This window comes from Streptomyces sp. GbtcB7 (assembly GCF_019091445.1).
Taxonomy (GTDB): domain Bacteria; phylum Actinomycetota; class Actinomycetes; order Streptomycetales; family Streptomycetaceae; genus Streptomyces; species Streptomyces mirabilis.
In genome coordinates this window covers 1-56,015 of record NZ_JAGXJM010000037.1, presented here as the reverse complement: position 1 = coordinate 56,015, position 56,015 = coordinate 1, and the positions used below count along the sequence as shown (strand labels likewise).

Sequence of the window (56,015 nt, the reverse complement as noted above, 5' to 3'; positions counted from 1 at the left end):
CCGCCGCGTCCGCGGGCAGTTCCTCCTTGCCGGGCACGTAGGGCACATAGTCCCCGGCCGTCTCGACCTGCCGTACGGGCACCTCCTTCAGACGGTCGCCGATCAGCCGGGCCGTCTGCGCCGCGCGCGGCAGCGGCCCGTGGTGGACCGCAGTCAAGGGAACGTCCCTGAGTCGGTCGCCCAGGAGTTGGGCCTGGCGACGGCCGTTCTCGGTCAGCTCGCTCTCGTCGGCCGTCGCCTCACCGTGGCGGGCGAGGTACAGATAGCGGGTGGCCTGCGCGGTCATGTGCGGTTTCCCCCTGTGGCGGGTCCTGGAGCCGGAGCCAGTCGAGGACTTCGGCGGCGTGCTGGTCGGGTGGGAAGACGGGGTAGAAGACGTGCTCGATCTCGCCCCGGTTCACGATCATGGTCAGTCGGCGGTACAACGTGCGCCCGCCGGCGGTGAAGGTGGGCAGGTCCAGGGCCGCGCGCAGCGCGAGTCCGGTGTCCGAGAGGATCGCGAAGGGCAGGCGCAGCCGTTCCGCCAGTTCCCTTTGGTACTCCCGCGGTTGCGACGACAGGCCGTACACCCGTGCCGCCCCGACCGCCCGGAGGTCGTCGTAGTGATTGCGGAAGGCGCACGCCTCGGCGGTGCATCCGCGGGCGCCCGGGATGGTGTCCCAGCCGTCCGGGAGGTCGGTCCCCGGCCGGCCCGACAGCGGATAGACGTACAGCACGGTCCGGCCGGGCCCCAGTGCTCCGAGACCGACCGCCCGACCGTCCGTGGCGGGCAGGACGAGGTCAGGCAGCCGCCCACCCGGCAGATGCGCGGCGCCGTCGTCGTCGGGCGGCCGGGGCAGGCCGAGGGGCAGCCAGGCCGGGTCGGCGGGCACCGGCACGGGGGACACTCCGCGGGCGCTCACTTCCGGGGAAACCGAAATCCCTGTACGGGCGTTTCCCTCCGGGGCATCCGGAATCAATCTGCGGGCGCTCGCCTCCAGGTGTGCCGCCAGCGTGTCCCGGCGTTCCGTCAGGAGCCTGATCCTCTCGGACAGGTCCCTGATCGAGCGGCGGTAGGCCGCCAGCGACGCCGGGCACTCGTCTCCCAGGTCGTGCCCGCTCGCCAGGCACTCCACGAACGGCCGGGTGTCCTCCACCGACAGGCCGAGCCCGGTCAGCGTCCGGATCTCCTCGACCTGCCGCAACGCCGTTGGCGCATAGTCCCGGTATCCGTTGGTCAGCCGCCGGGGCACGACAAGCCCCGCCGCCTCGTAATAACGCAACGCCCGGACCGTCACTCCGGTCCTGCGCGCCAACTCGCCAACTCGCATGCCCCGACGCTAAACCCGCACCCCGGGGTCCAGGTCAAGCGGACCTCGGGGTGCGAGGGGGGCGTCAGCGCACGCGGCGGCGCGGCAGGAAGACGAAGACCGCTCCGCCGAGCAGGATCGCCGTGCCGGCCACGAAGCCGAGTGCCCGAAGCCCGCCGTGGTCGTTCGCGCCGGTCTCGGCCAGGCCTCCGCCGGAAGAGGACGAGGACGAGGACGACCCGGAGGACGACCCGGAGCCCGACGTCGTCGCGCCGGAGACGCCGCCCGCCTGCTTCTGGACGTCAAGTTCCAGTGAGACAGCGGTCTTTGTCGCCTTGCAGGGAATCGTGATCGGGTCGGATCCGGCACTCAGCGTCACGACGATCGTCAGATCACCTGGGCTGAGCGTGGCCTTGCCGTCCGCTCCGGGCTTGTACGTGCCCGTCATATCGCCGAGCGAGACCGGGTCGCCCGTGTTGAGGGCGTCCTTGTTGGCAGGGCCCTCGACCTTGAGCGAGCCGCTGTCATCGCCGCCGACCGTGATCACCATGGAGGGCTTCAGCGCGCCCGCGGGCAGCGGGGCGGGGCTGTTCATCACGCCCTTGGCGGTCTTCACCGTGAGGTCGTAACTCCCGCCGCTCTTCTTGGCGTTGATCGTCGCCGAAGAGTCGATCTTGGCGGGGCCGGGCGAGGTGCAGGCGAAGGACGTGGTCACGGTCTTGCCGGCGAAGTCGGTCTGACCGTCATCGCCGCCGGAGGTCGAACCACCGGACGTCGTGCCACCGGACGTCGTGCCACCGCCGGTCGTGGATCCGCCCGAAGTCGTACCGCCGGTGTCACCACCCGTCGCCGTGCCTCCGGAGGTGGTCGTCCCGCCGGAGGTCGAGCCGCCCGAGGTCGTCGAACCGCCCCCGGCGGCCGTCACCTTGATGGTGGCAGCGGCCGGCACCGCCTCCTTTGGCGTGCACTTCGTGTCCGTCGAGTAGGCGGTGATGGTGTACGCGTCCGGGGTCAACGTGACATCACCCGCCGTCGTCAGCTTGACCTTGCCCGTCATGTCGGACAGCACCATGTCGCCGCCCTTGGGAATCTCCGGGTTCTCCTGCGGCCCCTCCATCGCGATGTCCGCGGTCTGCGCACCGGACGCCTTGAGAGTTCCCGTGGGCTTGACCGAGTCCTTCGGCAGGACGATGAGGTCCGGATTCTTGGACGCCGCCTGGACGAACTTCCACACGACCTGGATCTCGTCGCCCACCTTCGCCGTCGCCGGTGCGGTGATCTCCACCTTGGTGGTGCCCTCGACAGGGTCCAGGCCGGAGGCCGCGGGCGGTATGCACTCCGTCTTGTACGACACTTCGGCGGCCTGCGCCGGGACCGCGGCCACTCCCAACAGGATGCCCGCGCCGCCGAGCATCAGCGCGACCCCGGCCGCGCTCGTTCTGCGGCCTCCGGGCACAACTCTCCGTCGCCTGTTCACGTGTTCCCCTTCGTCGTCGGACTGGTGTCGTGCGGTGCGGAGAGCTGACCGTTCGCCGCGGTCCCCGGAACGTTGTCCGGCGTGAACCACGGCAGGGTCGGGTTCGTAGCCGTGCCGGGTGGCACGGGTGTGGCCGCGGACGCGCTCGCTCCGGGCACACGGGACGGGCTCGCCTTGGCCATGCGGAACGGGGCCGGCCTCGGCACCCGGGAGGCGAGTTCGGGCAGGCGCAGGCTCCGGTGCCGGCCCGCGCGCCCCGCCGACCTGCGCGGACGCACCCGGTCCACCACGGCCATCCCGATCCGGAACACCGCGGCCGGCACCACCACGCCTAGCAGGATCCAGAAGAGGGTCACCCCCCAGGGACGGCCCACCCCCCAGGGCTGCTCGGCGAGGACCTTGCCGCCGTACCGCAGCGAGACCGTGTAGTCGCCGTGCGCCCCGGCCGCGAGCTCGACCGGCAGCTTGATCTGCGCCTTCTTGCCGGGTGCGATCGTGCCGCGCCAGTCCTGTTCCTCCCACTGCGGCGCGAACACGCCGTGGGAGGTGCCGATCTGGAACACGGGGTCCTTGACGGCGGCGGTGCCGATGTTGCCGACGGTGAAGACGAGTTGGCGGGAGGGCGGCGCTCCGAACCAGGTCAGCAGCCCGCTCGACCCGTCGAGGCGGGTGTCGGTGAGCACCGAGAGCCGCCCACCGCCCACCTCCTTCGGCAGTGGTTCGACCGAGTGCCCGGCGACCATGAAGATCGCGTCGGCCTGCGCCTTCTCCCCCGTGACCGTGGCGACGTGCACCACGCACGGGCACGGTTCGGGCGGCTCGGTGACCGGCAGTTCCTTGCTGAAGTGGCCCTGCGCGTCGGTGGTGACGGCCCGGCCGTCGGCATTGGCGCAGGAGTTGGTGCCGCCGATCACCCCCCGGGACGGCACGGCCTGCCCGCAGATCAGCATCATCAGCAGGGTCTTCGGCCGCCATCCGTTGCCCGTCACGGTGATCGAACCGCCCGTCCCCGCCTCGGACCTCGACAGGCTCACGCCGGGTTTTCCGGCCGCGGACGCCGGGGACACCGGTCCCGCCAGCGGGGCCAGGACGAGCGCGAGCGCCGCCACCAGCGCCGACATCCGCGCCTTGCCGCTCAGGACTCCGCTCACGACACCGCTCCCGTCCACTCGACTTCCGTACGCGGCCGTTCACTCGTCCCGCCGTCCGTCGTACGACGCCTGTGACGTCGTACGCCCCACCAGGCGCCCAGCACCGTGAGCCCCGCCCCGGCGGTGGCCGCGAGCGCGCCCCACGGCACGAACCGCACCGACGCGGACGCCGTGGCGCGCGCCCCGCCCGCCGCCGTCACCGTCAGCCGCACGTCGACCGCGTCCAGCGCCGGGGGGTCGCGCCAGGGCTCGGTGAGCGTGACGCGGCGGCCGGGCAGGAGGTCGAGGGGCAGGGTGCGCGGGGCACGGTCCAGGGCCCGGCCGAGGACGCCGTCGGCGCGTACCGCGAGTTTCGGGGTGAGCACGGTGTTGCCGCGGTTGACCAGCTCGTACGAGATGCGCCCGCCGTGCACGGCGACGTGCTCGACGGTGAGCGCCGACACCGCGGGACCGCCGACCCGCAGCTGGACCCGGACCGCCGAGGACCGGCCGCCGGCGCCCGCCACGACCGCGCCGGGGTGGTCGCCGGGCGTCGCGCCCGCCGGGACGCTCACGGTGAACGGCACGTCGGCCCGGGTGTGCGCGGGCACCCGCAGCGAGAGCGTGCGCACCGGGACCCGGCGGCCGCCCCGGTCTCCCGCGAAGGCGATCCACGCGCCCGTGTCCGTGGACTTACCGGCGGCGCGCACGGTGAGGTCGCCGTCCGCGGTGTTGTCGGCGTCCGCGCCTCGCAGCCGCACGGTCACGGGCCGCGCGCCCGGGTTGAGCACGGACACGGAGTCCTGCAGCACCGTGCCGGGCGCGCCCTCCGCGTAGACGTACGGCCGCCCGCCCGGCGCGCTCGCGGACGGCGCGAGGGACCAGCCGTCGTCGGCCGCGGCCACCGGGGCGGCGGCGGCCGACAGCAGCACGGCGACGGCACAGCGGAGGACGGGGGCGTACGGCATCGGCGGCTCCTGCTGGTCGTACGGTCGTACGGGGGCGCGGCGCCCTCAGCGGCGGTTCGTCTGGTGCCTGCGGGTCAGCCACAGCGTGCCGGCCGCGCCCGCGAGCAGCACCGTGCCGCCGAACGTGCCGAGGGCGATCGCCGAGTCGGCGGGGCCGGTCTGCGGGAGCTGGCCGCCGGAGTCGGTGCCGGTCGAGCCCGTCGAACCGCCCGAGCTGCTGGATCCACCGCCGCCCGCCGCCGTGACGTCGAGGGTCAGCGACGGCCCGGGGTTGTTCGTGGGGGTGCAGGTGGTCGTCGTACCGAGCGCCTTGATCGTGAGCACGCCCGCGGTGAAGGTGACCTTGCCGGTCTTCTTCGGCGTGTACGTACCCGACAAGTCACTGATCTTGATGGGAGTGTTGGCGGGGATCGCGGCCGCGTTGGCGGGGCCGCTGACGGCCACCGTGCCGCTGTCCGCGCCGCCCACCTTGATCACGGCGCTCGGGCTCATCGCGCCCTTGCCGAGCTCCACCGGGCTGGAGGAGACGCCCTTCTGCCAGGACATGGTGAGCTTGTAGCCGCTGCCGCTCTTGACGCTCTTGATGTCGATGGGCGAGACGGCGCTCTTGTCGCCGATCGGCGTCTTGCACTGGTAGTTGACGTTCACCACGGCGGCCTCGGCGGCGGGGGCGGCCATCAGCACCGCCGAGCCGGCCAGGGCCGCGGCGAACGCGAGCGCGGCGGTTCGTTTCTGGTACGTCCGGTACGACACCTCGGGGCCTCATTCCTGACGGAACATCAGATCGGCCGTCAAGGTACGCCCGGTCCCTTGTGGAGGGAAGACAAAGTGCGCGCCGGATCCGAGGAGATCCGGCGCGCGTTCGGCAACGTACGAAGAAGGGTTCGAACCGCGGGTAACCCAAGGTGGGAGTTGCACCCGGGATCGGGTGGGACTACGCGGGCGCCCCGAGTTCCGCCCACACCGTCTTGCCGGTGACCCCCGGAGTGCGTACGACTCCCCAGTCCAGGCACAGCCGCTGCACGATGAACATGCCGTGGCCGCCGGGGCGGCCGGCGCGGTGCGGGGTGCGCGGGGCGGGCTGGCCCGCGCCACGGTCGGAGACCTCGACGCGCAGCACCTTGTTGTCGCAGGCGATCCGGAGCTCGTCCGGACCCTCGGCATGCAGGCAGGCGTTGGTGACGAGTTCGGAGACGACCAGCAGGACGTCCTCGGCGGCGGCCCGCCGGTCGGCGCTCGCGGCGGGCAGCCAGCCCCACGCGTGCAGCGCCTGGCGGGCGAAGTCGCGGGCCAGCGGCACGACGCCGCTCTCGCCGTCGAAGCTCAGTCTGCGGGCCTGACGCCCCCCGGACGGGACGGCCAGGCCGCCGCCCCCAGGTGCCCCGGAAGCGCCGCCGTCGCCCGACTCCGGGCCGCGGTCGCCCGGCGAGTAAGGCCGGGTGGTGCTCATCAGCGCTTCACCTCACCGATTCACCAGTTTCACGATTCAAGACTCAGTACTCAGCATGTGGTACGCGCCGCGGTGCTTCCGCACTCAGGGCGTTCCGGACGAATATCTACGACGATCACCTACGACGTTCCCACCGATTGTTGCCGACATAGTCAGGATGTCTCCTGCCCGACCGATCCGTCGGAACACCCCCTTTGTGCGACGGGGATCGTGTGACGCGGGCGATGCCGCGATCGCAGGGGGGACTCCGGAGCATGCCGAGGCGGGGCCACGACCACCCCGGCTAGTCGGCCAGGGCCGCATCGAGCGTCTCGTGGACGGTGAAGACGGCCTCGGCCCCGGTGATCTCGAAGACCCGGGCCACCACCGGCAACATCCCCGCCAGGTGGACTCCGCCCCCCGCGGCCTCGGCCTTCAGCCGGGCGCCGAGCAGTACGTTCAGCCCGGTGGAGTCGCAGAACTCCAGTCGCGAGCAGTCCACGACCAGTCGCGAGTGCCCCCTGTCAAGGCAGTCCTCGAGTGGCTCACGCAACAATTCAGCCGTGTGGTGATCCAACTCACCCGCGGGGGTCACGACGGCGCTTGAGCCCTCTTCCCGCACCTCGACTAGAAGCCGGCCCGACTGTGCGCTGCCGACCGTCTGGCGGTCCATGCCGTCTCTCTCCCGAGCGTCGCGACTGCTGATGTACGCACTCGAACACTACGCCTTCCTCACGATCCCCGACACCCGAACAACCCCCTGAAAATGGACATTTCACCGCGCAACGCACTTGCGGGCGACGCGCGAAAGCGGGTAGGGCTAGTAGCGACACCTATTCGACACGGCCGGCTTCGGAGGCGCCGCACACCGCAGTGCACGCATTGGCATCGGCGGCCATATGCCGAGAACGATGGAGGACACCATGTCACCCCGGCTCGACGCATCGCAGACCCAGACGGCGACGTCGGCACCCTCTCTGGAACGCCCGGAGCGTCTCGACGAAACCGGAACCAGCGGACTCGACGGACTCGACGGACTTCCCGAGATCCCCCCGTACGACGAGGTGGGACCGGTGGACGCACGGGCCCTGTCCAAGACCCTCTTCGAGCGGCTGGAGTCCCTCGAAGAAGGCACCCACGACTACTCGTACGTGCGCAACACGCTGGTCGAGCTCAACCTCGCGCTGGTCAAGTTCGCCGCCTCCCGCTTCCGCTCCCGCAGCGAGCCGATGGAGGACATCATCCAGGTCGGCACGATCGGCCTGATCAAGGCGATCGACCGCTTCGAACTGAGCCGCGGCGTCGAGTTCCCCACCTTCGCGATGCCGACCATCATCGGCGAGATCAAGCGCTTCTTCCGCGACACCTCCTGGTCCGTGCGCGTACCGCGCCGACTGCAGGAACTCCGTCTCGACCTGGCCAAGGCGGGCGACGAACTCGCCCAGCAGCTCGACCGGTCGCCCACGGTGGGCGAGTTGGCGGAGCGCCTGGGCATCACCAACGACGAGGTGGTCGAGGGCATGGCCGCCTCGAACGCCTACACGGCCAGTTCGCTGGACGCCCAGCCCGAGGAGGACGACTCCGAAGGCGCGCTCGCGGACCGCATCGGTTACGAGGACCACGGCCTCGAGGGCATCGAGTACGTGGAGTCCCTCAAGCCCCTGATCGCCGAACTCCCCTCGCGGGACCGGCAGATCCTCTCGCTGCGCTTCGTCGCCAACATGACCCAGTCCGAGATCGGTGACGAGCTCGGGATCTCGCAGATGCATGTGTCGCGGCTGCTGTCGCGGACGCTGGTGCGACTGCGCAAGGGACTGACGGTCGAGGACTGACGGTCCCCGCCCCCTCCGGCACCTCTTCTCGGCTGAGAGCGGTCCGGCGCCGACGGCGCCGGGCCGCTTTTTTTCTTGCGTCTCCTTCCCTCCCTCTTTCCTCAAAGGGCCACCCCCGTCACTATGAGCACTCCAAACTGGCTGGTATGTCAGGACGGGAGCGAGTGACCGCACGGGGTACGAGGAGGTCGGCACATGGCTCAGGACGACGCGGGCGCGTCCGACACGCGGCTCACCGAACTGCTGAGCGCCGACACCCCCAGCGCGTATCCGGCCCTCCAGGAGCTCCGCGAGCGGCACCGCCCGTCCGCCCTCGCCTACGCCCGCCTGTGCACCCGTAGCGAGTCGGCCGCGCGGCAGCTCGCGGCGCAGGCGTTCACCCTGGCGGCCCAGGAGACGGCGCGCGGCTCGAACCCGAGCGTCCCCTGGCGCCACCGGCTCCTGCTGCTGGCGGGGCAGGTGGCCGCCTCGTGGGCGAGGGACGAACGGGCCGCGGGCCTCGACCCCGGTCTGCTCCTCGTGCTGAGCGCGGCCGGCCCCGGCGGGCCCGTGCCGCCCATGCTCGCCCCGTTCCAGTCCCTCCCGTCCCGCACCCAGGGCCTGCTCTGGTACGGGGCCGTGGAAGAGGAACCCGCCGACCGGGCGGCCGTCCTGCTCGGCCTCACCCGTGAGGACGTGACGTACGGCGCACAGCCCGCGTTGCACGCCCTGGGCCAGGCCTGCCTGAAGTCCCGGCTCGCCGCCTCCGACGACCCGCGCTGTGGGGACTTCCGACGGCTGATCGAGGAGTCGCTACGGCCGGACAACCCCCGTTCCAGCCCCGATCTGCACGCCCACATGGCGCACTGCGCGCACTGCACGACGGCGTACGAGGAGCTGTCCGCCCTGCGTGACCATCCGCGCACCGCCCTGGCCGAGGGACTGCTGCCGTGGGCGGGCACGGCGTACGTCATGAGCGAGGCGGACGAGCCCCGGCCCGGCGTCCCCGCCTCGTCGGGGCCCTGGCCGCCGTCCCGCCGTTTCGTCCTCACCTCGGCGGCGGCCCTCGGCGTCGCCCTGGTGCCGCTGCTGTTCGTCGTGCTGTCGTCGGGCGGCTCGCCGTCCCAGAACACGGCGGGCTCGGTCACCACCCCGTCGAGCGTTCCGCAGGTGACGGTGACGGCGACCGTCTCGGCGACCCCCTCGCCCCCGGCCCCGCTGCCTTCCGCGACCAGCAAGTCCCCTTCCCCGACGCGGAGCCCCTCCCCCTCGAGATCGGCCAGTCCCACGCCGTCCCCCACGCCCACCCCGGCCCACCCGCCGGGCAGCGGCTACGCCCAGGTCGTGAACCTCGCCTCGGGCCTGTGCCTGGACATCCGCGACGGCGATCTGACACAGGGCACGGACGTCGTCACGGCCCCCTGCACCTCGGCCCGCACCCAGCGGTGGCGGGTCGACTCCGGGCGCGGCGTCCTGCAGTCGTACGCCGACTCCGACCTCTGTCTGGACAGCCGCGGCTCCGTCGACAACGGCGTCGGGATCTGGGACTGCGGCTCGATCGACGGCAGCCACGGCCAGAACCTGAGGTTCACCGTGGACGACGACGGCGTGATCCGCCCGTCCATCGCCGTCGAGACCGCGGTCACGCCGAGCGGTGGCGACGGCCTGTCCCTGCTGCCGCTCGACGGGGGCACGAGTCAGCGGTGGCGGGCGGGGGCCTCGTGACCCCGGCGTCCTGACCCGGGCGCCGTGACCCCGGCCTCGCGGCCGCGGACTCGTGCCCCCGGCGTCAGACCTCGCGTGCGCCGCGCCGCCAGACGCCGGTGACCAGCGGTACACCCGGCCGGTAGGCGAGGTGGACGTGGCTGGGCGCGTCCAGGAGGACGAGGTCGGCGCGGGCGCCGACGGTGAGGCGGCCGATGTCCGTGCGGCGCAGGGCCGCCGCGCCGCCCGCCGTGGCCGACCAGAGCGCCTCGTCCGGGGTCATCCCCATGTCCCGTACCGCCAGCGCGACGCAGAACGGGACGGAGGAGGTGAAGGACGAGCCCGGGTTGCAGTCGGTGGAGAGGGCGACGGTCACGCCCGCGTCCAGGAGGCGGCGGGCGTCCGGCCACTCGGCGCGGGTGGAGAACTCGGCGCCGGGGAGCAGGGTCGCGACCGTGCGGCCGTTCGCCAGGGCCTCGACGTCCGCGTCCGTGAGGTGGGTGCAGTGGTCGGCGCTCGCCGCGTCGAGTTCGACGGCGAGCTGGACGCCGGGGCCGTACGAGAGCTGGTTGGCGTGGACGCGCGGGTGCAGGCCCTTCGCCTTGCCGGCCGTGAGGATCGCGCGGGCCTGGTCGCCGTCGAAGGCGCCCTTCTCGCAGAAGACGTCGATCCAACGGGCGTACGGGGCACAGGCGTCGAGCATCTCGCCGGTCACCAGGGCCACGTACGCGGCCGGGTCGTCGGCGTAGTCCGGGGAGACGATGTGCGCGCCGAGGTAGGTGACCTCGTCGGTGTGCGCCGCCGCGATGCGCAGCGCGCGGGCCTCGTCCTCGACGGTCAGGCCGTAGCCCGACTTGGTCTCGAAGGTGGTGGTGCCCTGGCGCAGGGCCTCGTGGAGGTAGTGCGTGAGGTTGCGCTCCAGGTCCTCGTCACTGGCGGCGCGGGTGGCGGCGACGGTGGTGCGGATGCCGCCCGCCGTGTAGCCGCGGCCCGACATGCGGGCGTTGAACTCCTGGGTGCGGTCGCCCGCGAAGACCAGGTGCGAGTGGGAGTCCACGAAGCCCGGAATCACGGCCCGGCCGCCGGCGTCGACCCGGTTGTCAGTGGCGGGTGCTTTTCTTGAGTCACCGGTCCACGCGATGCGGTCGCCTTCGATGACGACGGCCGCGTCCTGGATCAGACCAAGGGGGGATCCGTCGCCGAGGGAGGGATCGTTGGTGACCAGACTGGCGATGTTGGTGATGACGGTGGTCGTGCCGGTGGTGCTGCTCATGGCGTCCTCGTGGGGGCGGAGTTCGGCGGTCGTCTCTAGGCGCGCAGGGCTTCGACTGCCTGCGCGAGGGCCTGCGGCACCTCGGGAACCAGGGCGTGCGCCCCGTCGCGTACGACGTGCCGGCCGCCCACGACCGTGTGCCGTACGTCGGCCGCCGTCGCCGCGAATACGGCCGTCTCGGCGCCCAGGCGCGGCACCGGTCCCGCTGTTCTGACCGAGTCGAGGGCGATCGTCGTGAAGTCGGCGAGCGCGCCCGCTTCGAGGATGCCCGCGTCCTGCCAGCCGAGGGCCGCGTGGCCGTCGGCGGAGGCGGCGCGCAGCAGGGCGGCCGCCGTCCAGTGACCGCGGGTGCGGGTGCGCAGGCGCTCGTTCAGCTCCATCGCGCGGGCCTCTTCGAGGAGGTCGATGACGGCGTGGCTGTCGGAGCCGAGGGAGAGGGGCGAGCCGGCTCGCTGGAGGGCGGCGGCGGGGCCGATGCCGTCCGCCAGGTCCCGTTCCGTCGTCGGGCACATGCACGTGCCCGTCCGGGAGTCGCCCAGCAGCGCGATGTCCTCGTCCGTGAGGTGCGTGTTGTGGACGCCGGTCGTGCGGGGGCCGAGCACGCCGTGGTCGGCGAGGAGCCGCGTCGGTGTGCACCCGTGGGTGGCCTGGCAGGCGTCGTTCTCCGCCGTCTGCTCCGACAGATGCACGTGCAGCGGGGCCTGCCGCTCCTCGGCCCAGCGCGCGACCGTCGCCAGCTGTCCGGCGGGCACGGCCCGTACGGAGTGGATGGCCGCACCGATCCGTGCGTGATCACGGTCCTTGAGAAGTGAAGAGCGTTCCGCCCAGGCCTCCGCGCTGCCGTCGGAGAAGCGGAGCTGGTGGTGGTTGGGCGGCTGTCCGAAGCCGGAGGACACGTAGGCCGTGTCGAGGAGGGTGATCCGGATGCCGGCCTCGCCCGCGGCCGCGACGAGCGCCTCGCCCATCGCGTTCGGGTCGGCGTACGGGGTGCCGCCGGGGGTGTGGTGCACGTAGTGGAACTCGCCGACGGCCGTGACGCCCGCGAGCGCCATCTCCGCGTACACGGCGCGGGCGAGCGCGTGGTAGGTGTCCGGGGTCAGCCTGTCCGCGAAGGAGTACATGATCTCGCGCCAGGTCCAGAAGGTGCCGGAGCCGACCTGGACGGTGCCGCGCAGGGCGCGGTGGAAGGCGTGCGAGTGGGCGTTGGCGAGGCCGGGGAGGGTGAGTCCGCGGAGGATCTCGGCGCCGGGGGGCGGGGTGGCGGTGTTCTCGCGGACGGCGGTGATCCGCCCGTCCGTCACGTCCAGGGCCACGCCCGGCTCGACGTGGGTGTCGAGCCAGGCGTGTTCAAGCCAGTACGTCTGCGTCACCTGCAGGCCAGCCCTTCGAGTACGTCGGCGAGTGCGGTCACCCCGGCCACGCAGTCGTCCTCGGCGGCGTACTCGGCCGGGGAGTGCGAGACACCCGTGGGGTTGCGTACGAACAGCATGGCGGTCGGGACGGTCCCGGAGAGGATTCCGGCGTCGTGTCCGGCACCCGTACCCAGGACGGGAACCGTGAGTCCCGCGGCCCTTTCCCCGTCCTTGCCCAGGATGCGGGCGAGCTCGTCGCGCAGGGCGTGCTCGAACTCGACGACGGGGGTGAACGACTCGCGGACGACGTCGAGTTCGACGCCCTGGGCCTCCGCGTACTCGCGGGCGGCCTTCTCGACGCCGGTGACGACCGTGTCGAGGGTCGCCTGGTCGGCGGCGCGGGAGTCGAGCCAGCCGCGCACGAGGGAGGGGATGGCGTTCACGCCGTTCGGCTCGACGGAGATCTTGCCGAAGGTGGCGACGGCACCGGCGAGCTGGGCCTCCCGGCGGGCGGCGAGCACGGTCTCGGCGTACGACAGCATCGGGTCGCGGCGGTCGACGAGCCGGGTGGTGCCCGCGTGGTTGGCCTCGCCCCGGAAGTCGAAGCGCCAGCGGCCGTGCGGCCAGATGGCGCTGGCGATGCCGACCTGGTCACCGCTGAGGTCGAGGGCGCGGCCCTGCTCGACGTGCAGCTCGACGAAGGCGCCGATGCGGGCGAGGCGCTCGGGGTCGGGACCGATGGTGTCGGGGTCGTATCCGGCGCGCTCCATGGCCTGCGGGAGCGTGATGCCGTCGCCGTCGGTCAGCCGGTGCGCCTGCTCGACGGTGAGCTGTCCGGCGGCCAGCCGGGAGCCGACGCAGGCGAGTCCGAAGCGGGCACCCTCCTCGTCGCCGAAGTTGACGATGGCGAGGGGACGGGTGAACTCGGCATTCCTGGCGCGCAGTTCGTCCAGGGCGGCGAAGGACGACACGACGCCGAGGGGCCCGTCGAAGGCCCCGCCGTCGGGCACGGAGTCCAGGTGGGACCCGGTGACGACGGCGTCGCCCTCGGCGGGGTCGCCGAGCCAGGCCCACTGGTTGCCGTTGCGGTCCAGCTCGTAGCGCAGCCCGCGGGACTCGGCCTGGGCCCGGAACCAGTCCCGGCAGTCGGCGTCGGCCCCGGTCCAGGCGAAGCGGCGGTAGCCGCCGGAGGCGGAACTGCGGCCGATCGGCAGCAGCTCCGCCCACATGCTGTGGAAGGTCACGCGGCGCCGCCCTCGTCACCTTCGCGCATCGGGATGCGCACGCCGCGCTCCTGGGCAACGGACTCGGCGATGTCGTACCCGGCGTCGACGTGACGGATGACGCCCATGCCGGGGTCGTTGGTGAGCACGCGGCGGATCTTCTCGCCGGCCAGCTTGGTGCCGTCGGCGACGGACACCTGGCCGGCGTGGATGGAGCGGCCCATGCCGACGCCGCCGCCGTGGTGGATGGAGACCCAGGAGGCGCCGGAGGCGACGTTCACCATGGCGTTGAGCAGCGGCCAGTCGGCGATCGCGTCGGAGCCGTCGAGCATGGCCTCGGTCTCGCGGTACGGGGAGGCGACGGAGCCGCAGTCGAGGTGGTCGCGGCCGATGGCCAGGGGCGCGGCGAGTTCGCCGGACGCCACCATGTCGTTGAAGCGCTCGCCGGCCTTGTCGCGCTCGCCGTAGCCGAGCCAGCAGATACGGGCGGGCAGGCCCTGGAAGTGGACGCGCTCACCGGCCAGCTTGATCCAGCGGTGCAGGGACTCGTTCTCCGGGAAGAGGTCGAGGATCGCCTTGTCGGTCTTGGCGATGTCGGACGCCTCGCCGGAGAGGGCCGCCCAGCGGAAGGGGCCCTTGCCCTCGGAGAAGAGGGGACGGATGTAGGCGGGGACGAAGCCGGGGAAGGCGAACGCCCGCTCGTACCCGGCGAGCTGGGCCTCGCCGCGGATCGAGTTGCCGTAGTCGAAGACCTCGGCGCCGGCGTCCATGAAGCCGACCATCGCCTCGACGTGCTTGGCCATGGACTCACGGGCGCGGGTGGTGAAGCCCGCCGGGTCCTTGGCGGCCGCGTCGGCCATGTCGTCGAAGTCGATGCCGATGGGGAGGTAGGCCAGCGGGTCGTGGGCCGAGGTCTGGTCGGTCACGATGTCGATGGGGGCGCTCTCGGCGAGCATGCGGGGCAGCAGTTCGGCGGCGTTGCCGAGGAGGCCGATGGAGAGCGGCTTGCGCTGGTCGCGGGCCTCGACGGCGAGCTGGAGGGCGTGCTCCAGGGAGTCGGCCTTCACGTCGAGGTAGCGGTGCTCGATGCGGCGCTCGATGGCGCGCGGGTCGACGTCGATACAGATCGCGACGCCGTCGTTCATCGTCACGGCGAGCGGCTGGGCGCCGCCCATGCCGCCGAGGCCCGCGGTCAGGGTGATGGTGCCCGCGAGCGTGCCGTTGAACTTCTTGGCGGCGACGGCGGCGAAGGTCTCGTAGGTGCCCTGGAGGATGCCCTGGGTGCCGATGTAGATCCAGGAGCCGGCGGTCATCTGGCCGTACATGGTGAGGCCGAGGGCCTCCAGACGGCGGAACTCCTCCCAGTTGGCCCAGTCGCCGACCAGGTTGGAGTTGGCGATGAGGACACGCGGGGCCCACTCGTGGGTCTGCATCACGCCGACGGGGCGGCCGGACTGGACGAGCATCGTCTCGTCCTGCTTGAGGGTCCGCAGCGTGCGGACCATGGCGTCGAAGGAGCGCCAGTCGCGGGCGGCCTTGCCGGTGCCGCCGTAGACGACGAGCTTGTCGGGGTGCTCGGCGACCTCGGGGTCGAGGTTGTTCTGCAGCATCCGCAGGGCGGCTTCCTGCTGCCATCCCAGGGCACTCAGTTCCGTACCGCGCGGCGCTCGGACGGGGCGGGGTCCTGACATGGTCTGCCTCCTAGCGGACTGTTGCAGTAGATATTCACATCCTGGCTTCTTGAATAGAGCTAGTCAATAGATGAGGTGGGCCAGCGGGGGCGTGGCGCGGATGTTTGGCTGGGATGTATGGGCACAGACAGGGACACGACGGAGGATTCAGTGAGCGATGGGGCAGCAGGGACCAGGGTGCCTTCGACGGGGACGCCGTCGACCGGGATGTCTTCAGCGGCGGCGCCTTCGGGTGGGGCTTCGGCGAGCGGGGCACCTTCGGGTGAGGCGCCTTCGGCGGGCGGGGCGCCTTCGGGTGGGGCGCCCTCGGCGGGCGAGTCCGGCTCCGATCGCGTGGCGCGACGCGACGATGCCGTCCGGGCCGCCGTGGAGCATGGACTGCTGGGGCCCGAGGCCCCCATCATCGCCCTCCTCGACGTTCCCGGCATCAAGGCCTCGGTGGCGGAGCTGCGGGCCGCCTTCGACGCGGTGACGGCGCCGGGCACACCCGTGCTGCACGCCTTCGCGGTGAAGGCGACCCCGCTGGTGCCCGTACTGCGGCTGCTGCACGAGCACGGCATCGGCGCGGAGGTCGCGAGCCCCGGCGAGCTCGCCCTCGCGCGGGCGGCCGGAGTGCCGCCCTCCGAGACCGTGCTCGACTCACCCGCCAAGACGATCGCCGAGCTGCGCGAGGCGCTGGCGCTGGGCATCGCCGTCAACGTGGACAATCCACAGGAGCTGGACCGCATCGACGGCCTGGTCGGGGACCTGACAGGCGGAGCGAACGGCGGTCCGATGGCGTCCTCGCGCCCCCGCTCCCCCATCGGAATCCGGGTGAACCCGCAGGTCGGCGGGGGTTCCATCGAGGCGTTGTCCACGGCGACGGCGACCTCGAAGTTCGGGGTCGCGCTGCGCGACGAGGGTGCCCGGGAGTGGATCGTCCAGGCGTACGCCGACCGTCCGTGGCTGACCCGGCTGCACGCGCACACCGGATCGCAGGGCATCCCGCTCTCGCTGATGGCGCGGGGGATCGCGGAGACGTACGCACTCGCCGAGGAGATCAACCGGCGTGTCGGGCGGCAGCAGATCGACACGCTCGACATCGGCGGCGGACTGCCGGTCAACTTCGGCTCCGACGTCACGACCCCGACGTACGCGCAGTACGCACGGCTGCTCGCCGAGGCGGTGCCGGGGCTCTTCGACGGGCGGTACGGGCTGGTCACCGAGTTCGGGCGGTCGCTGCTGGCCAAGCACGGGACCGTGGTCGCGCGGGTCGAGTACGCGAAGTCCGCCGGGGGCCGGCCGGTCGCGGTCACGCACGCCGGGGTGCAGATCGCGACCCGCACGGTGTACGCGCCCGGGTCCTGGCCGCTGCGGATCGCCGCGTACGACGCGTTGGGGCGCCCCAAGGCGGGGCCGGACGTCGTCCAGGACATCGCGGGGCCCGCCTGTTTCGCGGGCGACCTGCTCGCCGAGGGGCGCGCGCTCCCGCTGCTCGAACAGGGTGACTACGCGGCGGCGTTGGACACGGGCGCGTACTACTTCGCCCACCATTACGCGTACAACTCCCTGGCCCGACCGGGCGTTTACGGCTTCGCGTCGGTCGAGGGCGGCAACGGCAACGGGGGTAGGGACGTGCGGTTCGCGGTCGTACGGGAGCCGCAGGGCGTCGAGGAGATCGTCGCGGAGTCGGGCGGCGCGCGGCCGACGGCACTCACGGCGCTGTAGCCCCCGGCACCCAACACCTGGCACCCGGCACCCGGCACCCGGCACCCCGAAATAGAACACGGCGTGCGTGGCCTCGACGCGCACCCCGGCGGACCTGCGAGCGCCCCCTGGCGCGCCTTCACAACGCCCTGACCGGCATCCGAACAGCCTCAAGAGGACTGAAAATATGGTCAGTTGACCCACCTTAGCCACCGCGCGCATGTTCCACAGGAAAATGCCAGATCCCTCACCCGTCGCGCACACGTTGCGTAACTTCGGCGTCACTCGGCCGAACCCTTTGGCGGGAGGGGATACGTGGTGCCCGGAATCGACGAGTGCCTACTGGAAGCCATGCGACTGCCCGGTGCCCGGGGCGCCGCGGTGGTCGACTGGACCAGCGGGCTGGCCCTGGGCACGGTCGGGGACGCCCCGGGCGGTGACCACGAGACGACCGCGGCGGAGGCAGCCGAGCTCGCCCGGCTGGCCGCGGAGCACAAGGCGTTCGCCCCGTCCGACGGGTCCGACTGGTCCGAGCAGGAGACCCCGGTCGAGGACCTGATCGTCAGCAACCGTGACAGCTACCACCTGCTGCGGTTCGTCAGGACCACGTTCGACAGCAGCGTGTTCCTGCATCTGTGGCTGGACCGGGCGGACGGCAATCTCGCGCTGGCCCGGATCCGGCTCGGCGAGATGGCCGGACGGCTGGTACTGGGATGACGACGGTCAGAACACCGCCCGCACTCGAACTCGCCGTGCACAAGGACAGCGGCCAGGACCACGGCCGCAACAACGACAGCAACAACGACAACGACAGGGCGGCGGTCCCTGTCGGCCTCTCGCCCATGCTCAGCCGACTCGCCGCCGAGCGGGCCACCGGCGTGCTGGTGCGCGAGCGCGGGGTGCTCTACCTCTGTGACGGAGAGGTCGTGCACGCCGAGAGCCCCGCCACCCCCTCGCTCGACGTACTGCTCACCGCGCGCGGAGTGCTGGCGGCCGAGTCCTGGCGGGAGGCGGTCGCCGAGGCCGGGGCGCGGCGGCGGGTCGGGCGGTTCCTGGTCGAGCGCGGGCGGATCGCCGAGGGCGCGCTGGAGCTGTGCCATCTCGGGGCGCTGTACGACGCGGCGTACTTCGTGCTGGGGCCGAGCAGCACTCCGGCCCGGTTCCGGTACGGGGCCGCGCACTGGCTCGGCCCCGTGCGTCCCGTGCCCGTGGCCGCGGTGGAGCGTGAGACGCTGCGCCGCCGCCAACTGCTGCACCGGGTCTGGCCCGACCCGGCGACGGACACCGCCCCGTTGGCACGCGCCCGGCGCGCCGCCGAACCGTCGGTCCCCCTGCGCCAGTGGGCCGTGCTCGGCCGAGTGGACGGTCTGCGGACGGCGTCGGACATCTCGCTCGCCCTGGGGCGGCCCGCGTTCCACACCCTCGTCGACGTCCGTCGGCTGGCCGCGGCCGGGTTCGTCACGGCGGCGAACGCGCCGGAGCGTGCGCCGTTGCCCAAGGTGCTCACCCAGCCTTCCGCCGATCCCGACGTCGCGTTGTTGCGTCGGCTCCGAGACGCGCTGGAGGCCCTGTGATCCGCGCGCTGCGACAGCGTGCCGAGAGGAGACTGCTGATGGCGGCGGAACCCGAAGTCCTCGACGAGCTGCACCGGTTGAGGGCCCGCGTGCCCCAGCTGACCGGTGCGCTGGCGGCCAGCGTCGACGGACTCGTGCTCGCCCACGACACACCCGGAGTGGAGCCCGAGGGCGTGGCCGCGCTCACCGCGGCCGCGCTGGGGGTGGCCGTGCGGATGGCGGACGCCACCGGGCAGGGCGAGTTCCGCGAGCTGCTGGTGCGCGGCGTCGACGGCTATGTGGCGACGTACGCGGCGGGCGGCTCCGCCGTGCTGACGCTGCTGGCCCAGGACCGGGTCAACGTCGGCCGGCTGCATCTGGAGGGGCGCCGTTCCGGTACCCGGATCGGCGAGCTCGTCGAGGCCGCGACGGCGCGCGGCGAACCCGTCGCCCCGGCGCGGGCTCCCACGCGGCCCGCCTCCATGCCGACGCGCACCCGTACGGCGCGCGGCACTCCCCGAACGCCCCCCACCCCCAACACCCCTACCGCATCGGAAAGCTGACCGAAGAGTCGGACCGAAGGTCGGGCCGAAGTCGGACCGAAAAGTCGGACCGACAAGCCGAAAGGAAGAACCACACCATGACCAACACCGAAACCGCGCTGAAGGAAGCACTCGCCTCGATCGAGGGCGCGACCGGAGCCGCCCTCGTCGACTACACCAGCGGAATGGCGCTGGGCACGATCGGCGGCAGCAAGGGCTTCGACCTCACCGTGGCGGCGGCGGGCAACACCGACGTCGTCCGCGCCAAGATCCGCACCATGGAGCACCTCGGACTGAAGGGCGAGATCGAGGACATCCTGATCACGCTGTCCGACCAGTACCACCTGATCCGGCTGATCAAGGGGCGCGGCGGCAACGGGCTCTTCCTGTACCTGGTGCTCGACGCCAAGCGGTCCAACCTGGCGATGGCCCGGCACCAGTTGAAGAGGATCGAGGCGGACCTCGAGGTGTAGCGACCCCCTGTCGCCGCCTCGGGTCAGCGGCGTCGCGCTCCGCCGGGCGCGGCGTCGCCGGCCGCCACTCCGGTGGCCCGGCAGGCCTTCACCGGCTTTCCGGCGGGAGCCCCGGCACGTCGGCCGAGCCAGTCGACGCGCACCCAGATCAGCGCCTCCTCGGCGCGTTCCCGGCGCCCGAGCCAGCCGGCCTTGAGCCACAGCCCGACGCCCGCGCCGGCGAGCAGCATGCCGCCCGCGGCGGGCACCGCGAAGGAGCTGCCGAGCGCGGCCACGAAGGCGAGCAGCAGCCACCAACGATGGCCCCGGCGCCAGTTGCGTACCGTCACGGCCCGGTCCTGGAGCACGTCCTGCTTGCCGGCGCGTGCGGCCGAGCGAACGAGTGCGGCGTACCGCTTCCTGCGGGTGTACGCCACCACGACGCCCGCGAGGATGAACAGCGCGGCCCCGGCCATGACCCCGATCCGGCGTCCGGTCAACCCCGGCAACAGCACCCCGATACCGGCCGCGAACACCCCGAACCACCACAGCGGTGCCGCCCCGGCTCTCACCACGACGGCCACCCGAGCCAGCCCCTGCCCTCCGCGCGCCACGTTCTCCGCCTCCCGTGCTTGCGTCTTCAGCGTCTTTGGGCGCGCACGCTAACGAGCGAAGGTGAGACGAGTCTGAGAAGCGGGGCCACTCCACCGAACCGTGACTACTCCACGAACAGGCCCCTGGCCGCCGCCCGCGCGTCGAACTCCTCCAGCCGCGTCTGGGCGTCCGGGATGTCGTCGCACATCGCCTCCAGCAGGACGCGCCCGAGGAGCATCGGGGAGCAGGCCGTGTCGAAGGCGAGCCCGGTGCCGACGGCGGCGGGCAGAAGGAGGTCCGAGACCTTGGCGACCGGCGCGAACGCGGAGTCCGCGACCGTCACCACCGTCAGCCCGGCCCCCTTGGCGTAGGCGAGCGAGTCCACGACCTCGCGCGGGTGGCGGGGCAGCGCGAAGCAGAGCAGGGCGGTGGCTCCGGCGTGGACGGCCGCGTCGATGCGGTCGTGCAGCATGGTGCCGCCCTCGTGCAGCAGCCGAACGTCCGGGTGGACCTTGGCGGCGAAGTACGCGAAGCCGTACGCCTGGGAGGCGGCGGCGCGCAGCCCGAGCACCGGGAGCGGACGGGAGGCGGCGAGCAGCCGTCCCGCGCGCTGCACCGGGCGCGGGTCGGCGAGCACCTCGGCGAGGTGCTTCAGGTTCTCGATCTCGGCCTCGACGGCCTGCTGGTACTCGTTGTACGAGCCCGGGGCCACCGTCTGTTCGGTGGGCGCGACCTCGCGCAGGTGCTTGCGCAGCGCCGGGTAGCCGTCGAAGCCGAGCGCGACCGCGAAGCGGGTGACGGAGGGCTGGCTGACCCCGGCGAGTTCGGCGAGTTCGACGCTGGAGAGGAACGGCACGTCGGCGGCGCTGCGCACCATGCTGTGCGCGATGCGCCGTTGGGTGGGCGTCAGCCGGTGCCCCTCGAAGAGCGCCTGCAGGCGCCCGGCGGGACTGTCCATCACGCTCTCGTCGGCCTTCACGCCGGCATTCACGTCGGCCTTCATGCCAGCCTTCACGCCGGCCTTCACCTCGGCCTTCACTTCGGCATTCACGTCAGCCTTCGCCTCCGCGCTCACGTCCGTGCTCCTGTCCACGCTCATGACTCGCTCCCCCTCCAGATGTCCGTGAACCGGTCGAGCAGCGCGGCCGCCGCCGTCACGTCGTCCGTCAGCGGCCGGTCGGTCTGGTCCAGGCCGAGCACGGACTCGGCCAGTTCCATCGCCCGTCCGACCGGCAGCTCAGGGTCGGGCCGCAGATCGCGCTGGCGCAGCGCCCGTACGGCGGAGACCAGTTCGCAGCCCACGACGAGACGGTAGGCACCGCACGCCCGCAGTGTCTGCCGTGCGGCGAGCGAGGCGAAGCTCGCCTGTTCCTCGACGCCCCGGGAGAGTACAGCGTGGCCGAGCGAGGCGGGCGCGGAGAAGGCGCGCAGGTCGCCGAGGGCGGCCGCGGCGGCGTACTCCAGGATCATCACGCCGGAGGACGCGGGCTCGTGGTCGGCGAGGAAGGGGCGCAGGCGGGTGTAGGCGGGTTCGTTGAGGGTGGAGAGCCGGGAGGTCGACAGCCGCGCCACCTGTGTGACGGCGAGCCTGAAGTGGTCGAGGGCGAGGGCGAGTTGGGCCTGGTAGAAGCCGCCATGGTGGTACGCGGCCATGTCCTCGGGCGAGATGAGGGGGTTCTCGGCGGCGGCGTTGATCTCGACGACCAGGACCTCTTCGAGGGCGTCCGCGGCGTCCTGCGCGGGCCCGTGGATCTGCGGGACGCACCGGAAGCCGTACGGGTCCTGGATCCGCCCGAGCGGCGGGGTGGGCCGGTCCGCCGCTCCGATCAACTCCCGCATCCGACGCGCGACTTCGACCGAGCCCTTGTGCGGGCGTGCGGCGTGCACGGGCGCCGCGTACGCCTCGTGCGATCCGTCGACGGCCAGCAGGGACAGCGCGGCGACGACCTGGGTGGCCTCGATCAGCCCCCGCAGCTCGTCCAGGGCGAGCGCGGACTGCCCGAGGGTGAGGGCGTTGCTGCTGATGAGGGCGAGGGCGTCGTTGTTGTCGAGGGGCTGGGGTTCGGGGGGCAGGCCCTGCCCGACGGACGACACCTCCTCCCCGAAGGACGTCACCCTCTCCCCGAGACCGAGCGGCGACGGCCCCTGGGCCTGGACCGACGGAGCCTGTACCTGGGGCGGCGCACCCTGCTCCGGGGACCGCGACTCGGACCGTACGGCCGACACGGACGACGTCCGTGAGGCGTCCGGCCCCCGCCAGGGATGCTCCCCCACCAGCGCAAGCCCCACCTGGGCCAGCGCCGCGATGTCCCCCGTACCCACCGACCCGAACTCGTTCACGACCGGGTACGCGCCGGTCTCCAGGGCCTCGCACAGCGCCGTGACGACGGTGGGCCGCAGGCCCGCTCCGCCCGCCAGGAGCTGGTTGGCGCGGACGGCGAGCATGGCCCGGACCTGGCGGGCGGGGAGCTCCTCACCGATGGCACCGGCGTGGCTGCGCAGCAGGCGCAGCCCGTGCTCGGCGGCGGCCTCGGTCGGCACGTCCTCGTTCCGGTTGGCGCCGACGCCGGTGGAGCGCCCGTAGACGCGACCGGTGGCGGCGATCTGCCGGGCGGCGTCCCAGGACTGCTCGACGCGCTTCATCGCCTCGGTGCCGGGAACGGGCCGCGCGGCCCCGTCGGCGAGCCGCACGATGTCGGTGACACCGGTGCTGCGCCCGTCGAGCACCACCAGACCGGCGGTGAGACCGGCCACCACCGCTCTCGACGTGTCCGCATTCCGAGACGACATAGAGCAAAAACTCCCCTCAATCCGGACATTGGATCTTGCCTGGTGGTCATAAGTAACCAGCGATTAACACCGGACCGTTGACAACCTATTCAGGTACAGAGAACTCTGCATGACGATATGCAGACCGGGCAAGGGACACCTCATGATCCAGTTCGACACGGTCCACAAGCGCTTCCCCAACGGCACCACCGCAGTCCACGATCTCTCTCTGGAGATGCCGGAAGGCGGCGTGACCGTCCTCGTCGGATCTTCCGGTTGCGGTAAGACCACCACCCTCCGGATGATCAACCGGATGGTCGACCCGACCTCCGGCACCATCCGCGTCGGCGGCAAGGACGTCCTCGAGCAGGACGCGGCCGAACTGCGCCGCTCCATCGGGTACGTCATCCAGCAGGCCGGCCTCTTCCCGCACCGCACGGTGCTCGACAACATCGCCACCGTGCCGCTGCTGCTGGGCTGGGGCCGCAAGAAGGCCAGGGCGCGGGCGTCCGAGCTCCTGGAGACCGTCGGCCTCGCCACCGACGCGGGCAAGCGCTACCCGCACCAGCTCTCCGGCGGCCAGCAGCAGCGCGTCGGCGTGGCCCGCGCGCTCGCCGCCGACCCGCCCGTCCTGCTCATGGACGAGCCCTTCGGCGCGGTCGACCCGGTCGTCCGCACCCAGCTCCAGGACGAACTGCTCCGCCTCCAGAAGGAGCTCAGCAAGACCATCGTCTTCGTCACCCATGACATCGACGAGGCCGTCCGGCTCGGCGACCAGATCGCGATCTTCCGCACCGGCGGCCATCTCGTGCAGTGCGCGACCCCGGCCGACCTGCTCGCCCGCCCCGCGGACGACTTCGTCGCCGACTTCCTCGGCGCCGAGCGGGGCCTCAAGCTCCTCTCGCTCCAGCACCTCGCCGACGTACCGCAGGGCCCGGCCCCCGAGGGCGGCGCCTGGACCCTCGTCCTCGACGAGGCCCGCAAGCCGCGGCACTGGCGTGCGACGGCGGACGACGCCGAACTCCCCGTACGACCGCTCAAGGACACCGACTCCCTGCTCGCGGCGCTCAACGAGTCCATCGCCTCGCCCACCGGACTGGTGGCACGTGTAGACGCCGACGGCGTCCTCACCGGCGTCACCTCCCGCGACGACATCCACGAGCACGCGAGCAAGGCGCACGGCACCCACGGCACCGCGAGCGTGGCGATATGACCGTCGACTGGTCCTGGATAGGCGACCACACCCACGACCTCACCTCCCTCGCCCTCTCCCACCTCCAGGCCGCGCTGCTGGCCGTCTTCTTCGGCCTGCTGATCTCCCTCCCGCTGGCCGTCGTGGCCCACCGGGTGCGCGCCCTGCGCGGCGTGCTCCTCGGCCTCTCGAACGTCCTCTTCACGATCCCGTCGATCGCGATCTTCGTCCTCCTGCTCCCGGTGAGCGGCCTGACCCGCACCACCACGGTCATCGGCCTGACGGTCTACACCCTGGTCGTTCTGCTCCGGAACACGGTCGAGGGCCTCGACTCGGTCCCCGTGAAGACCAAGGAAGCCGCCAAGGCGATGGGCACCCGCCCGCTGCGGACCCTGCTCACCGTCGAACTCCCGCTCGCCCTCCCCGTGATCATGGCGGGCGTGCGGATCGCGACGGTCATGTCGATCTCCCTGGTCTCCGTCGCCACCTACATCGGCGACGGCGGACTCGGCCAGCTCTTCACGGACGGCTTCCAGCGCAACTTCCCGACACCGGTGATCGTCGGCGTGGTCCTGACCCTGCTGCTTGCGCTGGTCGCGGACGCGCTGCTGGTCGCGATCCAGTACGTACTCACTCCGTGGACGAGGCGGCGAGCCTGACATGTACGAACTCTTCAAGAACCTCGCCAAGTGGCTGGTCAGCGGCGATCAGTGGGCCGGCACCGACGGCATCGCGCACCGGATCACCGAGCACCTGGAGTACTCGCTCTTCGCCACCCTCATCGCGGCCGCGATCGCGCTCCCGCTCGGCCTGCTGATCGGTCACACCGGCAAGGGCGCCTTCCTCGCCATCAACCTGTCCTCCTTCGGCCGGGCGCTGCCGACCGTGGGCCTGGTCGTCCTGGTCTTCCTGGTCAGCGGCCTGTCGCTGTGGTCGGTGTACGTGGCCCTCGTCGTCCTCGCGGTACCGGCCATCGTCACCAACACCTACGCCGGCATGAGCGCCGTCGACCCGGAGGTGAAGGACGCGGCTCGGGGCCAGGGCATGCGCGGCCACCAGGTCCTGTTCCAGGTCGAGATCCCGCTGGCCCTCCCCCTGATCATGACGGGCCTGCGCCTCTCCCTCATCCAGGTGGTGTCCACCGCCACGATCGCCGCGTACGTCAGCTTCGGCGGCCTCGGCCGGTACGTCTTCGACGGCCTGGCGCAGCGCGATCTCGTCCAGGTCCTCGGCGGGGCGGCGCTGGTCGCGATCGTCGCCGTCGTGCTCGACCTCGCGCTGGCCGGACTCCAGCGCTACCTGTTCCGTCACCGTCGTACCGCCGCCCACTGAGGAGCCGAAGAACCATGAACCGTAGGACTCTGCTCGGCGGCCTCTTCGCCGCGGCCTCCGTCCCCGCCCTGGCCGCCTGCAGCAGCGGCATCACCTCGCTGGACAGTTCCGGCGGCGGCAGCGGTGGCGGCTCCGGATCGAGCGCCGGCGGCCTGACCATCGGCACCGCCAACTTCACCGAGAACCAGATCCTCGGCTACCTGTACGCGGGTGTCCTGGGCGCCGCGGGCATCAAGACGAAGGTCCGCCCCAACCTCGGCTCACGCGAGATCGTCGTGCCCGCGCTGGAGGGCGGCGACATCGACCTTCTCCCCGAATACCAGGGCAGCCTGCTCCTGTACCTGGACGACAAGGCCACGGACACCGAGGCCGGGGCGATGCAGAACACGCTGACGACGGTGCTTCCCAGCGGCCTCGAGGTCCTCCCCTACGCGGCGGCCGAGGACCGCGACAGCTTCGCCGTCACCAAGGAGACGGCGGCCAAGTACGGTCTGACCTCCCTCGCCGACCTGCGCAAGGCCAACGGCAAACTGGTCCTGGGCGCCGCAGCCGAGATGAAGAAGCGGGTCGTCGGTGTCGTGGGCCTCAAGGACCGCTACGGGGTGGAGTTCAAGGAGTTCAAGTCCCTCGACTCCTCGGGCCCGTTGGTCAAGGGCGCGCTGAAGAAGGGTGACATCGACGTCGCCAACGTCTTCACCACGGACGTGGACGTCATCGAGAACGGCTGGGTCGTCCTCACCGACCCCCTCAACCTGATCCCCTCCCAGCACATCGTCCCCCTCATCGCCTCCCGCAAGGCCGACGCGAAGGTCCGCAAGGCCCTGGCCAGCCTCGGCAACGTCCTCACCTCCGAGGAACTGACCAAGCTCAACCGCCTGGTGGACAAGGAGAAGAAGGACCCGGACGCGGTCGCCAACAGCTGGCTGAAGACCAAGAAGCTGGCGTGATCCCCTCCCCTGGGGCTCCGACCCAGACCCCGTGGGTGCTTCTTCGGCTGCGGGCGGGAGGGGGCTGGTCGCGCAGTTCCCCGCGCCCCTGAAAGCTCTCAGCCCGTCCGGCGTTTGAGGACGAGGCCGTTCAGGCCGATGGGGGTCTGGGGGCGGAGCCCCCAGGAACGGGATGGGACGGGTAGGGGCGGCGGGGGCGAGGAACCTGGGGGGCTATACCCGGACCGCTGAGCCCCGTTCACTCATCCTCGGCGCGCAGAGGATCCGCTTCTTCCGCACCCGTTTCCCCTCGATCGCCGCGACCGTCAAGCGTGCCGCCTCCGCGGCGATCTCCGGAAGACCCCAGTCCACCGTGGTCAGCGGCGGGGTGAGGACCCGGGACACGGGATGGTCGTCGAAGCCGACCACCGAGACGTCCCGGCCGACGGACAGCGAGGCCTCGGCGGCGGCGGCGTACACCCCGTACGCCAGCGAGTCGGAGAAGCAGAAGACGGCGGTCGCGGGCCGGGGCCCGTCCAGAAGACGTCGGGCGACGACCGTGGCCTCGCCCAACTCCTGCGGACACGGAACCAGTTCGGCACGCAACCCGAGCCGTTCGGCGGCCTCGCGGACGTACACGTCGGCGGGCCGGTCGGGCGTGCTCGGCCGGGTCGGGGTCAGCACGGTCACCCGGCGGTGGCCGAGCCCGTACAGATATTCCAGGACGGAGTCGATGCCGGCCCGGTTGTCGAAGATGACCTGCCCGGCGGTACGGGCCGCGCTGAGCGAGTCCCCGACGGCCACCACCGGCAACGCGTCGGCGATCGCCGCCCACTCCTCGGCCGAGGGATTCACCGGCGACACCAGCAACGCGTCGACACGCTGGTCGCGCAGCTGCTTGGCGAGCTTCAGCTCACGGTCGGGGTCACCGCCCGCGTCGAGGATCAGCGCGTAGCGGTCGCCGGCCAGCAGTTCCCGGCCGATGGCGGCCATCAGCTGCTGCTGCCAGAGATCCTGAAGATCGCCCGCGAGGACACCGACCATGCTGGTGCGCCCGCTGGCGAGGGCGCGGGCGATGGGGTCGGCCTCGTAGCCGAGCTCGGCGGCGGCCTTGCGCACCCGTTCCTCGGTCTCCTTCGAGACCTGCTTGCCACGCAGGGCGTAGGAGACGGCGGCGGTGGAGAGACCCGTGGCCTCGGCCACCTCCCGGAGGGTGGTGCGCTTATTGGGCCTGGCCATGCCGGGAAGCCTACCGGGACACGTCCACATCGTGGGCATGCGGCGCCCTCCACCCAGGGGTGCATGGTTGACAGAAAGGCTTGTTAACCGCTTAAGTTAACCGCATAAGTGAAGCGGTTAACCACGTTCAGACCAGTCAGCCCACCCCACCCCTCCCCGAAGACCGAGGACCCGAGGACCGCCGCGTGCCCACCGACGTCCACCAGCACATCTGGCCGCCCGCCTTCGTCGAGCTGCTGCGCGCCCGCACCGCACCGCCGTACCTCGACGGCTGGACCCTGCACCTGGCGGGCGAGCCGCCGTACGAGGTCGACCCGGCCGACCACGACGTCACGGCCCGCACCGCACTCGCCCACGCCGACGGCCTGGACCTGGCCCTGGTCTCCCTCTCCAGCCCGCTCGGCATCGAACACCTGCCGCCCGCCGAGGCCGCCCCGCTGCTCGCCGCCTTCCACGACGGCGCCCTCGCGCTCCCGGCCCCCTTCGGCGTCTGGGCCTCGCCCTGCCTGTCGGCACCGGAAACGGCCCCGGACGCGGTCGAGCGCGAACTCCGCCGGGGCTGCGCAGGCCTCCAGCTCCCCGCCACCGCCCTGCTGGACGCGGCCGGCTGGGACTTCTGCGCACCCCTCCTCGACGTCCTCACCCGCCACGACAAGCCGCTGTTCGTCCACCCCGGCACGGCCCCGCCCACCCCCGGCACCCCGCCCTGGTGGCCCGCGCTGGTCCCGTACGTCCACCAGATGCACGCGTCCTGGTTCGCCTTCCGCGCCTTCGGCCGCGCCCGTCACCCCCGTCTGCGCGTCTGTTTCGCCGCCCTCGCGGGACTCGCCCCGCTGCACGGCGAACGGTTCGCGGCGCGCGGCGGCGGGCGCGGCGAGGTCGACTTCGACGCCTTCTACGAGACCTCGTCGTACGGGACGCGAGCCGTGGACGGGCTCGTGCGGGCCGTCGGCATCGACGTGGTCGTCAGCGGCAGCGACCGCCCCTACGCCTCGCCCACCGTCCCCGACCTCGGCGCGGCCGCCGCCGTCCACGCCCTGCGCACCGTCAACCCCGCCCGCCTCCTGAAGGGAGCCACCCCATGACGTACGAGGCCCTGCCGGACCGCACGCTCGACAAGCGCGAGCTCCAGGCCCTCGTCGACGACCTCGCCACCCGCCCCGAACTCTGGCGCGAGCAGGTCGCGTTCTCCGACGAGGAGCGGCACTACGCGTCGCTGTACCGCGACGAGTACGTCGATGTCTGGCTGCTGTGCTGGACCCGGCGCAACGACACCGGTTGGCACGACCACGACATCTCCTCCGGCGCGGTCGGTGTCGTGCAGGGCTCGCTGACCGAGTCCAACCCGCGCATCGGCGGCAGCCATCTGTCCGTCACCGTCGGCGCGGGCGAGTCCTTCTGCTTCGGCCCCGAGCACATCCACCGTCTCACCGGCGCCACCGACGACGCGGTGTCGATCCACGCGTACTCGCCGCCGCTGTGGCGCCTGGGCCAGTACGACATCACCGAGGACGGCCTGATGCGCCGGATCTCCGTCTCGTACGCGGACGAGCTGCGGCCCCTGGACCTTCCCGTGGACAGCTCCGCCGCCTGATCAAGGGGCGGTATCGCGGCAGCGATGATCCGACGACGATTCAACCAAGGATCATTAAATCGACACTCAGGGTGAGTGGGCGTGTGCGTACGGTGATCGAGCGCTACAAGCACAACTCCCGAGGGAGCGTCATGCCCCCGAACCGCAGGGCCTTTCTGGCGGCGACCACCGCCTCCGTACTCACCACCACCGCGTCGACTCCGGCCGTCGCCGCACCCCGCTCCCGGCCGGCGACCGCCCGCGCGGCGCTCGACGAACTCCTCGCGGGCAACCGGCGGTACGCCGCCGGGCAACCCCGTCATCCGCACGAGGAGCGCGCCCGGCGGCATGTCCTCGCCGCCGGGCAGCACCCGTTCGCGGTCGTCGTCGGCTGCATCGACTCCCGCGTCCCGCCCGAGCTGGTCTTCGACCAGGGGATCGGGGACCTGCTCTGCATAAGGACCGCCGGGCAGGTGCTCGACGAGGCGGTCCTCGCATCCGTCCAGTACGGGGTGGAGGAGCTGGGCGTTCCCCTCGTGCTGGTGCTGGGGCACGAGCGCTGCGGGGCCGTCGCGGCGACGCTCGAACACCTCCGTACGGGGGCACCCGTGCCCGGCCACCTCGCCCTTCTGGTGGACGAGATCACGCCCGCGGCGCTCCGCACCCGGGCGGTGCCCGGGGACTGGGCCGACCACACCGTGCGGGCGCACGCGGCCTGGGTCCGGGACGCGATTCGGGCAGACCCGGCCTTCACCGCGGCGCATGTGGTCGCCGCACGGTTCGACCTCGACTCAGGCCTGGTCACCCTCCTCCCCTAGGGCCTGTCCGGCGGATGTCGGGCCTCACGGGGGTGCAGCCCAGCCCCAACAGGGGGGCTATCCCCAGTGCCACGGGGGCCATCGCTCTCTAACGTGAACAGCATGACCGGTAGGGAAGCGGGCGGCGACGCCGAACTGAAGAAGGAACTCGACGCCACCCTGCACGCACGCAGGGAATTGGGCGAGGAGTACGAGTCCGCGCTCGTCGACTCGTTCCTGGAGAAGGTCGAACAGCGCCTCGACGGCGCGGTGGACCGCCGGGTACGGCGGCAGCTGGCCGAGCAGCAGATGGTGGTGGCCCGCGGTACGCGCTCGCCGCAGGGGACCACCGACTCGTGGGGGGAGCGCTTCGGTTTCGGGATCGTGTCGCTGGTCCTGGCGGTCCCACTGTCCGCGATCGGCGGCGGCGTGGCGCATCTGCCCGGCCTGCTGGTCGCCTGGGCCGGCATCGTGGGCGTCAACGTGGTCCAGGCCGCGCGCGTCACCCCGAACTTCTTCGGCCGCCGCAGGGGCAAGGACTCCGACTGGGAGGACTAGGCGAGCGAGGAGCGTCGGTACATCGCGACGTGCACACGGGAAGGGCCCGGCACCTGACTGGTGCCGGGCCCTCACGTATTGCGCGGGGACCGCCGCACCCCCGTTACCGGGGGGCGGGACGACGGCGGTCCCCGCGAGGGACGCGTGCCGGGTCAGGGCCGGGCTTGCGCGTCCGTGGCGTCCATGGAGGTCCGGGAGCCGCTCCGGAGGTCCTTGGCGCCGTTTTGGCGTCGGCCGGGGCGGGGAGCCGCTCCCGCCCTGCCGACACCCACTAATGTGCCGGACCCGTGTTAAGCGGGTGCTGCGCGGACGTGACGCGCTCGTACCACTTCCGCGAAGTTCCCTGCCGAAAGGCAGGAAGATCCCCCTCAGGAGGGGAACTTCGGGAAATATCCTCCTGCCACCTGCGGAAATCGCCCCGACCGGCGCCTTCTTGCCCGCGGGCCGCCCGTCGGCGCCTACTGCTTGGCGCCACCCTTGGCGAGGAAGGACAGCAGGTCCTGGCGGCTGACGACACCGGTGGGCTTGCCCTCGACGAGCACGATCGCCGCGTCGGCGCTGCCGAGTACGGACATCAGGTCGCCGACCGGTTCGCCGGAGCCGACCTGCGGCAGCGGCGCCGACATGTGCTTCTCCAGCGGGTCCTGCAACGAGGCGCGCTGGGTGAACAGGGCGTCGAGCAGCTCCCGTTCGACGACGGACCCGACGACCTCGGCGGCCATCACGTCCGGGTGACCGGCGCCCGGCTTGACGATCGGCATCTGCGAGACGCCGTACTCGCGCAGCACCTCGATGGCCTCGCCGACCGTCTCGTCCGGGTGCATGTGGACGAGGGAGGGGATGGCGCCGGACACCTTGTCGTTGAGCACGTCCGCGACGCGCGCGCTCGGGCCGGAGTCCTCCAGGAACCCGTAGTCGGCCATCCACTCGTCGTTGAAGATCTTGCTGAGGTAACCGCGCCCGCTGTCGGGGAGGAGCACGACCACGACGTCGTCGGGTCCGAGCCGCTCGGCCACCCGCAGCGCGGCGACCACGGCCATCCCGCAGGAGCCGCCGACGAGCAGCCCCTCCTCCTTCGCGAGCCGCCGCGTCATCTGGAAGGAGTCCTTGTCGGACACGGCCACGATCTCGTCCGCGACCGTACGGTCGTACGCCGTCGGCCAGAAGTCCTCACCGACGCCCTCGACGAGGTACGGCCGCCCGGACCCGCCGGAGTACACGGACCCCTCCGGGTCGGCGCCGACGACCTTGACCTTGCCGTCGCTCGCGTCCTTCAGATAGCGCCCGGTCCCGGAGATCGTGCCGCCGGTGCCGACGCCCGCCACGAAATGGGTGATCCTCCCCTCCGTCTGCTCCCACAGCTCGGGGCCGGTGGAGTGATAGTGCGAGAGGGGGTTGTTCGGGTTGGAGTACTGGTCCGGCTTCCAGGCGCCGGGCGTCTCACGGACCAGCCGGTCGGAGACGTTGTAGTACGAGTCCGGGTGCTCCGGGTCGACGGCCGTGGGGCAGACGACGACCTCGGCGCCGTACGCCCGCAGCACGTTGATCTTGTCGGTGCTCACCTTGTCGGGGCAGACGAAGATGCACTTGTAGCCCTTCTGCTGGGCCACGATGGCCAGCCCGACCCCGGTGTTTCCGCTGGTCGGCTCGACGATCGTGCCGCCGGGCTTGAGGGCGCCGCTCTCCTCCGCGGCCTCGATCATGCGCAGGGCGATGCGGTCCTTCACGGACCCGCCGGGGTTGAAGTACTCAACCTTCGCCAGGACGGTCGCCTGGATACCTGCGGTCACGTTGTTGAGCCTCACCAGCGGGGTGTTGCCGACGAGGCTGATCATCGAGTCGTGGAATTGCACCGTTGTCTCCGGAGCTGCGTTTTAACAGGAATGGTCCCGTCAGCCTAAGGCCCCGGGTGACGGTTCACTCGCCGTTGAGATTGGCCGACCTGCTCCACGGGGCAAGCAGTGTTTGTACGGCTACGAGGAGGTGGCGGCGACGTATGTCGAGCTTGTCGAGGGCGAGGGTGGCACGGCGGATCGCGGCGGGCGCGGCGTACGGCGGCGGCGGGATCGGGCTGGTGGGTGCCGCGGCGGTCGGGGTGGTGCTGGCCGAGGTGCAGCTGGCGAAGCGCCATGTGGGCAACGGGCACGCGCACGCGCCCCGCGCGGACGGTCTCTACGGGTACGCGTACGCCGTGCAGGACGGGCCGCCGCTGCGGCTGACCATGCTGGGTGACTCGACGGCGGCCGGGCAGGGCGTGCACCGGGCCCGCCAGACGCCCGGCGCGCTGCTGGCGTCCGGGCTCGCGGCGGTCGCCGAACGCCCCGTGGAGATGTGCAACGTCGCACTGCCCGGCGCCCAGTCCGACGACCTCGACCGGCAGGTCGCGGTCGCCCTCGCGGACACCTCGCGGGTGCCGGACGTCTGCGTGATCATGATCGGCGCCAACGATGTCACCCACCGGATGCCGCCGACGCGGTCGGTCCGCCATCTGTCGGCCGCGGTGCGACGGCTGCGTACGGCGGGGGCGGAGGTGGTCGTCGGGACCTGCCCCGACCTGGGCACGGTCGAGCAGGTCCAGCAGCCGCTGCGCTGGCTGGCCCGCCGCGCCTCGCGCCAGCTCGCCGCCGCGCAGACCATCGGCACGGTCGAGCAGGGCGGCCGTACCGTCTCGCTGGGCGACCTGCTGGGACCCGAGTTCGAGGCGAATCCGCGCGAGCTGTTCGGCCCCGACAACTACCACCCCTCGGCGGAGGGGTACGCGACGGCGGCGATGGCCGTCCTTCCCACCGTCTGCGCGGCGCTGGGCCTCTGGCCGGCCGAGGAGGAACGCCCGGACGTCTCCCGTCGCGAGGGCTTCCTGCCGGTCGCGCGGGCCGCGGCGGAGGCGGCGTCCGAGCCGGGCACGGAGGTCACGGCCGCCATGCCCACGGGGCCGCGGGGCCCGTGGGCCCTCCTCAAGCGCCGCCGGCGCCGGCGCGTCCCCGCCACGGACCCGGCTCCCGCGCCGACGCCGTCCGCGTGAGACGGCGGACGCGTGGAGACGCCGGGCGCCGAGGGTGTGTCCTGCCGCTGCGGGTGCGCGGGGGCTGGTCGCGCGGTTCCCCGCGCCCCCAGGGCGGGGCGTCGCCCCGATTCCCCGCCCGCCCGCCCGACACTCTTCGACTGCCGGCCGGTGGGGGCTTGGCGCGCAGTTCCCCGCGCCCCTGAGACGGGGCTGCGCCCCGGGTTCTCGCGCGCCTGAACGTCTCGAGCAGCCAGAGCGAGGAAAGCAAGCGCTTAGAAATGCGGTCCTAGTCACACCGTCGGAGCGGTGACCCGGGCGGTACGGGCGGGTAACTTCCCAAGCAGCCCTGCCCGTCCACCCCATAGCGCCCATGGAGCCGTGATGCCCGAAGCCGTGATCGTCTCGACCGCCCGTTCCCCCATCGGCCGCGCATTCAAGGGCTCCCTCAAGGATCTCCGCCCGGACGACCTCACCGCCACGATCATTCAGGCCGCCCTCGCCAAGGTCCCCGAGCTGGACCCCAAGGACATCGACGACCTGATGCTCGGCTGCGGCCTGCCCGGCGGCGAGCAGGGCAACAACCTCGGCCGCATCGTCGCCGTGCAGATGGGCATGGACCACCTCCCGGGCTGCACCATCACCCGTTACTGTTCCTCGTCGCTCCAGACGAGCCGCATGGCCCTGCACGCCATCAAGGCCGGCGAGGGCGACGTCTTCATCTCGGCCGGCGTCGAGCTGGTCTCCCGCTTCACCAAGGGCAACTCCGACTCCCTCCCCGACACGCGCAACCCCTTCTTCGCGGAGGCCGAGGCCCGCACCGAGGCCGTGGCCCAGTCCGAGGGCTCGACCTGGCACGACCCGCGCGAGGACGGCCTCGTCCCGGACGCCTACATCGCGATGGGCCAGACCGCCGAGAACCTCGCCCGCATCAAGGGCGTCACCCGCCAGGACATGGACGAGTTCGGCGTCCGCTCCCAGAACCTCGCCGAGGAAGCCATCAAGAACGGCTTCTGGGAGCGCGAGATCACCCCGGTCACCACCCCCGACGGCACGGTCGTCAGCAAGGACGACGGCCCGCGCGCGGGCGTGACGCTGGAGGGCGTCCAGGGCCTCAAGCCCGTCTTCCGCCCCGACGGCATGGTCACGGCCGCCAACTGCTGCCCCCTCAACGACGGCGCCGCCGCTCTCGTGATCATGTCCGACACGAAGGCCCGCGAGCTCGGCCTCACCCCGCTCGCCCGCATCGTGTCGACCGGCGTCACCGGCCTCTCCCCCGAGATCATGGGCCTCGGCCCGGTGGAGGCCAGCAAGCAGGCCCTCCAGCGCGCTGGCCTGACCGTCGACGACATCGACCTCTTCGAGATCAACGAGGCCTTCGCCGCCCAGGTGATCCCCTCCTACCGCGACCTGAACATCCCGCTGGAGAAGCTGAACGTGAACGGCGGCGCCATCGCCGTCGGCCACCCCTTCGGCATGACCGGCGCCCGCATCACCGGCACGCTCATCAACTCCCTCCAGTTCCACGACAAGCAGTTCGGCCTGGAGACGATGTGCGTGGGCGGCGGCCAGGGCATGGCGATGGTCATCGAGCGCCTCAGCTAGTTCCGTTCGGGTAACCGCCACTGAGCCCAGCGTGACCGAATCGGCCCAGAGCCCAGTAACCACCGGGACTCTGGGCCGATTTGTGATCCAATCCCCCCCAAGATGTGACCTATCTCCCCTCGGGGAGGGATTTACGCAGGTCAGAGCCGCTGCGCGACTAAACCCCAGGGCCAAAGTCCTGTCCTATTCGTGACGTTACGCACTGACAGCAGGATGGTCCGCCCTTCAAGCTGATGTAGGAAGTCGGGGGGTCGACTTTGAACCGGGAGTACGTCAGTGAGCGCCATGCCAATTGCTCTGCTGCTCACCACCGCCGCGACCGCGGCCGTGGGCGTCGCCGTTCTGCGCACCCTGCAGGGTCTGCGCCGGCAGGTCGCGGCCCTCCACAAGGAGCTGGCCGAGAGCCGCGCCACGACCATCCCGCACGGCCTCGTACCGGCGGCGCGCTCGGCCGCGGACACGGACGAGATACGCGCTGCCGTCGCCGAGGCGCTCGCCGAGGAGCGGGAGCGGGAACTCGCCGAGGCACGGGCGTTCTGGGCCGCCCAGGAGGCGCGTGACGCCTCGGACGCGCCCTCGCTGCTCGGTCTGCCCGACAGCGAACTGTTCATGCCCCGCGAGTCGGACTTCTTGAGCCTGGAGCCCCTGGAGCCGGTCACCGAGGCGGGCCTCGACGTCGACGAGTACGCGGGTGACTCGCCCGAACTGGCCGCGGCCCGCCGCCGCCACCCCTCGCACCCGGACTTCGTCCCGGTCCAGTCACCCGTCGTGAACGACCACGAGCGCACGGTGTCCTGCCTGGAGGAGCTCGCCGAGTCCCGCACGGAGCTGGCGGACGTCCGCCCCGGCCCGCTCGGCACCCTCGACGTCTACGTCTTCGCCGACGGTACGACCCTGTGCATGACCCCCGGCCACCGCGAAACCGCGGAACGGCTGGCCGCGGCCCTGCGCGCCGGTGAAACCCCGTTCCTCCTCGGCGGCTCCGGCGTCTCCGGCGCCTACGCCCTGACCTTCGCCTGCGGCGAGGAGAGCATCTACATCCTGGCGGACAGGGTCATAGCGTCCCTGTAGGTCTGTAGGTCCCTGTAGGTCCCTGTACCGGCGTCACACCCCGGCTCTCTTCTGCGCCTCCTCCACCAACATCAACGCCTCCGCGAGCTCCCCCTCGTCCCTCAGGACGACCGCCAAATCATGCGCCGCGACGGTGATTTGATCGGCGACGGCGAACATCCCCGCGTCCGGCATCTCCAAGGGCTCAGTCGCGGGGTCCTCCACACGCTGCGCCCACCGTGCCAACTCCCTGGCCAGCCCCAGCGCCTCCGCGGCGGCCCCCCGTTGCAGCCGGCTCTGCGGAGCGGCCCGCAACCGGTCGGCGAAGTGGTCCACGGCTCGGGTCAGCGGCGTCGTATCAAGCACGCCGCGAGACTACGCGCCGCGACGGGACTGTTGCCAACAACCGAACCCTCAGGCACCGTGGCGTGAAGGACCGGCTTACACCCCATTGCGTCCGGAGGCGCCGATGTCCCAAGTGTTCTCCCAGGAGACCCATCGCAATCTGCTCGCCCGCATTCCCCACTGCACCGGTCGTGAAGTATCCGACTGGCTGCGCACCGTCGACGAAGGCCCCGCTCTCTTCCGCTTCGAAGAGAAGGTCAGCTGGCTCCGCGCCGAGCACAACCTCGCGTACGGCCACGCCAAGGCGATCATTCATGAGTACGACTTGAGGAGGGCCGCGCGCAAGCTGCTCTGAGCGCGCACCACCACCAGGACCAGGCATCCCCATGGCAAAGGGCCCGCGAACCATCGGTTCGCGGGCCCTTCAGGTCGGTCACCGGCCCGTTCGGCCGGCGGGGTCGGCTAGTCGTCGCCGCTGAAGATGGCGACCAGCCGCAGCATCTCGACGTAGATCCACACGAGGGTCATGGTCAGGCCGAACGCGGCCAGCCAGGCCTCCTCCTTCGGCGCCCCGTACGCGATGCCGTCCTCGATCTGCTTGAAGTCGAGGGTCAGGAAGAACGCGCCGATCAGGATCGCCAGGATGCCGACGATCGCGCCCAGCGGGCCCATGCTGCGCAGTCCGCCGTCGTTGGCGACGCCGAAGACGACGAGCAACAGATTGACCGCCGTGACGACCACGAAGGCGATCGCGATGGTCATACCGATGCGCGCGTACCGCGCGGTCACCCGGACCCAGCCCGCCTTGTAGACGAGGAGGGTCGCTCCGGACACCGCCATGGTGCCGAGCACGGCCTGGAAGGGCGCGCCGCTCCACCGGCTGTTGTACATCTCGCTGATGACCCCGAGGAAGACGCCCTCGAAGGCGGCGTAACCGAGGATCAGCGCGGGCGAGGCCGTGCGCTTGAAGGACTGCACCATCGCGAGGACGAACGCGACGAGCGCGGCGCCGATGGCGAGGCCGTAGCTGGTGCTGGACACCGGAAGCAGCGCCCAGGCGAGGATCGCGCCCACGGTGACGGTGCCGAGCGTCATGGCCGAGCGCATGACGACGTCGTCCATCGTCATCCGGCCGGTGGAGACCGGGGCCTGCGGCGGTGCGCCCTGCTGCAGGTCCTGCTGGGCGTAAGGGTTCTGCGCGTAGGGGTTGCCACCCTGCGCGTACGGATTGGCCTGCGTGCCGACAGCGGGTCCCCCGGCCTGCGGCGCCGCGTTGAATCCCGCGTAGCCGTTGTCGCGGCTGAACCCCCGTCGCGAGAAGACCGGGTTGCTGCTCCTCATTTCACTCCTCCATGGCCACCGTGTGGGGCCTTGGCTCAAGGGTAATGGGTAGGCAAAGGATTGGCCCTACTGCCTGGGGAGGATCTTTCCCTCACGCTGCCAAGGTACGCGTGTGTTTCCCGGCCCGCGCGCACTGGTACCAAGCCGTGACAGGCCCCTTACGCCCTGCCCGGCGGGGTCTCGGGACTCTGCGGCGATCAGTCCAGAGGAAACCCGGTGTAACCCTCCGCCAGGTCCGTCTCGGCCGCCCGCGAGGTGGCGATCCGGCGCAGCCGGGCCAACTGGACGCGGTCCTCGAAGGGGGTCGCGTCCGGGGCGCGGTGCAGCAGGGTGGTCATGTCGTACGAGAACCGCTCGGCCTGCCAGACGCGGCGCAGACAGGTCTCGGAGTACGCGTCGAGACGTTCCGCCGATCCGGTCTCCTCCAGGTGGACCAATGCGCGGGCGAACGTCACCACGTCGCCGACGGCGAGGTTCAGTCCCTTGGCGCCGGTCGGCGGAACGATGTGGGCGGCGTCCCCGGCGAGGAAGAGCCGCCCGTGCCGCATGGGCTCGTGAACATGACTGCGCATCGGGGTGACGGACTTGGAGGTGATGGTCCCGCGCTCCAGACTCCACCCGTCCGCGGTCTCGAAGCGCCGCTCCAGCTCGTCCCAGATCTCCTCGTCCGCCCACGAACCGGCGTCCGTGCCCTCGGGCACCTGGAGGTAGAGCCGGGAGACGGCGGGCGAGCGCATGCTGAGCAGGGCGAAGCCGCGGTCGTGGCGGGCGTAGACCAGTTCGTCGTGGGAGGGCGGCACGTCGGCGAGGATCCCGAGCCAGCCGAAGGGGTACGTCCGTTCGAATACACGGGAGTGCTCGGCGGGTATCGCCCGCCGGGCCACCCCCCAGAACCCGTCGCAGCCGACGACGTAATCGCACTCCAGCACGTCCTCGCGCCCCTCATGCCGGAAGCGGACCCGCGGCCGCTCGCTCTCCGCCCCCTCCACCGCCAGCGCCTCGGCCCCGAAGAGCAGCGGGCCGCCCTCCTTGAGCTGGAGCGCGATGAGGTCCTTGCAGACCTCCGTCTGGGCGTACACCATCACGGAACTGCCGCCGGTCAGGGCGGGGAAGTCGACCCGGTGCCGCTCCCGCGCGAACCGCAGCTCGATCCCGTCGTGCCGCAGCCCCTCCCGGTCCATCCGCCCGCCGGCCCCGGCGGCCCGCAGCACGTCCACCGTCCCCTGCTCCAGGATCCCGGCGCGCTGGCGCTGCTCGACGTACGCCCGGTCGCGGCTCTCCAGCACGACGGAGTCGATCCCCGCGTTGTGCAGCAACCGCGCCAGCAGCAGGCCGGCCGGCCCGGCTCCGATGATTCCGACGGTGGTACGCATCCGGCACGCCCCTTCGCGTTCCGCTCAGCCCGCAGTCCGGCCTGTTCGCCTGACGGCTTGTTCGTCTGGTGAAAATTACTTCACCATTTACTGACGGGAGTCTGCGACGGCACGCGCTTGCTGTCAACGGTTCACGATGAAGTCACCGAAGACGCCCCTGAGGGACGCAAAAGGACAGAAGGGTCGGAGGTGCCCGGAACCGGACTTGAACCGGTACGCCCGCGAGGGGCAGCGAGGTTTAAGCTCGCCGTGTCTGCATTCCACCATCCGGGCAGGCCATGGGCTCCGCATTGAGGTTCCGAGCCTATCGGGGCGCATCCCTCGAACAGTGGGCGAGCGAACCGATGTTGTCTTATTTTATTGACGTCTGAGGGTGCATCAGCCCCCGGTACGGGCCATCCGCACTTGCCAATAGCCTTTCGGGCGGCTCAGACCCGCGTATACGGAATGACGGAATTTCACCGTCCGAACGGACGCACCCACAGGAGTCGTACCCGGACGGCGCTCGGGAAGCACTCAGGGAGCACTCAGGGCGCGCCCTCATCCCCAGGTATGACAAGACCGTCCGCGGTCCGACCCGAGGCTGCCCCCGGAACCGGAACAGCGGCTGACTCCAAGGCGCCGAACGGCCGCGAGGATGGGACACGTCCCCAGAAACGTCGTCGTCCCGACAGGAGCACCCTCCCGTGACCAGCACGCCCCTCGCCGACCGGGCCACCACCGTGGCCGCCCGCGCCACGGAACTGTCGAAGGTCTACGGACAGGGCGAGACCCAGGTGGTCGCCCTCGACCGGGTCTCCGTCGACTTCCGGCAGGCCGAGTTCACCGCGATCATGGGCCCCTCGGGGTCCGGCAAGTCCACGCTGATGCACTGCGTGGCGGGCCTCGACACGTTCTCCTCCGGCTCCGTGCGCATCGGGGAGACCGAGCTCGGCTCCCTCAAGGACAAGCAGCTCACCAAGCTCCGCCGGGACAAGATCGGCTTCATCTTCCAGGCGTTCAACCTGCTGCCGACGCTGACGGCCCTGGAGAACATCACCCTCCCGATGGACATCGCGGGCCGCAAGCCCGACCGCGAGTGGCTGGACAAGGTCATCACGATGATCGGTCTCTCCGACCGCCTCAGCCACCGGCCCTCCCAGCTCTCCGGCGGCCAGCAGCAGCGCGTCGCCGTCGCCCGCGCGCTCGCCTCCCGGCCCGACATCATCTTCGGCGACGAGCCCACCGGAAACCTCGACTCGCGCGCGGGTGCCGAGGTGTTGGGCTTCCTGCGCAACTCCGTACGGGAGTTGGGGCAGACCGTGGTGATGGTGACCCACGACCCGGTGGCGGCGGCGTACGCGGACCGGGTGGTCTTCCTCGCGGACGGACGGATCGTGGACGAGGTGTACGGACCGACGGCGGACTCCGTCCTGGACCGCATGAAGCAGTTCGACGCCAAGGGCCGCACCAGCTGACCGAGAAAGATGCGCGCCGACGCTCTCAACGGGCGCGGGGAACTGCGCGACCAGCGCCCACCGGCCCGCAGCCGACGGACTCACCGCAGACACAGCCACACCCTCCGCCTGCCGACCGCCTCACCCTCCTGGACTGAGAAACCCCATGTTCCGAACCGCCTTGCGCAACGTGCTCGCGCACAAGGCCAGGCTCCTGATGACCGTGCTCGCCGTAATGCTCGGCGTGGCGTTCGTATCGGGCACCCTGGTCTTCACCAACACCATCTCCGACGCCTACCAGAAGAGCTCCGCCAAGGGCTTCGACCAGGTCGACGTCGCCATCCAGCCCAAGAGCCAGGACGACAAGGGCGACAAGGTCGGCAAGGAGCAGAAGCTCACGCAGGCACTGCTCGAGAAGGCCTCCAGGGCCCCCGGCGCCGGCACCACGATGGGCGTCGTGACCGGCTTCACCGCGATAGCCGACAAGGACGGCAAACTCGTCGGCAGCGGCTTCCAGTCGCAGGGCGGCAACTACTGGGGCACCAAGGACGCCCGCTACCCGCTGACCAGCGGCCACGCGCCCAAGGGCAAGAACGAGGTCGCGATCGACTCGGAGACCGCGAGGCGCGCGGGCTACAAGGTCGGCGACACCGTGCGGCTGTCCGTCGACGGCCCCGTCCTCGCCCCCACCGTCGCCGGCGTCTTCACCACCGACGACGGCAACGTCGCGGCCGGCGGCAGCCTCGCCCTCTTCGACACGGCGACCGCGCAGCAACTCTTCCACCGCGTCGGCGAGTACGACGAGATCGATGTGAAGGCCGCGTCCGGCACCAGCCAGACCGCCCTGCGCGCCGCCCTCGACCAGGTCATCCCGAAGGGCGTCGCCTCCACCACCACCGGCAAGCAGCTCGCCGACGACCAGGCGAGCGCGATCGCCTCCGCGATGAGCGGCATGAAGACGGGCCTGCTGGTCTTCGCGGGCATCGCGCTGTTCGTCGGTACGTTCATCATCGCCAACACCTTCACCATGCTGGTCGCCCAGCGCACCAAGGAACTCGCCCTGCTGCGCGCCGTCGGCGCCTCCCGCCGCCAGGTCACCCGCTCCGTGCTCGTCGAGGCCTTCGTCGTCGGCGCGGTCGCCGCGGTGGCGGGTCTGCTCGCGGGCATCGGCATCGGCGCGGGCATGCGCTCGCTGATGGGCTCGCTCGGCGCCACCGTCCCGGACGGCCCGCTGGTGATCTCGCCCGGCACGATCGCCACGGCCCTGCTCGTCGGCATCCTGATCACCATGCTGGCCGCCTGGCTGCCCGGCCGTCGTGCCGCGAAGATCCCGCCGGTCGCCGCGATGAGCAGCGTGCACGCGCAGGCGACGACGAAGTCCCTGGTCGTACGCAACACGATCGGCGCCCTGTTCGCCGCGGCCGGCGTCGCCGTCGTCCTGTACGCGACGACCATGAGCGGCTCGGACGGCCAGGCCCCGATGGGTCTCGGCGCGGTCCTCCTCATCATCGGCGTCTTCGTGCTGACCCCGCTGCTCTCCCGCCCCCTGATCGCGGCCGCGGCCCCGGTGCTCCGTGTCTTCGGGGTCTCCGGCAAGCTGGCCCGCCAGAACTCGGTGCGCAACCCGCGCCGTACGGCCGCCACCGCCTCCGCCCTGATGATCGGACTCACCCTGATCACCGGTATGACGGTGATGGCGGGCAGCCTGCAGAAGTCGATCGACAAGATGGCCAGCTCCGCGATCAAGGCGGACTACGTCGTGTCGATGGCGAACGGCGTCCCCCTCTCCCCGGAGGTCGCGAAGACCCTCGCCGGCCTCGACGGTGTCACCGACACCAGCCCCCTGCGCACCTCCCCCTCGCGCATCGACGGCACGTCCGAGTTGCTGGCGGGCGTCAACGGCGAGTCCATCGCCAAGCTCACCGACCTCACGCTCGACGAGGGCGCCTTCAAGGTCGGCGGCACCCAGGTCGTCGTGGACGACGACACCGCCAAGTCGCACGGATGGAAGGCCGGTTCGCAGCTCGCGGTCTCCTACGAGGACGGCAAGAAGCAGCGCCTCACCGTCGCCGGGATCTACCACGGCAACATGATGATCAACGGCATCATGGTCGACAACGCGACGCTCTCCCCGCACCTGACGGACGTCGCCGACATGCAGGTCATGCTGAAGACGGCCGGCGGCACGTCCGACGCGACCAAGAACAAGCTGGAGAAGGCCCTCGGCAACAACCCGGCCGTCCAGGTCCAGGACAAGAAGGACATCTCCAACAACATCGCGCAGATGTTCACCCTGCTCCTGAACATGCTCTACGGCCTGCTCGCCATGGCGGTCATCGTCGCCGTCCTCGGTGTCATCAACACCCTGGCCATGTCGGTCTTCGAGCGCTCCCAGGAGATCGGGATGCTCCGCGCGATCGGCCTCGACCGCAAGGGCATCAAGCGGATGGTCCGCCTGGAGTCCCTGGTCATCTCGCTCTTCGGCGGCGTGCTCGGCATCGGCCTGGGCGTGTTCTTCGGCTGGGCGGCCGGCGAGCTCGTCGGCAGCAGGATGTCGACGTACGAACTGGTCCTGCCCTGGGACCGGATGGCTCTCTTCCTGCTCCTCGCGGGGACGGTCGGCGTGCTGGCCGCGCTGTGGCCGGCCCGCCGGGCGTCCCGCCTGAACATGCTGTCGGCGATCAAGTCGGAGTAGCGGAGAACCGGTGACGAACATCGGGGCCCCGTTCCGGATCGGAACGGGGCCCCGGTCGTCGGCGGACCACTGTCAGTGGGCCGGGTTCCAGGTTCTGGCCCGCAGGGGCATTCCGGAGGCTCCGGAGGGCTCGGGGGTCCTGATCGCCAGTACCTGGTTGACGCCGATGCGGTTGCGCTCGAAGGCGACCGCGGAGGCCGCCATGTACAGACGCCAGACACGGGCGCGGCCCGGACCGGTGAGCGCCACGGCCCGCGCCCACTGCGCCTCCAGGTTGGTGACCCAGCGGCGGAGCGTGAGGGCGTAGTGCTCGCGGATCGACTCGACGTCGCGGACCTCGAACCCGGCGCGTTCCAGCTGGGTGACGGTCGTTCCGATGGGCGCGAGCTCGCCGTCCGGGAAGACGTAGGCGTCGATGAACTCGTCGACGTCGTACGCCGATTCGTCCCGCCGGGGCGGCCGTGCGATCTGGTGGTTGAGCAACCGCCCGCCCGGCTTGAGGAGGCTGTACAGCACCTCGGCGTACTCCAGGTAGCGCTCGGCACCCACGTGTTCGGCCATGCCGATGGAGGAGATCGCGTCGTACGGCCCGTCGGCGACGTCCCGGTAGTCCTGCACCCGGATCTCCACCCGGTCGGTCAGCCCCTCGTCCGCGACCCGCTTACGGGCGTACGCGGCCTGCTCGTGCGAGAGCGTGACCCCGACGACGCTCACGCCGTGCTCGCGGGCGGCGTGGATCGCCATCGAGCCCCAGCCGCAGCCGACGTCGAGGAGCCGCTGACCCGGCCTCAGATCGAGCTTCTGCGCGATGAGTTCCAGCTTGTCGCGCTGGGCGTCCTCAAGGGTGCCGCCGTCCTCCCAGTAGGCGCACGAGTAGACCATCGAGGGCCCGAGGACGATCTCGTAGAAGTCGTTGCCCACGTCGTAGTGGTGGCTGATGGCGCGCTGGTCGCTGCGCTTGGTGTGGAGGTGGCGGCGACGCCTGCGCATCTCTTCCTGGGGCGGGCTGGGCGGCAACGGGAGGCCGCCCATCTTCACCAGTCCGCGGACGGCGGCCCGTACCTCCGGATCGCGCAGGGCCTCAGCGACGCCCCGCGCGTCCTCGCCCCGGTCCCAGACGAGCCCCGACAGCAGGTCGAGCGCGGTGTAGAGGTCGCCCTCCACCCCCAGGTCCCCGGCGACCCAGGCCCGGGCGAGCCCCACCTCACCCGGTTTCCACAGCAGCCGGCGCAGAGCACGCCGGTTGCGGACGACAACGGCGGGGGCGCCGGGAGGGCCCGCTTCCGAGCCGTCCCAGGCGCGGATGCGCATCGGGAGCGGGGCCCCCACCAACTGTTCGACAAGGCTCTTCAGCCGCAGCGCGGCGTCCTGCATGGCGTACACCTCCGAGACAACACTCCCGAACGCTCCAACACCACGTAAACACCAACCGGCCTCGCGCGCAGTCCCCCTTCCGCGTTACAGCTGAGCAAAATACCTGTACCTACCATGTTCTTTCGAGGGGGCGGAGGGGAGCGCGCGCTCTGGAAATCCGGGCGCCCCAAGGCTTTCAGGGGCGCGGGGCTGTGACATTGTGCGGCTCCGCCGCGTGGGCGCGACCAGCCCCCACCGGCCCGCGGCCGAACAATGCCAAAGGGACCCCCCGCACCACGGATGGCGGAAGGTCCCTCAGGGACGAGCGGGTGACCGGAGGTCAGGAGGCCTTGGCCTTCTCCTCGGTCTTGGCGGCGGCGGCCGGAGCCGCGGCGGCAGCCGGAGCCGGAGCCGGCTTCGCAGCCTCGTAGAACTCCTCACGAGGAGTCTCCATCGCACCGAGCGAGACGACCTCACGCTTGAGGAACATCGCGAGCGTCCAGTCGGCGAAGACGCGGATCTTACGGTTCCACGTCGGCATCGCCAGCCCGTGGTAGCCGCGGTGCATGTACCACGCCAGACGACCCTTGAGCTTGATCTTCATCTTGCCCATGACGATCATCGCGACGCCCTTGTGCAGGCCGAGACCCGCGACAGCGCCCTTGTTGGCGTGCGAGTACTCCTTCTGCGGGAAGCCCCGCATGCCGGAGACCACGTTGTCGCCGAGGACCTTCGCCTGACGGAGCGCGTGCTGCGCGTTCGGCGGGCACCAGGCGTTCTCGACCCCGGCCTTGCGCGCGGCGACGTCCGGCACCTGGGCGTTGTCGCCGGCGGCCCAGATGTAGTCCGTGCCCTGCACCTGGAGGGTGGTCTGGGTGTCTACGTGACCACGCGGGCCGAGCGGCAGACCGAAGCGGGAGAGGACGGGGTTCGGCTTGACGCCGGCCGTCCACACGATGGTGTTGGAGTCGACCTCGAGGCCGTTCTTCAGCACGACGTGGCCGTCGACGCAGGAGTCCATGGAGGTGGAGAGGTAGATCTCCACACCGCGGCCCTCCAGGTGCTCCTTGCCGTACTGGCCGAGCTTGGGGCCGACCTCGGGGAGGATCTTATCCGCGGCGTCGACGAGGATGAAGCGCATGTCCTCGCGGGACACGTTGGTGTAGTACTTCGAAGCGTCGCGGGCCATGTCCTCGACCTCGCCGATGGTCTCCGCACCCGCGAAGCCACCGCCCACGAAGACGAAGGTGAGCGCCTTGCGCCGGATGTCCTCGTCCGTGGTCGAGTCAGCCTTGTCGAGCTGCTCGAGGACGTGGTTGCGCAGGCCGATGGACTCCTCGATGCCCTTCATACCGATGCCCTGTTCGGCGAGGCCGGGGATCGGGAAGGTGCGGGAGACCGCGCCCATCGCGATGACGAGGTAGTCGAAAGGCAGCTCGTACGCCTCGCCCACGAGGGGGGCGATCGTGGCGACCTTGCGGTCCTGGTCGATGGTGGTGACCCGGCCGGTGAGGACCTCCGCCTTGGGCAGGACGCGTCGCAACGGGACGACGACGTGCCGAGGGGAGATGCTGCCGGCGGCGGCTTCGGGGAGGAAGGGCTGGTAGGTCATGTACGACCGGGGGTCGACGACCGTGACGGTCGCCTCGCCGTAGCGCATCTTCTTGAGAATGCGCCGAGCTGCGTACAGGCCTACGTACCCACCGCCTACTACGAGGATCCTGGGACGCTCCGTGGTGCTCATGCCATCGAGTATCCACCCGCCCCTGGAGGGTCGCTCGTGCGCCCCTTCACAAGCTTGGGTGGGGCCTCTGCTACACTGCGCCGCTCACGTGACCCAGGTCATGGCGGCGAGAGGGAACCACCGTGTAGTGGCGACCGTTGTCAACACCGCGTGAGCTGCCGCTCCGGGTGTCCGAACCGGTCGAACCACCCCTCCGCTTCACCCGCCGGAAACACTCCTGGAACACTCCGTTGAGCACCCTCCCGAGCCTGGTGAGCCCCCTAAGAGCACTCAAGGGGGCCCATCGTCCCCCCACAGGGCCGAATTCCTTGTGAAGAACTTCACGAAGTTTTCCGGCGGCGTGTCGCCGAGAGGGTCCGAATGGCCCCCTGGGCGCGCTCATACGTTATCCGACCTGCTCAAGGGAGGCTACCAGCGGGTAGTAAAGGCTCCCTCACTGCAGAAGCCGCACTCGGAAACGGCACCCCTCGGCCCCGTCCGGTCAGCCCCTCACGCGATGGACCACGCGATCCCGTCCAGGATGTCGTGTTCGCTCACCACGACCTCCGCCGCACCGATCCGCTCCATGATCGCGAGCAGGACGAGGGCACCGGCGGCGATGACGTCGACGCGCCCCGGGTGCATGGAAGGGATCGCGGCGCGCTCGGCGTGGGTGGAGGCCAGCAGCCGCTCGGTGATCTCGCGGACCTTCTCGTACGGGAGGCGGGAGTGGTGGATGGCGGCCGAATCGTAGGCGGGGAGGTCCAGCGCGATGGCCGCGACCGTGGTGACCGAACCCGCGAGGCCGACGAGCGTGTGGGCCTCGCGCAACGGGACCGTCCGCTCGGCGAGGTCGAGGGCCGCCTCGATGTCGGCGCGGATGGCCTCGATCTCGGCGGGGGTCGGCGGGTCGCTGACGACCCCGTCGTGCACGAGGTGCCGCTCGGTCATCCGTACGCAGCCGATGTCCACGGAGCGGGCGGCGCGCACGTGGTCGTCACCGACGACCAGTTCGGTGGACCCGCCGCCGATGTCCACGACCAGGTAGGGCCTGGCGAGGTCGTCCCGGCCCGTCAGTTCCTTGGTCGCGCCGGTGAAGGAGAACTCGGCCTCCTCGTCGCCGGTGATGACCTCGGGCTCGACGCCCAGGATGTCCAGCACGCCGCGTACGAACTCGTCCCGGTTCTCCGCGTCGCGGGAGGCGGAGGTCGCCACGAAGCGCAGTCGCTCCGCGCCGTGCCGCTTGATGATCGCCGCGTACTCGCGGCAGGCCTCGAAGGTGCGCTCCAGGGCCTCGGGGGCGAGGCGTCCGGTGCGGTCGACGCCCTGGCCGAGCCGGACGATCGTCATCCGGCGGTCCAGATCGACGAGTTCCCCCGTCACCGGGTTCGCGTCGGCGACGAGGAGGCGGATCGAATTCGTACCGCAGTCGATGGCGGCGACCCTGGTCATCGGTTGTTGTCTCCTGCTCGTGAATTCGTTTCGACGACGCGCGACCGGGCCCGGGACCCCAGGGGCGCGGGGAACTGCGCGCTCAACCCCCACCGGCCCGCGGACAAAGCACTGGGCGCGGACGCGGTGTCGGGGCGAAGCCCCGCCTTGGGGGGCGCGGGGAACGGCGCGCTCAACCCCCACCCGCCCGCAGACGGAACACGCACCGGGAGGAGGGGGCGCAGCCCCCTTCACTCCCCCTCGGACGGCGGCTCCGCCGCCACCACGCACGCACCCTTGCGCCACCACTCCGGCAACATCGCGATCGCCTCGTCGCCCAGCGGATTCACCCCGGGCCCCGCGGCCAGCGAGTGCGCCACCAGCACATGCAGACACTTCACCCGGTCCGGCATCCCACCGGCGCTCGGAAAGCCCGCCAGCACCTCGATGGCGTCGCGCCTCGCGATGTAGTCCTCGTGGGCGGCCCGGTACGCGGCGGCCAGCTCGGGATCGGTCGCCAGCCGGTCCGTCATCTCCTTCATGACGCCGTTGGCCTCCAGCGTGCCGATCGCGGAGGCCGCGCGCGGGCACGTGAGGTAGTACGTCGTCGGGAACGGCGTACCGTCCGGCAGCCGGGGCGCCGTCTCCACCACGTCCGGCTGACCGCAGGGACAGCGGTGCGCGATCGCTCGCAGCCCGCGCGGCGGCCGGCCGAGCTGTTGCTTGAAGGCCTCGACGTCCGCGTCGGTCGGCTCGGTGCGCGGGGTGGGCGGCGGGGGCGTTTCCATGCCTGTGCTCAAGTCTCTTTCTTCTTCGATTCGCCGGTCGTCAGGTCACCGGCCATCAGGTCACCGGTCGGAGTGGTCCGACTTGTCGACGCCGTCCCAGACGTTGGCGTACCAGGGGCGGGCTGCCACCCCCAGATCCGTACGCGACTGCTTCGCCGCGTCCGGGTCGATCACGACGTATCCGGTCTCGCCCGGCATCACATAGTGCAGCCGTTCCCGGATCTGCTGCTTCGCGTACGCGTCGTCCTGCCAGCGCGCCTTGAGGTCACGCAGCTGTTCGACCCGGGCGCGGGCCTGCTCCTGCTGTCGCTCCAGATCGGCGATCTCGGCGCGCTGGGACACGTACTGCCTTATCGGGTACGCGAGGGCCACGATCAGAGAACAGAGTACGAGAGCCAGCAGCGCGGCGCGGCCGGTCAGGCGTGAGCGGCGGGCCTGGCGCTTGGTCTGCGAGCGGTAGACCCGGGCCGCCGTCTGCTCGCCGAGCAGCTTCAGCCTGGTCGCGGTGGAGAACCGGTCCCGGTCCTTCACGCCCATGTCCCGCCTCCCGTTCACACGCGCGTACGTCCCCGGACACGGTACGGGACCGGGTACGGGGACGTACGTACGACTGGCTAAGGCTTGACCCTCTGCGGGTGTCAGCCCTTGAAGCGCGGGAAGGCGCTGCGGCCGGCGTACACCGCGGCGTCGTCGAGGATCTCCTCGATGCGCAGCAGCTGGTTGTACTTGGCGACGCGGTCCGAGCGGGCCGGGGCGCCGGTCTTGATCTGGCCGCAGTTCACCGCGACGGCGAGGTCGGCGATGGTGACGTCCTCGGTCTCGCCGGAGCGGTGGGACATCATGCACTTGAAGCCGTTGCGCTGGGCCATCTCGACGGCGTCCAGGGTCTCGGTCAGCGAGCCGATCTGGTTGACCTTGACGAGCAGGGCGTTCGCGGAGCCCTCCTCGATACCGCGGGCCAGGCGCTCCGGGTTGGTGACGAAGAGGTCGTCGCCGACGATCTGGACCTTGTCGCCCAGCTTCTCGGTGATGACGTTCCAGCCGGCCCAGTCGTCCTCGTACAGCGGGTCCTCGATGGAGACCAGCGGGTACGCGGAGACGAGCTCCTCGTAGTACTCGGTCATCTCGGCGGCCGAGCGGGACTTGCCCTCGAACTCGTACTTGCCGTCCTTGTAGAACTCGGACGCGGCGACGTCGAGCGCGAGCGCGATCTGCTCACCGGGGATGTAACCGGCCTGCTTGATGGCCTCGAGGATGAGGTCGAGCGCGGCGCGGTTCGACTCCAGGTTCGGGGCGAAGCCGCCCTCGTCGCCCAGGCCGGTGGACAGGCCCTTGGTCTTCAGCACCTTCTTGAGGGTGTGGTAGACCTCGGCGCCCCAGCGCAGGGCCTCGGAGAAGGACTCCGCGCCGATCGGGGCGATCATGAACTCCTGGATGTCCACGTTGGAGTCGGCGTGCGAGCCGCCGTTCAGGATGTTCATCATCGGAACGGGCAGCAGGTGCGCGTTCGGGCCGCCCAGGTAGCGGAAGAGGGGGAGGTCGGACGCCTCGGAGGCGGCGTGCGCGACGGCGAGCGAGACGCCGAGGATGGCGTTGGCGCCGAGCGAGCCCTTGTTGTCGGTGGCGTCCAGGTCGAACATCGCCTGGTCGATCAGGCGCTGCTCGGTGGCGTCGTAACCGACGAGCTCCGGGCCGATCTGCTCGATGACGGCGAGGACGGCCTTCTCGACACCCTTGCCGCCGTAACGGTTGGGGTCACCGTCACGGAGCTCGATGGCCTCGAAGGCGCCCGTGGAGGCGCCGGACGGGACGGCGGCACGACCGGTGCTGCCGTCGTCGAGGCCGACCTCGACCTCGACCGTGGGGTTGCCTCGGGAGTCCAGGATTTCCCGGGCTACGACGACGTCGATGGACGGCACGAGCATCTCCTTCTGGGATGTGACGCGGGTACGCGGAGCCTGTGATGGCTTCGCGACATGAGCCTAACCGCCCCGGGGGGATCGGCCAGCCGGTCGCCCACCCCTTGGGCAGAAGTGAACGTACACATTGTTCCAGAACGGAACAAAAACGGGTACGGAAATCCGGGTACGAAACGCTCGGTACGAAACGCTGGATACGAAAAACCCCGCTCCGGTGCGTACGGGGGAACACGCACCGGAGCGGGGAGCCCGTGGGGACGGGGGTGGCCCTCACCGGGGTCTCCAGTGTGGAGACCCCTTTTATGAGGGACCTGTCATTCAGCTGGGGTGAAGCTGCCGATCATCAGCTGAGGTGCAGCTGCTGACCCGGGTAGATGAAGTCGGCGTCGTCGACGATGTCCTTGTTCAGCTTGAACAGCTGCTGCCAGCCGCCCTTGACCTTCTTCTTCTCGGCGATCGAGCTGAGGCTGTCGCCCTTGACGACCTTGTACTCGCCGTCACCCTTCTTGACCTTCTTGCCGGTCGGAGTGGAGACGGTCTTCTTGGCGGCCGGGCGGGACGCCGAACGGGAGGCCGCGGTGTCCGTCGAGCGGGTGGCGGTGCTGGTGCTCGGCGAGCTGTTCGACGAGGAGCCGTTCGAGGAGGACGAGGTCGACGGGGCGCTCGCACCGCCGGTGTACGCGGCGCTCGACAGGCCCGTGCCACAGGTCGGCCAGGCGCCCTTGCCCTGCGCGGCGAGGACCTTCTCGCCGACGGTGATCTGCTGGGACTTGGAGGCCTGGTTGGCAGTCGCGGCGTACGCGGTGCCGCCGTACGCGGCCCAGGTGGAGGCCGAGAACTGCAGACCGCCGTAGTAGCCGTTGCCGGTGTTGATGGACCAGTTCCCGCCGGACTCGCACTGGGCGACGGCGTCCCACTGGGAGGCGGTGGCGGCGGAGGCGTTGCCGACCGCCATCAGCGGAGCGGCGATGGCGACACCGGTGACACCGGCGAGCGTGGCGACCCGAGTGGCCTTGGACGGACGGCGGTGCTTGCCCTTGCTGGAAAACAGCATGGAGAGATCCCCTCACCGACGCCTGCGAGGTGAGCTGTCGGGTTCGGGCGGGTGAGTGCCCGGCCGTGCGCTCTGAGCGCTCGGCTTCACCCCAAGCCGCTCCCGGTCAACTACCGGGCGCGGCGCTTACCTTGGGTCCCCCGCTCCTGCCTACGGCGCTGACGCGTCGACTGTTCCCGTACGGCCGTTGGCAGGATTCGGCGTTGACGACCGTCGGGGCCCGCTGTGGCGAGCGGTCATGACCGTAAGCAGGCGATCGGCTGAATTCCAAAGACGATCAGGGCCTTTGAGATCCATCTCTCACTCGCACCAAACCGGACATTACCCAGCGAACCATGACGCGAACTGCCCCTACTTTTCGCCCGATTCGGCACCAACTGCAAGGCTCTGACCGGGGAGGATGAGGTTCGGGTCGACGCCGACCGTCTTCTTGTTCGCGTCGTACAGCTCGGCCCATCCGCCTTCGAGGTCAAGGGCGTCCGCGATGGTCCAGAGATTGTCTCCGGCGCGCACGACGTAGGAGCCGTCGACGACATCACGGGAGGCGCCTGCGCCGCGCGAGGCGTGCCGCCCGGAGGAGTCGTCGCTACGGCCGTCCACGGCGCTGTCGGTGGTGTTCTCGTCCGCGGTGCCGCCACGGTGGCGCCCCGCACCGGTCGTCGCGTTCTCGGACGTACCGGAAGAGTCGCCGCCCTGGCCGGAGTTGCCCGAGTTGTCGCTCTTCGTCGTTTCCGTGTCGGAGCCGTCCGCCCCCTGGGCGTCGCCGCTGGTGTCGGCCTTCGTCGTGTTCTCGGCCGCGCCCCCGGTCGACTTCGAGGACGAACCGGATGAAGACGAGCCAGACGAAGACGAATCGGACTTCGAGCCGGAAGAGACGGACGGAGTCGACGTCACGGACGAACTGGACGAATCAGATGAACCGGATGAATCCGGTGTACTGGACGAGTCGTTCGCCACGCCCGTGTCGACCAGGATGTCGCCCGAGTTCTTGCTCAGCCCGGAGAGCGGTCCACAGGTCGGCCAGGGGGTGAGGCCCTGGTCGTCGAGGAGCTTCTCGGCGATGGCTATCTGCTGCGAGCGGCTGGCCTCGTCGGCACTCGACGCGTAGGTGAGGCCGCCGTACTTCTCCCAGTCCGCCTGGCTGATCTGGAGCCCGCCGTAATACCCGTTGCCGCTGTCGGCACTCCACTGGCCGGCGCTCTCGCACTCGGCGACCCGGTCCCACGTGGTGCCGTCGGCCGCGCTCGCGCTGGTGGCACCGAGCAACGGGATCGCGATGGCGGATCCGGTCACTCCTGCCGCGACGATGAGGGCCGGGGCCTGACGGGGGCGACGATGGCGGCCGTTCCCGGAGAGCATGCGGAAGCCTTTCACGTGACAGCAGGTGACTACGCGACGTGTGAGTCGCGTTGACGAGTGAACGTATCCGCACCCGAACGCTTGTCACAAGTCGATGCAGCGTAGATCACGTGAAGATCACAGAGTTGAGTGCGCGTCAGGTTTGAGCGCCGATAGGTGTAAGGTCGCCCGCTATCGCGCGACCGGTACCGGAGGCGTGAACTCCACTGGAAGCGTGCGCAATCCGCGCATAATGAGCCCGCCGCGCCAGCGCAAATCGGCCGAATCTCCCGCGAGTTGAAGGTCGGGGAGACGGGTGAGAAGGGTGGCGAGCGCGGTCTGGCCCTCCAGGCGGGCGAGCGGGGCGCCGAGGCAGTAGTGGATGCCGTGGCCGTAGCCGAGGTGTTGGTTGTCACGGCGGGAGAGGTCGAGCGTGTCCGGCCGTTCGAACCGCGCGGGGTCACGGTCCGCAGCCGCGAGGACCACGAGGACGGGGTCGCCGGGCGCGATGCCTTGACCGCCGATGCACACGGCCTCGGTGGCGAACCGCCACGTGGCCAGTTCCACGGGCCCGTCGTAACGGAGGAGTTCCTCGACGCCGGCCTCGAGGAGTCCGCGTTCACCGGCGGCGAGGGACTGCTGGAGACGCGCGCGCTGCTCGGGGTGGGTGAGGAGGGCGTACGTGCCGTTGCCGATGAGATTGACGGTCGTCTCGAACCCGGCGAAGAGCAGGATGAAGGCCATGGCGGCGGCCTCGTTCTCCGTGAGGTGCTCGCCGTGGTCGGAGGCGCGGATGAGGCCCGAAATGAGGTCCTCACCGGGCGCGGGCGTATCCGGAAGACCTTCCCGCTTCTTGTGAATGAGCTCGAGCAGATACCCGCGCATCTTCTTGACCGACCGTGCGACCCCGCCCCGCGGTCCGCCACCGTGCCGGATCATCATCCCCGCCCAGTCCCGGAAGTCGTCCTGGTCCTCGCGGGGCACGCCCAGCAGGTCGCAAATGGCGTAAATGGGAAGCGGGAACGCGAACTCGTGGATCAGATCCGCAGAACCCTTCGCCGCGAACTGGTCGATCAGTTGATCGGTGAGCTCCTGCACGCGCGGCGCGAACTCGGCCACCCGTCGCGGCGTGAACGCCTTCGAGACCAGCCGCCGCAGCCGGGTGTGGTCCGGCGGGTCGATGTTCAGCAGATGCGTCATCAACTCGGCCTTGCGCTCCCCCGGAATACCCGTCTTCCCTTTCGCGTGGGCGGGTTCGTCGTGGTGCGCCGGATTCTTGCTGAGCCGCGCGTCGGCGAGCGCCTGCTTGGCGTCCGCGTACCGCGTCACCAGCCAGGCCTCGACCCCACTCGGCAGCCGCGTCCTGTGCACGGGGGCGTGCTCCCGCAGCCAGGCGTACGCGGGGTAGGGATCGCTGGCGAACTCCCAGGTGAAGAGTTCCGGGGCGGGGCTGAACGGCGGCGGCTGATCGGTCACTCCCTGACGGTATCCGGAGGGAGGGGAGGGACGGCGCGGCGGAGGGAGGGGGGAGCGGGGCGGGGGCGGTGCGGGAGGTGGGGGCGGTGCCGGGGGGTGGGGGGCGGCATGTGTACGTGGGGGGCGGTGCAGACCGCGCCCCATTCATCCCGGGCCATCCCGAAATCGGCTGCTGTTTGACTCCACGGCTCGCCTCCTCCCTAAATTCGCGCCGTGGACCCCGAAATCCTCAGATCCAGCTTCGCGGTCGTCGAAAGACGGGCCGAGTTCGCGGTCAAGTACTTCTACTCGCATCTCTTCCGGCACAACCCGGACGTCCGCGGGCTCTTCCCCCTGGACTTCCCGGAGGACATGGAGCGACAGCGGGACCGGTTGTTCGCGGCACTCACGTATGTGATGGAGCGGCTGGAGGATCCGACGCTGCCGGGGTACCTGCGGGAGCTGGGACGGGACCACCGGAAGTACCTGGCCGAGCCGGAGCACTACGCCGCCGTGGGGGCGAGCCTGATCGCCGCGTTCGCCGCCGTCGCGGGGTCGGCGTGGAGCGCGGAGGCCGAGAAGGCCTGGGCCGAGGCGTATGGGGCGATCACGAACGTCATGCTCCAGGGCGCGTGGGAGGCACAGCACGAGGGTGAACCGCCCTGGTGGGACGCCGAGGTCGTGTCCCGGACCCGGCACGGCGACGACCTCGTCGTACTGACCCTCCGCCCGCACCAGCGGCTGCGCTACTCCCCCGGCCAGTACGTCAGCGTCAGCGTCCCCCACCTGCCGGGCATCTGGCGCCCGTACTCGCTCGGCAACGCGCCCCGCGCCGACCACACCGTCGACCTGCACGTCAGCCGCGTCGAGAACGGGGTGCTGTCCACCGCCCTGGTCCGGCAGACCCGGGAGCGCGATGTCCTGCGGCTCGGCGCACCCGGCGGCGCCCTGACCCTGCGGGCGCCGGTGGAACGGCCGCTGACCTTCATCGCGGCCGGCACCGGATGGGCCCCCGTCAAGGCACTGCTCCAGCAACTCGACGCCACGCACGAGGCCCGGCTGTTCCTCGTGGCCCGCGACACCTCGTACCTCTACGACCGGTCGGCCGTGGAGCGACTCCAGTCCCGGTTACCCCGCCTCGGCGTCACCTTCATCACCCCCGCACCCGGCCGCCCCAAGGCCCAGGCCACCGAGCGACTGCTGACCGCGCTGGGCAACCGCGCCGGCTGGGCCCGCCACGACGTCTATCTCGCCGGGCCGCCCCAGCTCGTCGAGGAGATCGCCGAGGCCCTCCCCGCCCTCGGCACCCCGCCGGAACAGATCTTCCACGACCTCCTCCCACCCGCCGACCCCAGCCGCCCCCGCCCCCTGGGCCCCGCGGAATGGCTCCTGGACCGCCCCCACCCCAACTGGCACAACCCAACAAGCCGCGCCCCCCACACGTAGCCCTGGGGCCCCCCCCCCCCCCCCCCCCCCCCCCCCCCCCCCCCCCCCCCCCCCCCCCCTCCCCCCCCCCCCCCCCCCCCCCCCGCCCCCCTCCCCCCCCCG

General features: G+C 71.0%; 52 protein-coding genes, 1 tRNA gene and 1 riboswitch (1 of these 54 running past the window's edge). Of the genes, 23 read left to right on the top strand and 30 right to left on the bottom strand.

Going from position 1 to position 56,015, the window contains the following annotated elements:
- The 8 genes from KVT44_RS43115 to KVT44_RS43080 all read right to left on the bottom strand — a co-directional run.
- Positions 1–286, bottom strand: partial view of a histidine phosphatase family protein gene (locus KVT44_RS43115; protein WP_217573400.1) — the 5' portion only. It extends 338 nt beyond the left edge of the window; the window shows 286 of its 624 coding nt (coding positions 1–286); it begins with the start codon at positions 284–286; its stop codon lies off the left edge, out of view.
- Positions 240–1,310, bottom strand: coding sequence for a MerR family transcriptional regulator (locus KVT44_RS43110; protein ID WP_217573398.1), 1,071 nt, complete (start codon positions 1,308–1,310; stop codon positions 240–242). Before KVT44_RS43110 ends, KVT44_RS43115 begins: the two co-directional genes overlap by 47 nt.
- 64 nt (positions 1,311–1,374) lie before the next feature.
- The gene (locus KVT44_RS43105) at positions 1,375–2,703 is read right to left on the bottom strand and encodes a hypothetical protein (RefSeq protein ID WP_217573458.1); all 1,329 of its coding nucleotides are present in this window, start codon (positions 2,701–2,703) and stop codon (positions 1,375–1,377) included.
- A gap of 59 nt (positions 2,704–2,762) precedes the next feature.
- A complete protein-coding gene (locus KVT44_RS43100; RefSeq protein WP_217573456.1) occupies positions 2,763–3,887 on the bottom strand; it encodes a hypothetical protein in 1,125 nt (374 codons plus the stop codon).
- Positions 3,888–3,913: 26 nt separating this feature from the next.
- Positions 3,914–4,864: a hypothetical protein gene (locus KVT44_RS43095; RefSeq protein ID WP_217573396.1), complete on the bottom strand. Its 951-nt coding sequence runs from the start codon at positions 4,862–4,864 to the stop codon at positions 3,914–3,916.
- A gap of 45 nt (positions 4,865–4,909) precedes the next feature.
- Positions 4,910–5,617: an LPXTG cell wall anchor domain-containing protein gene (locus KVT44_RS43090; RefSeq protein WP_217573394.1), complete on the bottom strand. Its 708-nt coding sequence runs from the start codon at positions 5,615–5,617 to the stop codon at positions 4,910–4,912.
- A gap of 181 nt (positions 5,618–5,798) precedes the next feature.
- Positions 5,799–6,314: an ATP-binding protein gene (locus tag KVT44_RS43085; protein WP_099922298.1), complete on the bottom strand. Its 516-nt coding sequence runs from the start codon at positions 6,312–6,314 to the stop codon at positions 5,799–5,801.
- 283 nt (positions 6,315–6,597) lie between these two features.
- Positions 6,598–6,966 carry an STAS domain-containing protein gene (locus KVT44_RS43080; protein ID WP_190171939.1) on the bottom strand — a complete coding sequence of 123 codons (369 nt, stop codon included), beginning with the start codon at positions 6,964–6,966 and terminating at the stop codon, positions 6,598–6,600.
- A 238-nt stretch (positions 6,967–7,204) separates the two neighbouring features.
- Here KVT44_RS43080 and KVT44_RS43075 point away from each other — a divergent pair, with 238 nt between their 5' ends.
- Positions 7,205–8,125: an RNA polymerase sigma factor SigF gene (locus KVT44_RS43075; RefSeq protein WP_254650682.1), complete on the top strand. Its 921-nt coding sequence runs from the start codon at positions 7,205–7,207 to the stop codon at positions 8,123–8,125.
- Positions 8,126–8,320: 195 nt separating this feature from the next.
- The gene (locus KVT44_RS43070) at positions 8,321–9,829 is read left to right on the top strand and encodes an RICIN domain-containing protein (RefSeq protein ID WP_217573392.1); all 1,509 of its coding nucleotides are present in this window, start codon (positions 8,321–8,323) and stop codon (positions 9,827–9,829) included.
- Positions 9,830–9,893: 64 nt separating this feature from the next.
- Here the strand turns inward: KVT44_RS43070 and hutI are convergent, their stop codons facing one another.
- Genes hutI through hutU form a run of 4 tightly spaced genes read right to left on the bottom strand, consistent with a single transcriptional unit; the run spans position 9,894 to position 15,347 of the window.
- Complete coding sequence (hutI, locus tag KVT44_RS43065) at positions 9,894–11,081, bottom strand: imidazolonepropionase (RefSeq protein WP_217573390.1); 1,188 nt, start codon at positions 11,079–11,081, stop codon at positions 9,894–9,896.
- 35 nt (positions 11,082–11,116) lie between these two features.
- Positions 11,117–12,451: a formimidoylglutamate deiminase gene (locus tag KVT44_RS43060; RefSeq protein ID WP_229889250.1), complete on the bottom strand. Its 1,335-nt coding sequence runs from the start codon at positions 12,449–12,451 to the stop codon at positions 11,117–11,119.
- Complete coding sequence (locus KVT44_RS43055; protein ID WP_217573388.1) at positions 12,448–13,677, bottom strand: allantoate amidohydrolase; 1,230 nt, start codon at positions 13,675–13,677, stop codon at positions 12,448–12,450. The genes KVT44_RS43060 and KVT44_RS43055 overlap by 4 nt, the downstream gene beginning before the upstream one ends.
- Entirely contained in the window at positions 13,674–15,347 is a 1,674-nt protein-coding gene (gene hutU, locus KVT44_RS43050) for a urocanate hydratase (protein WP_060901824.1), read from the bottom strand. The genes KVT44_RS43055 and hutU overlap by 4 nt, the downstream gene beginning before the upstream one ends.
- A gap of 113 nt (positions 15,348–15,460) precedes the next feature.
- Here hutU and KVT44_RS43045 point away from each other — a divergent pair, with 113 nt between their 5' ends.
- From KVT44_RS43045 to KVT44_RS43020, 6 genes are all read left to right on the top strand, one after another.
- Positions 15,461–15,613, top strand: coding sequence for a hypothetical protein (locus KVT44_RS43045; RefSeq protein WP_217573463.1), 153 nt, complete (start codon positions 15,461–15,463; stop codon positions 15,611–15,613).
- 67 nt (positions 15,614–15,680) lie between these two features.
- On the top strand, positions 15,681–17,054 hold the full coding sequence (locus KVT44_RS43040) for a diaminopimelate decarboxylase (protein WP_308314265.1): 1,374 nt from the start codon (positions 15,681–15,683) through the stop codon (positions 17,052–17,054).
- A gap of 297 nt (positions 17,055–17,351) precedes the next feature.
- Positions 17,352–17,750 (top strand): hypothetical protein, encoded by a 399-nt coding sequence (locus KVT44_RS43035; protein ID WP_054236907.1) that lies wholly within the window; start codon positions 17,352–17,354, stop codon positions 17,748–17,750.
- Positions 17,751–17,875: 125 nt separating this feature from the next.
- Positions 17,876–18,607: a transcriptional regulator gene (locus KVT44_RS43030; protein WP_254650691.1), complete on the top strand. Its 732-nt coding sequence runs from the start codon at positions 17,876–17,878 to the stop codon at positions 18,605–18,607.
- A gap of 38 nt (positions 18,608–18,645) precedes the next feature.
- The gene (locus tag KVT44_RS43025) at positions 18,646–19,149 is read left to right on the top strand and encodes a roadblock/LC7 domain-containing protein (RefSeq protein ID WP_099925626.1); all 504 of its coding nucleotides are present in this window, start codon (positions 18,646–18,648) and stop codon (positions 19,147–19,149) included.
- A gap of 77 nt (positions 19,150–19,226) precedes the next feature.
- Positions 19,227–19,601 (top strand): hypothetical protein, encoded by a 375-nt coding sequence (locus KVT44_RS43020; RefSeq protein ID WP_054231414.1) that lies wholly within the window; start codon positions 19,227–19,229, stop codon positions 19,599–19,601.
- A 23-nt stretch (positions 19,602–19,624) separates the two neighbouring features.
- Here KVT44_RS43020 and KVT44_RS43015 read toward each other — a convergent pair whose 3' ends face one another.
- The 3 genes from KVT44_RS43015 to KVT44_RS43005 all read right to left on the bottom strand — a co-directional run bounded on the left by KVT44_RS43015 (position 19,625) and on the right by KVT44_RS43005 (position 22,964).
- A complete protein-coding gene (locus tag KVT44_RS43015) occupies positions 19,625–20,194 on the bottom strand; it encodes a hypothetical protein (RefSeq protein WP_217573384.1) in 570 nt (189 codons plus the stop codon).
- A 104-nt stretch (positions 20,195–20,298) separates the two neighbouring features.
- On the bottom strand, positions 20,299–21,132 hold the full coding sequence (locus KVT44_RS43010) for a MurR/RpiR family transcriptional regulator (protein ID WP_190171992.1): 834 nt from the start codon (positions 21,130–21,132) through the stop codon (positions 20,299–20,301).
- Positions 21,133–21,269: 137 nt separating this feature from the next.
- A complete protein-coding gene (locus KVT44_RS43005; protein WP_217573383.1) occupies positions 21,270–22,964 on the bottom strand; it encodes an aromatic amino acid ammonia-lyase in 1,695 nt (564 codons plus the stop codon).
- Between the two features lie 142 nt (positions 22,965–23,106).
- Between KVT44_RS43005 and KVT44_RS43000 the strand changes: the two genes are divergently transcribed.
- The 4 genes from KVT44_RS43000 to KVT44_RS42985 are packed head-to-tail and all read left to right on the top strand — an operon-like array spanning position 23,107 to position 26,414.
- Positions 23,107–24,156, top strand: coding sequence for an ABC transporter ATP-binding protein (locus KVT44_RS43000; protein ID WP_217573381.1), 1,050 nt, complete (start codon positions 23,107–23,109; stop codon positions 24,154–24,156).
- Positions 24,153–24,794 (top strand): ABC transporter permease, encoded by a 642-nt coding sequence (locus tag KVT44_RS42995; RefSeq protein ID WP_099922288.1) that lies wholly within the window; start codon positions 24,153–24,155, stop codon positions 24,792–24,794. The genes KVT44_RS43000 and KVT44_RS42995 overlap by 4 nt, the downstream gene beginning before the upstream one ends.
- A 1-nt stretch (position 24,795) precedes the next feature.
- Positions 24,796–25,467 carry an ABC transporter permease gene (locus KVT44_RS42990; protein ID WP_099922287.1) on the top strand — a complete coding sequence of 224 codons (672 nt, stop codon included), beginning with the start codon at positions 24,796–24,798 and terminating at the stop codon, positions 25,465–25,467.
- A gap of 14 nt (positions 25,468–25,481) precedes the next feature.
- Positions 25,482–26,414 (top strand): ABC transporter substrate-binding protein, encoded by a 933-nt coding sequence (locus tag KVT44_RS42985; protein ID WP_217573379.1) that lies wholly within the window; start codon positions 25,482–25,484, stop codon positions 26,412–26,414.
- Positions 26,415–26,627: 213 nt separating this feature from the next.
- Here KVT44_RS42985 and KVT44_RS42980 read toward each other — a convergent pair whose 3' ends face one another.
- Positions 26,628–27,632: a LacI family DNA-binding transcriptional regulator gene (locus KVT44_RS42980; RefSeq protein WP_217573377.1), complete on the bottom strand. Its 1,005-nt coding sequence runs from the start codon at positions 27,630–27,632 to the stop codon at positions 26,628–26,630.
- A gap of 185 nt (positions 27,633–27,817) precedes the next feature.
- Between KVT44_RS42980 and KVT44_RS42975 the strand changes: the two genes are divergently transcribed.
- The 4 genes from KVT44_RS42975 to KVT44_RS42960 all read left to right on the top strand — a co-directional run bounded on the left by KVT44_RS42975 (position 27,818) and on the right by KVT44_RS42960 (position 30,560).
- On the top strand, positions 27,818–28,717 hold the full coding sequence (locus KVT44_RS42975; protein WP_217573375.1) for an amidohydrolase: 900 nt from the start codon (positions 27,818–27,820) through the stop codon (positions 28,715–28,717).
- Positions 28,714–29,226, top strand: coding sequence for a cysteine dioxygenase family protein (locus tag KVT44_RS42970; protein WP_099922283.1), 513 nt, complete (start codon positions 28,714–28,716; stop codon positions 29,224–29,226). The genes KVT44_RS42975 and KVT44_RS42970 overlap by 4 nt, the downstream gene beginning before the upstream one ends.
- A gap of 83 nt (positions 29,227–29,309) precedes the next feature.
- Complete coding sequence (locus KVT44_RS42965; RefSeq protein ID WP_308314264.1) at positions 29,310–30,023, top strand: carbonic anhydrase; 714 nt, start codon at positions 29,310–29,312, stop codon at positions 30,021–30,023.
- A gap of 102 nt (positions 30,024–30,125) precedes the next feature.
- Positions 30,126–30,560: a hypothetical protein gene (locus KVT44_RS42960; RefSeq protein WP_217573373.1), complete on the top strand. Its 435-nt coding sequence runs from the start codon at positions 30,126–30,128 to the stop codon at positions 30,558–30,560.
- A gap of 458 nt (positions 30,561–31,018) precedes the next feature.
- On the opposite strand, the gene KVT44_RS42955 is transcribed toward KVT44_RS42960, so the two are convergent.
- A complete protein-coding gene (locus KVT44_RS42955; RefSeq protein ID WP_054237278.1) occupies positions 31,019–32,413 on the bottom strand; it encodes a cystathionine beta-synthase in 1,395 nt (464 codons plus the stop codon).
- Positions 32,414–32,556: 143 nt separating this feature from the next.
- Between KVT44_RS42955 and KVT44_RS42950 the strand changes: the two genes are divergently transcribed.
- The 3 genes from KVT44_RS42950 to KVT44_RS42940 all read left to right on the top strand — a co-directional run bounded on the left by KVT44_RS42950 (position 32,557) and on the right by KVT44_RS42940 (position 36,237).
- Entirely contained in the window at positions 32,557–33,582 is a 1,026-nt protein-coding gene (locus KVT44_RS42950; RefSeq protein ID WP_177324017.1) for an SGNH/GDSL hydrolase family protein, read from the top strand.
- A 363-nt stretch (positions 33,583–33,945) separates the two neighbouring features.
- Positions 33,946–35,166 carry an acetyl-CoA C-acetyltransferase gene (locus KVT44_RS42945; protein ID WP_099922281.1) on the top strand — a complete coding sequence of 407 codons (1,221 nt, stop codon included), beginning with the start codon at positions 33,946–33,948 and terminating at the stop codon, positions 35,164–35,166.
- A 285-nt stretch (positions 35,167–35,451) separates the two neighbouring features.
- The gene (locus KVT44_RS42940; protein WP_190171927.1) at positions 35,452–36,237 is read left to right on the top strand and encodes a hypothetical protein; all 786 of its coding nucleotides are present in this window, start codon (positions 35,452–35,454) and stop codon (positions 36,235–36,237) included.
- Between the two features lie 33 nt (positions 36,238–36,270).
- Here KVT44_RS42940 and KVT44_RS42935 read toward each other — a convergent pair whose 3' ends face one another.
- Positions 36,271–36,582 (bottom strand): hypothetical protein, encoded by a 312-nt coding sequence (locus tag KVT44_RS42935; protein WP_190171926.1) that lies wholly within the window; start codon positions 36,580–36,582, stop codon positions 36,271–36,273.
- A gap of 103 nt (positions 36,583–36,685) precedes the next feature.
- Between KVT44_RS42935 and KVT44_RS42930 the strand changes: the two genes are divergently transcribed.
- Complete coding sequence (locus KVT44_RS42930) at positions 36,686–36,916, top strand: DUF4287 domain-containing protein (RefSeq protein WP_054237274.1); 231 nt, start codon at positions 36,686–36,688, stop codon at positions 36,914–36,916.
- A 107-nt stretch (positions 36,917–37,023) separates the two neighbouring features.
- Here KVT44_RS42930 and KVT44_RS42925 read toward each other — a convergent pair whose 3' ends face one another.
- The 3 genes from KVT44_RS42925 to KVT44_RS42915 all read right to left on the bottom strand — a co-directional run bounded on the left by KVT44_RS42925 (position 37,024) and on the right by KVT44_RS42915 (position 39,548).
- Positions 37,024–37,902 (bottom strand): Bax inhibitor-1/YccA family protein, encoded by an 879-nt coding sequence (locus tag KVT44_RS42925; RefSeq protein ID WP_075027323.1) that lies wholly within the window; start codon positions 37,900–37,902, stop codon positions 37,024–37,026.
- A gap of 197 nt (positions 37,903–38,099) precedes the next feature.
- Positions 38,100–39,275: a 4-hydroxybenzoate 3-monooxygenase gene (locus KVT44_RS42920; RefSeq protein WP_217573371.1), complete on the bottom strand. Its 1,176-nt coding sequence runs from the start codon at positions 39,273–39,275 to the stop codon at positions 38,100–38,102.
- Positions 39,276–39,465: 190 nt separating this feature from the next.
- Positions 39,466–39,548 (bottom strand) — tRNA-Leu (locus tag KVT44_RS42915).
- A gap of 413 nt (positions 39,549–39,961) precedes the next feature.
- Here KVT44_RS42915 and KVT44_RS42910 point away from each other — a divergent pair.
- Together KVT44_RS42910 and KVT44_RS42905 are read left to right on the top strand one after the other, a co-directional pair.
- Positions 39,962–40,732, top strand: a complete 771-nt coding sequence (locus KVT44_RS42910; RefSeq protein WP_217573369.1) for an ABC transporter ATP-binding protein — start codon at positions 39,962–39,964, stop codon at positions 40,730–40,732.
- 145 nt (positions 40,733–40,877) lie between these two features.
- Positions 40,878–43,406, top strand: a complete 2,529-nt coding sequence (locus KVT44_RS42905) for an ABC transporter permease (protein WP_217573367.1) — start codon at positions 40,878–40,880, stop codon at positions 43,404–43,406.
- Positions 43,407–43,478: 72 nt separating this feature from the next.
- On the opposite strand, the gene KVT44_RS42900 is transcribed toward KVT44_RS42905, so the two are convergent.
- From KVT44_RS42900 to KVT44_RS42860, 9 genes are all read right to left on the bottom strand, one after another.
- Positions 43,479–44,780, bottom strand: coding sequence for a cyclopropane-fatty-acyl-phospholipid synthase family protein (locus KVT44_RS42900; RefSeq protein ID WP_217573365.1), 1,302 nt, complete (start codon positions 44,778–44,780; stop codon positions 43,479–43,481).
- A gap of 319 nt (positions 44,781–45,099) precedes the next feature.
- On the bottom strand, positions 45,100–46,503 hold the full coding sequence (locus tag KVT44_RS42895; RefSeq protein ID WP_099922277.1) for an NAD(P)/FAD-dependent oxidoreductase: 1,404 nt from the start codon (positions 46,501–46,503) through the stop codon (positions 45,100–45,102).
- A 489-nt stretch (positions 46,504–46,992) separates the two neighbouring features.
- Positions 46,993–47,934 carry a Ppx/GppA phosphatase family protein gene (locus KVT44_RS42890; RefSeq protein WP_190171922.1) on the bottom strand — a complete coding sequence of 314 codons (942 nt, stop codon included), beginning with the start codon at positions 47,932–47,934 and terminating at the stop codon, positions 46,993–46,995.
- Positions 47,935–48,164: 230 nt separating this feature from the next.
- The gene (locus tag KVT44_RS42885; protein ID WP_054237267.1) at positions 48,165–48,701 is read right to left on the bottom strand and encodes a DUF501 domain-containing protein; all 537 of its coding nucleotides are present in this window, start codon (positions 48,699–48,701) and stop codon (positions 48,165–48,167) included.
- A 60-nt stretch (positions 48,702–48,761) separates the two neighbouring features.
- Complete coding sequence (locus KVT44_RS42880; protein ID WP_190171921.1) at positions 48,762–49,238, bottom strand: septum formation initiator family protein; 477 nt, start codon at positions 49,236–49,238, stop codon at positions 48,762–48,764.
- Positions 49,239–49,339: 101 nt separating this feature from the next.
- Positions 49,340–50,626 (bottom strand): phosphopyruvate hydratase, encoded by a 1,287-nt coding sequence (eno, locus tag KVT44_RS42875; protein WP_060897729.1) that lies wholly within the window; start codon positions 50,624–50,626, stop codon positions 49,340–49,342.
- A gap of 337 nt (positions 50,627–50,963) precedes the next feature.
- A complete protein-coding gene (locus KVT44_RS42870; protein WP_217573363.1) occupies positions 50,964–51,674 on the bottom strand; it encodes a transglycosylase family protein in 711 nt (236 codons plus the stop codon).
- A gap of 4 nt (positions 51,675–51,678) precedes the next feature.
- Positions 51,679–51,887: riboswitch (cyclic di-AMP (ydaO/yuaA leader) on the bottom strand.
- 138 nt (positions 51,888–52,025) lie between these two features.
- Positions 52,026–53,048 carry a transglycosylase family protein gene (locus KVT44_RS42865; RefSeq protein ID WP_308314263.1) on the bottom strand — a complete coding sequence of 341 codons (1,023 nt, stop codon included), beginning with the start codon at positions 53,046–53,048 and terminating at the stop codon, positions 52,026–52,028.
- 156 nt (positions 53,049–53,204) lie between these two features.
- Positions 53,205–54,488, bottom strand: coding sequence for a cytochrome P450 (locus tag KVT44_RS42860; RefSeq protein ID WP_217573361.1), 1,284 nt, complete (start codon positions 54,486–54,488; stop codon positions 53,205–53,207).
- A gap of 213 nt (positions 54,489–54,701) precedes the next feature.
- Between KVT44_RS42860 and KVT44_RS42855 the strand changes: the two genes are divergently transcribed.
- Positions 54,702–55,913: a globin domain-containing protein gene (locus tag KVT44_RS42855; RefSeq protein ID WP_217573359.1), complete on the top strand. Its 1,212-nt coding sequence runs from the start codon at positions 54,702–54,704 to the stop codon at positions 55,911–55,913.
- Positions 55,914–56,015 lie beyond the last annotated feature (102 nt).

Excerpts from the sequence above, each read along its gene's own strand:
- KVT44_RS43110 (WP_217573398.1), bottom strand. The coding sequence starts at position 1,310 with ATGCGAGTTGGCGAGTTGGCGCGCAGGACCGGAGTGACGGTCCGGGCG.
- KVT44_RS43105 (WP_217573458.1), bottom strand. The coding sequence starts at position 2,703 with ATGCTCGGCGGCGCGGGCATCCTGTTGGGAGTGGCCGCGGTCCCGGCG.
- KVT44_RS43100 (WP_217573456.1), bottom strand. The coding sequence starts at position 3,887 with ATGTCGGCGCTGGTGGCGGCGCTCGCGCTCGTCCTGGCCCCGCTGGCG.
- KVT44_RS43095 (WP_217573396.1), bottom strand. The coding sequence starts at position 4,864 with ATGCCGTACGCCCCCGTCCTCCGCTGTGCCGTCGCCGTGCTGCTGTCG.
- KVT44_RS43085 (WP_099922298.1), bottom strand. The coding sequence starts at position 6,314 with ATGAGCACCACCCGGCCTTACTCGCCGGGCGACCGCGGCCCGGAGTCG.
- KVT44_RS43080 (WP_190171939.1), bottom strand. The coding sequence starts at position 6,966 with ATGGACCGCCAGACGGTCGGCAGCGCACAGTCGGGCCGGCTTCTAGTC.
- KVT44_RS43075 (WP_254650682.1), top strand. The coding sequence starts at position 7,205 with ATGGAGGACACCATGTCACCCCGGCTCGACGCATCGCAGACCCAGACG.
- KVT44_RS43070 (WP_217573392.1), top strand. The coding sequence starts at position 8,321 with ATGGCTCAGGACGACGCGGGCGCGTCCGACACGCGGCTCACCGAACTG.
- hutI (WP_217573390.1), bottom strand. The coding sequence starts at position 11,081 with ATGAGCAGCACCACCGGCACGACCACCGTCATCACCAACATCGCCAGT.
- hutU (WP_060901824.1), bottom strand. The coding sequence starts at position 15,347 with ATGTCAGGACCCCGCCCCGTCCGAGCGCCGCGCGGTACGGAACTGAGT.
- KVT44_RS43045 (WP_217573463.1), top strand. The coding sequence starts at position 15,461 with ATGTATGGGCACAGACAGGGACACGACGGAGGATTCAGTGAGCGATGG.
- KVT44_RS43030 (WP_254650691.1), top strand. The coding sequence starts at position 17,876 with ATGCTCAGCCGACTCGCCGCCGAGCGGGCCACCGGCGTGCTGGTGCGC.
- KVT44_RS43025 (WP_099925626.1), top strand. The coding sequence starts at position 18,646 with ATGGCGGCGGAACCCGAAGTCCTCGACGAGCTGCACCGGTTGAGGGCC.
- KVT44_RS43020 (WP_054231414.1), top strand. The coding sequence starts at position 19,227 with ATGACCAACACCGAAACCGCGCTGAAGGAAGCACTCGCCTCGATCGAG.
- KVT44_RS43010 (WP_190171992.1), bottom strand. The coding sequence starts at position 21,132 with ATGGACAGTCCCGCCGGGCGCCTGCAGGCGCTCTTCGAGGGGCACCGG.
- KVT44_RS43005 (WP_217573383.1), bottom strand. The coding sequence starts at position 22,964 with ATGTCGTCTCGGAATGCGGACACGTCGAGAGCGGTGGTGGCCGGTCTC.
- KVT44_RS43000 (WP_217573381.1), top strand. The coding sequence starts at position 23,107 with ATGATCCAGTTCGACACGGTCCACAAGCGCTTCCCCAACGGCACCACC.
- KVT44_RS42995 (WP_099922288.1), top strand. The coding sequence starts at position 24,153 with ATGACCGTCGACTGGTCCTGGATAGGCGACCACACCCACGACCTCACC.
- KVT44_RS42990 (WP_099922287.1), top strand. The coding sequence starts at position 24,796 with ATGTACGAACTCTTCAAGAACCTCGCCAAGTGGCTGGTCAGCGGCGAT.
- KVT44_RS42985 (WP_217573379.1), top strand. The coding sequence starts at position 25,482 with ATGAACCGTAGGACTCTGCTCGGCGGCCTCTTCGCCGCGGCCTCCGTC.
- KVT44_RS42980 (WP_217573377.1), bottom strand. The coding sequence starts at position 27,632 with ATGGCCAGGCCCAATAAGCGCACCACCCTCCGGGAGGTGGCCGAGGCC.
- KVT44_RS42970 (WP_099922283.1), top strand. The coding sequence starts at position 28,714 with ATGACGTACGAGGCCCTGCCGGACCGCACGCTCGACAAGCGCGAGCTC.
- KVT44_RS42960 (WP_217573373.1), top strand. The coding sequence starts at position 30,126 with ATGACCGGTAGGGAAGCGGGCGGCGACGCCGAACTGAAGAAGGAACTC.
- KVT44_RS42950 (WP_177324017.1), top strand. The coding sequence starts at position 32,557 with ATGTCGAGCTTGTCGAGGGCGAGGGTGGCACGGCGGATCGCGGCGGGC.
- KVT44_RS42945 (WP_099922281.1), top strand. The coding sequence starts at position 33,946 with ATGCCCGAAGCCGTGATCGTCTCGACCGCCCGTTCCCCCATCGGCCGC.
- KVT44_RS42940 (WP_190171927.1), top strand. The coding sequence starts at position 35,452 with ATGCCAATTGCTCTGCTGCTCACCACCGCCGCGACCGCGGCCGTGGGC.
- KVT44_RS42930 (WP_054237274.1), top strand. The coding sequence starts at position 36,686 with ATGTCCCAAGTGTTCTCCCAGGAGACCCATCGCAATCTGCTCGCCCGC.
- KVT44_RS42925 (WP_075027323.1), bottom strand. The coding sequence starts at position 37,902 with ATGAGGAGCAGCAACCCGGTCTTCTCGCGACGGGGGTTCAGCCGCGAC.
- KVT44_RS42920 (WP_217573371.1), bottom strand. The coding sequence starts at position 39,275 with ATGCGTACCACCGTCGGAATCATCGGAGCCGGGCCGGCCGGCCTGCTG.
- KVT44_RS42905 (WP_217573367.1), top strand. The coding sequence starts at position 40,878 with ATGTTCCGAACCGCCTTGCGCAACGTGCTCGCGCACAAGGCCAGGCTC.
- KVT44_RS42900 (WP_217573365.1), bottom strand. The coding sequence starts at position 44,780 with ATGCAGGACGCCGCGCTGCGGCTGAAGAGCCTTGTCGAACAGTTGGTG.
- KVT44_RS42895 (WP_099922277.1), bottom strand. The coding sequence starts at position 46,503 with ATGAGCACCACGGAGCGTCCCAGGATCCTCGTAGTAGGCGGTGGGTAC.
- KVT44_RS42890 (WP_190171922.1), bottom strand. The coding sequence starts at position 47,934 with ATGACCAGGGTCGCCGCCATCGACTGCGGTACGAATTCGATCCGCCTC.
- KVT44_RS42885 (WP_054237267.1), bottom strand. The coding sequence starts at position 48,701 with ATGGAAACGCCCCCGCCGCCCACCCCGCGCACCGAGCCGACCGACGCG.
- KVT44_RS42880 (WP_190171921.1), bottom strand. The coding sequence starts at position 49,238 with ATGGGCGTGAAGGACCGGGACCGGTTCTCCACCGCGACCAGGCTGAAG.
- eno (WP_060897729.1), bottom strand. The coding sequence starts at position 50,626 with ATGCTCGTGCCGTCCATCGACGTCGTCGTAGCCCGGGAAATCCTGGAC.
- KVT44_RS42870 (WP_217573363.1), bottom strand. The coding sequence starts at position 51,674 with ATGCTGTTTTCCAGCAAGGGCAAGCACCGCCGTCCGTCCAAGGCCACT.